Source organism: Variovorax sp. 05L425 (assembly GCF_056397705.1).
In genome coordinates, this window is the sequence record NZ_JBFTNY010000011.1 from 114,472 (window position 1) to 170,436 (window position 55,965).

General features: G+C 65.5%; 51 protein-coding genes, 3 tRNA genes and 1 riboswitch (2 of these 55 cut by a window edge). Of the genes, 18 read left to right on the top strand and 36 right to left on the bottom strand.

Annotated features, from left to right (window positions below; genetic code table 11):
- A protein-coding gene (nth, locus tag AC1DN9_RS14640; RefSeq protein ID WP_478101310.1) for an endonuclease III crosses the window boundary here: on the top strand, positions 1-241 show its final stretch. The gene continues 398 nt to the left of window position 1, outside the view; 241 of the gene's 639 nt are visible here — the last part of the coding sequence; the start codon falls outside the window, past its left edge; its stop codon occupies positions 239-241.
- Positions 242-295: 54 nt separating this feature from the next.
- A complete protein-coding gene (locus AC1DN9_RS14645) occupies positions 296-1,150 on the top strand; it encodes an Ivy family c-type lysozyme inhibitor (protein WP_478101311.1) in 855 nt (284 codons plus the stop codon).
- A gap of 7 nt (positions 1,151-1,157) precedes the next feature.
- Here the strand turns inward: AC1DN9_RS14645 and AC1DN9_RS14650 are convergent, their stop codons facing one another.
- Genes AC1DN9_RS14650 through AC1DN9_RS14665 form a run of 4 tightly spaced genes read right to left on the bottom strand, consistent with a single transcriptional unit; the run spans position 1,158 to position 5,006 of the window.
- Positions 1,158-1,706: a histidine phosphatase family protein gene (locus tag AC1DN9_RS14650; protein ID WP_478101313.1), complete on the bottom strand. Its 549-nt coding sequence runs from the start codon at positions 1,704-1,706 to the stop codon at positions 1,158-1,160.
- Positions 1,703-2,500 (bottom strand): adenosylcobinamide-GDP ribazoletransferase, encoded by a 798-nt coding sequence (locus AC1DN9_RS14655; RefSeq protein WP_478101314.1) that lies wholly within the window; start codon positions 2,498-2,500, stop codon positions 1,703-1,705. The genes AC1DN9_RS14650 and AC1DN9_RS14655 overlap by 4 nt, the downstream gene beginning before the upstream one ends.
- The gene (cobT, locus tag AC1DN9_RS14660) at positions 2,497-3,540 is read right to left on the bottom strand and encodes a nicotinate-nucleotide--dimethylbenzimidazole phosphoribosyltransferase (protein ID WP_478101316.1); all 1,044 of its coding nucleotides are present in this window, start codon (positions 3,538-3,540) and stop codon (positions 2,497-2,499) included. Before cobT ends, AC1DN9_RS14655 begins: the two co-directional genes overlap by 4 nt.
- Entirely contained in the window at positions 3,537-5,006 is a 1,470-nt protein-coding gene (locus AC1DN9_RS14665; protein ID WP_478101318.1) for a cobyric acid synthase, read from the bottom strand. Before AC1DN9_RS14665 ends, cobT begins: the two co-directional genes overlap by 4 nt.
- Positions 5,007-5,135: 129 nt before the next feature.
- Here AC1DN9_RS14665 and AC1DN9_RS14670 point away from each other — a divergent pair, with 129 nt between their 5' ends.
- The 5 genes from AC1DN9_RS14670 (at position 5,136) to AC1DN9_RS14690 (ending at position 9,719) form a co-directional block, all read left to right on the top strand.
- Positions 5,136-5,339 carry a hypothetical protein gene (locus AC1DN9_RS14670; RefSeq protein WP_478101320.1) on the top strand — a complete coding sequence of 68 codons (204 nt, stop codon included), beginning with the start codon at positions 5,136-5,138 and terminating at the stop codon, positions 5,337-5,339.
- A 126-nt stretch (positions 5,340-5,465) separates the two neighbouring features.
- Entirely contained in the window at positions 5,466-6,593 is a 1,128-nt protein-coding gene (locus tag AC1DN9_RS14675) for a polyamine ABC transporter substrate-binding protein (RefSeq protein ID WP_478101321.1), read from the top strand.
- 269 nt (positions 6,594-6,862) lie between these two features.
- Positions 6,863-7,936 (top strand): ABC transporter ATP-binding protein, encoded by a 1,074-nt coding sequence (locus AC1DN9_RS14680; RefSeq protein WP_478101322.1) that lies wholly within the window; start codon positions 6,863-6,865, stop codon positions 7,934-7,936.
- Positions 7,933-8,862 carry an ABC transporter permease gene (locus AC1DN9_RS14685; RefSeq protein ID WP_478101323.1) on the top strand — a complete coding sequence of 310 codons (930 nt, stop codon included), beginning with the start codon at positions 7,933-7,935 and terminating at the stop codon, positions 8,860-8,862. Before AC1DN9_RS14680 ends, AC1DN9_RS14685 begins: the two co-directional genes overlap by 4 nt.
- Positions 8,859-9,719, top strand: a complete 861-nt coding sequence (locus AC1DN9_RS14690) for an ABC transporter permease subunit (protein ID WP_478101324.1) — start codon at positions 8,859-8,861, stop codon at positions 9,717-9,719. Before AC1DN9_RS14685 ends, AC1DN9_RS14690 begins: the two co-directional genes overlap by 4 nt.
- Positions 9,720-9,725: 6 nt before the next feature.
- Here AC1DN9_RS14690 and AC1DN9_RS14695 read toward each other — a convergent pair whose 3' ends face one another.
- The 4 genes from AC1DN9_RS14695 to AC1DN9_RS14710 all read right to left on the bottom strand — a co-directional run bounded on the left by AC1DN9_RS14695 (position 9,726) and on the right by AC1DN9_RS14710 (position 16,845).
- On the bottom strand, positions 9,726-11,201 hold the full coding sequence (locus AC1DN9_RS14695; RefSeq protein ID WP_478101325.1) for an efflux transporter outer membrane subunit: 1,476 nt from the start codon (positions 11,199-11,201) through the stop codon (positions 9,726-9,728).
- Positions 11,202-11,203: 2 nt separating this feature from the next.
- On the bottom strand, positions 11,204-14,476 hold the full coding sequence (locus AC1DN9_RS14700) for an efflux RND transporter permease subunit (protein WP_478101327.1): 3,273 nt from the start codon (positions 14,474-14,476) through the stop codon (positions 11,204-11,206).
- A 25-nt stretch (positions 14,477-14,501) separates the two neighbouring features.
- Positions 14,502-15,743 (bottom strand): efflux RND transporter periplasmic adaptor subunit, encoded by a 1,242-nt coding sequence (locus AC1DN9_RS14705; protein WP_478101329.1) that lies wholly within the window; start codon positions 15,741-15,743, stop codon positions 14,502-14,504.
- A gap of 241 nt (positions 15,744-15,984) precedes the next feature.
- Positions 15,985-16,845, bottom strand: coding sequence for an alpha/beta hydrolase (locus tag AC1DN9_RS14710; RefSeq protein WP_478101331.1), 861 nt, complete (start codon positions 16,843-16,845; stop codon positions 15,985-15,987).
- A gap of 167 nt (positions 16,846-17,012) precedes the next feature.
- Between AC1DN9_RS14710 and AC1DN9_RS14715 the strand changes: the two genes are divergently transcribed.
- Positions 17,013-17,927 (top strand): LysR family transcriptional regulator, encoded by a 915-nt coding sequence (locus AC1DN9_RS14715; RefSeq protein WP_478101333.1) that lies wholly within the window; start codon positions 17,013-17,015, stop codon positions 17,925-17,927.
- A gap of 43 nt (positions 17,928-17,970) precedes the next feature.
- Here the strand turns inward: AC1DN9_RS14715 and AC1DN9_RS14720 are convergent, their stop codons facing one another.
- The 8 genes from AC1DN9_RS14720 to AC1DN9_RS14755 are packed head-to-tail and all read right to left on the bottom strand — an operon-like array spanning position 17,971 to position 25,531.
- On the bottom strand, positions 17,971-18,960 hold the full coding sequence (locus AC1DN9_RS14720; protein WP_478101335.1) for an aminotransferase class I/II-fold pyridoxal phosphate-dependent enzyme: 990 nt from the start codon (positions 18,958-18,960) through the stop codon (positions 17,971-17,973).
- The gene (gene cbiB / locus AC1DN9_RS14725) at positions 18,957-19,919 is read right to left on the bottom strand and encodes an adenosylcobinamide-phosphate synthase CbiB (protein WP_478101337.1); all 963 of its coding nucleotides are present in this window, start codon (positions 19,917-19,919) and stop codon (positions 18,957-18,959) included. The genes AC1DN9_RS14720 and cbiB overlap by 4 nt, the downstream gene beginning before the upstream one ends.
- 8 nt (positions 19,920-19,927) lie before the next feature.
- Entirely contained in the window at positions 19,928-20,497 is a 570-nt protein-coding gene (gene cobO, locus AC1DN9_RS14730; RefSeq protein WP_478101339.1) for a cob(I)yrinic acid a,c-diamide adenosyltransferase, read from the bottom strand.
- 17 nt (positions 20,498-20,514) lie between these two features.
- On the bottom strand, positions 20,515-21,303 hold the full coding sequence (locus AC1DN9_RS14735) for an ABC transporter ATP-binding protein (RefSeq protein WP_478101341.1): 789 nt from the start codon (positions 21,301-21,303) through the stop codon (positions 20,515-20,517).
- A complete protein-coding gene (locus AC1DN9_RS14740; RefSeq protein ID WP_478101342.1) occupies positions 21,303-22,307 on the bottom strand; it encodes a FecCD family ABC transporter permease in 1,005 nt (334 codons plus the stop codon). Before AC1DN9_RS14740 ends, AC1DN9_RS14735 begins: the two co-directional genes overlap by 1 nt.
- Before the next feature lie 16 nt (positions 22,308-22,323).
- A complete protein-coding gene (locus AC1DN9_RS14745) occupies positions 22,324-23,175 on the bottom strand; it encodes an ABC transporter substrate-binding protein (protein ID WP_478101343.1) in 852 nt (283 codons plus the stop codon).
- Between the two features lie 8 nt (positions 23,176-23,183).
- Entirely contained in the window at positions 23,184-23,765 is a 582-nt protein-coding gene (cobU, locus tag AC1DN9_RS14750) for a bifunctional adenosylcobinamide kinase/adenosylcobinamide-phosphate guanylyltransferase (protein WP_478101345.1), read from the bottom strand.
- Positions 23,750-25,531, bottom strand: coding sequence for a TonB-dependent receptor domain-containing protein (locus AC1DN9_RS14755; protein WP_478101346.1), 1,782 nt, complete (start codon positions 25,529-25,531; stop codon positions 23,750-23,752). Before AC1DN9_RS14755 ends, cobU begins: the two co-directional genes overlap by 16 nt.
- Positions 25,532-25,713: 182 nt before the next feature.
- Positions 25,714-25,952, bottom strand: a riboswitch (cobalamin riboswitch).
- A 77-nt stretch (positions 25,953-26,029) separates the two neighbouring features.
- Here AC1DN9_RS14755 and AC1DN9_RS14760 point away from each other — a divergent pair.
- From AC1DN9_RS14760 to AC1DN9_RS14775, 4 genes are all read left to right on the top strand, one after another.
- On the top strand, positions 26,030-26,254 hold the full coding sequence (locus AC1DN9_RS14760) for a DUF904 domain-containing protein (protein ID WP_478101347.1): 225 nt from the start codon (positions 26,030-26,032) through the stop codon (positions 26,252-26,254).
- Positions 26,254-26,583 carry a cell division protein ZapA gene (locus AC1DN9_RS14765; protein ID WP_478101349.1) on the top strand — a complete coding sequence of 110 codons (330 nt, stop codon included), beginning with the start codon at positions 26,254-26,256 and terminating at the stop codon, positions 26,581-26,583. Before AC1DN9_RS14760 ends, AC1DN9_RS14765 begins: the two co-directional genes overlap by 1 nt.
- A 361-nt stretch (positions 26,584-26,944) precedes the next feature.
- Positions 26,945-27,388, top strand: a complete 444-nt coding sequence (locus AC1DN9_RS14770; RefSeq protein WP_478101350.1) for a universal stress protein — start codon at positions 26,945-26,947, stop codon at positions 27,386-27,388.
- Positions 27,389-27,404: 16 nt separating this feature from the next.
- Entirely contained in the window at positions 27,405-27,830 is a 426-nt protein-coding gene (locus tag AC1DN9_RS14775) for a universal stress protein (protein ID WP_478101352.1), read from the top strand.
- A 2-nt stretch (positions 27,831-27,832) separates the two neighbouring features.
- Here the strand turns inward: AC1DN9_RS14775 and AC1DN9_RS14780 are convergent, their stop codons facing one another.
- From AC1DN9_RS14780 to AC1DN9_RS14810, 7 genes are all read right to left on the bottom strand, one after another.
- On the bottom strand, positions 27,833-29,383 hold the full coding sequence (locus tag AC1DN9_RS14780) for a malonate--CoA ligase (RefSeq protein WP_478101354.1): 1,551 nt from the start codon (positions 29,381-29,383) through the stop codon (positions 27,833-27,835).
- A gap of 7 nt (positions 29,384-29,390) precedes the next feature.
- Positions 29,391-30,176 carry an enoyl-CoA hydratase/isomerase family protein gene (locus AC1DN9_RS14785; RefSeq protein ID WP_478101356.1) on the bottom strand — a complete coding sequence of 262 codons (786 nt, stop codon included), beginning with the start codon at positions 30,174-30,176 and terminating at the stop codon, positions 29,391-29,393.
- Positions 30,177-30,215: 39 nt separating this feature from the next.
- Positions 30,216-31,646 carry a malonyl-CoA decarboxylase gene (locus AC1DN9_RS14790; RefSeq protein ID WP_478101358.1) on the bottom strand — a complete coding sequence of 477 codons (1,431 nt, stop codon included), beginning with the start codon at positions 31,644-31,646 and terminating at the stop codon, positions 30,216-30,218.
- A 193-nt stretch (positions 31,647-31,839) separates the two neighbouring features.
- On the bottom strand, positions 31,840-33,027 hold the full coding sequence (locus AC1DN9_RS14795; RefSeq protein WP_478101360.1) for an OmpA family protein: 1,188 nt from the start codon (positions 33,025-33,027) through the stop codon (positions 31,840-31,842).
- Positions 33,024-34,979, bottom strand: a complete 1,956-nt coding sequence (locus tag AC1DN9_RS14800; RefSeq protein WP_478101362.1) for a serine/threonine protein kinase — start codon at positions 34,977-34,979, stop codon at positions 33,024-33,026. Before AC1DN9_RS14800 ends, AC1DN9_RS14795 begins: the two co-directional genes overlap by 4 nt.
- Before the next feature lie 238 nt (positions 34,980-35,217).
- Complete coding sequence (gene lgt / locus AC1DN9_RS14805) at positions 35,218-36,045, bottom strand: prolipoprotein diacylglyceryl transferase (RefSeq protein WP_478101364.1); 828 nt, start codon at positions 36,043-36,045, stop codon at positions 35,218-35,220.
- A gap of 16 nt (positions 36,046-36,061) precedes the next feature.
- Positions 36,062-37,006: a LysR family transcriptional regulator gene (locus AC1DN9_RS14810; protein WP_478101366.1), complete on the bottom strand. Its 945-nt coding sequence runs from the start codon at positions 37,004-37,006 to the stop codon at positions 36,062-36,064.
- A 97-nt stretch (positions 37,007-37,103) separates the two neighbouring features.
- Between AC1DN9_RS14810 and ilvD the strand changes: the two genes are divergently transcribed.
- On the top strand, positions 37,104-38,798 hold the full coding sequence (gene ilvD / locus AC1DN9_RS14815) for a dihydroxy-acid dehydratase (RefSeq protein WP_478101367.1): 1,695 nt from the start codon (positions 37,104-37,106) through the stop codon (positions 38,796-38,798).
- Between the two features lie 139 nt (positions 38,799-38,937).
- Here the strand turns inward: ilvD and AC1DN9_RS14820 are convergent, their stop codons facing one another.
- Complete coding sequence (locus AC1DN9_RS14820; RefSeq protein WP_478101427.1) at positions 38,938-39,198, bottom strand: TIGR04438 family Trp-rich protein; 261 nt, start codon at positions 39,196-39,198, stop codon at positions 38,938-38,940.
- A 104-nt stretch (positions 39,199-39,302) separates the two neighbouring features.
- Between AC1DN9_RS14820 and AC1DN9_RS14825 the strand changes: the two genes are divergently transcribed.
- Entirely contained in the window at positions 39,303-39,608 is a 306-nt protein-coding gene (locus tag AC1DN9_RS14825; RefSeq protein ID WP_478101369.1) for a c-type cytochrome, read from the top strand.
- A 7-nt stretch (positions 39,609-39,615) separates the two neighbouring features.
- Here AC1DN9_RS14825 and AC1DN9_RS14830 read toward each other — a convergent pair whose 3' ends face one another.
- Together AC1DN9_RS14830 and acs are read right to left on the bottom strand one after the other, a co-directional pair.
- Positions 39,616-40,122: a LapA family protein gene (locus tag AC1DN9_RS14830; protein WP_478101370.1), complete on the bottom strand. Its 507-nt coding sequence runs from the start codon at positions 40,120-40,122 to the stop codon at positions 39,616-39,618.
- A gap of 57 nt (positions 40,123-40,179) precedes the next feature.
- The gene (gene acs / locus AC1DN9_RS14835) at positions 40,180-42,174 is read right to left on the bottom strand and encodes an acetate--CoA ligase (RefSeq protein ID WP_478101371.1); all 1,995 of its coding nucleotides are present in this window, start codon (positions 42,172-42,174) and stop codon (positions 40,180-40,182) included.
- Positions 42,175-42,369: 195 nt separating this feature from the next.
- Between acs and AC1DN9_RS14840 the strand changes: the two genes are divergently transcribed.
- Positions 42,370-42,990: a YqhA family protein gene (locus AC1DN9_RS14840; protein ID WP_478101373.1), complete on the top strand. Its 621-nt coding sequence runs from the start codon at positions 42,370-42,372 to the stop codon at positions 42,988-42,990.
- A 21-nt stretch (positions 42,991-43,011) separates the two neighbouring features.
- On the opposite strand, the gene fumC is transcribed toward AC1DN9_RS14840, so the two are convergent.
- The gene (gene fumC / locus AC1DN9_RS14845; RefSeq protein ID WP_478101374.1) at positions 43,012-44,409 is read right to left on the bottom strand and encodes a class II fumarate hydratase; all 1,398 of its coding nucleotides are present in this window, start codon (positions 44,407-44,409) and stop codon (positions 43,012-43,014) included.
- A 131-nt stretch (positions 44,410-44,540) separates the two neighbouring features.
- Between fumC and AC1DN9_RS14850 the strand changes: the two genes are divergently transcribed.
- From AC1DN9_RS14850 to AC1DN9_RS14860, 3 genes are read left to right on the top strand one after another with little or no spacing between them, the layout of a single operon-like run.
- The gene (locus tag AC1DN9_RS14850) at positions 44,541-46,091 is read left to right on the top strand and encodes a fumarate hydratase (protein ID WP_478101376.1); all 1,551 of its coding nucleotides are present in this window, start codon (positions 44,541-44,543) and stop codon (positions 46,089-46,091) included.
- Positions 46,088-46,942, top strand: coding sequence for a glutamate racemase (gene murI, locus AC1DN9_RS14855; RefSeq protein ID WP_478101378.1), 855 nt, complete (start codon positions 46,088-46,090; stop codon positions 46,940-46,942). The genes AC1DN9_RS14850 and murI overlap by 4 nt, the downstream gene beginning before the upstream one ends.
- Positions 46,943-46,954: 12 nt before the next feature.
- Entirely contained in the window at positions 46,955-47,716 is a 762-nt protein-coding gene (locus AC1DN9_RS14860) for a PA3715 family protein (RefSeq protein ID WP_478101380.1), read from the top strand.
- Between the two features lie 9 nt (positions 47,717-47,725).
- Here the strand turns inward: AC1DN9_RS14860 and AC1DN9_RS14865 are convergent, their stop codons facing one another.
- The 9 genes from AC1DN9_RS14865 to tig all read right to left on the bottom strand — a co-directional run.
- Positions 47,726-49,024: an MFS transporter gene (locus tag AC1DN9_RS14865; RefSeq protein WP_478101382.1), complete on the bottom strand. Its 1,299-nt coding sequence runs from the start codon at positions 49,022-49,024 to the stop codon at positions 47,726-47,728.
- Positions 49,025-49,098: 74 nt separating this feature from the next.
- On the bottom strand, positions 49,099-49,731 hold the full coding sequence (locus AC1DN9_RS14870; protein ID WP_478101384.1) for a DUF6806 family protein: 633 nt from the start codon (positions 49,729-49,731) through the stop codon (positions 49,099-49,101).
- Positions 49,732-49,753: 22 nt separating this feature from the next.
- Positions 49,754-49,846, bottom strand: a tRNA-Leu gene (locus AC1DN9_RS14875).
- Between the two features lie 86 nt (positions 49,847-49,932).
- Positions 49,933-50,006, bottom strand: a tRNA-Cys gene (locus tag AC1DN9_RS14880).
- A 76-nt stretch (positions 50,007-50,082) separates the two neighbouring features.
- Positions 50,083-50,158: transfer RNA gene (locus tag AC1DN9_RS14885), tRNA-Gly, on the bottom strand.
- Between the two features lie 54 nt (positions 50,159-50,212).
- Positions 50,213-52,654 (bottom strand): endopeptidase La, encoded by a 2,442-nt coding sequence (lon, locus tag AC1DN9_RS14890; RefSeq protein ID WP_478101386.1) that lies wholly within the window; start codon positions 52,652-52,654, stop codon positions 50,213-50,215.
- 118 nt (positions 52,655-52,772) lie between these two features.
- Positions 52,773-54,038 (bottom strand): ATP-dependent Clp protease ATP-binding subunit ClpX, encoded by a 1,266-nt coding sequence (gene clpX, locus AC1DN9_RS14895; protein ID WP_478101388.1) that lies wholly within the window; start codon positions 54,036-54,038, stop codon positions 52,773-52,775.
- 104 nt (positions 54,039-54,142) lie between these two features.
- Positions 54,143-54,751, bottom strand: a complete 609-nt coding sequence (gene clpP / locus AC1DN9_RS14900) for an ATP-dependent Clp endopeptidase proteolytic subunit ClpP (RefSeq protein WP_478101390.1) — start codon at positions 54,749-54,751, stop codon at positions 54,143-54,145.
- Between the two features lie 97 nt (positions 54,752-54,848).
- On the bottom strand, positions 54,849-55,965 hold the 3' portion of the coding sequence (tig, locus tag AC1DN9_RS14905) for a trigger factor (RefSeq protein ID WP_478101392.1). 197 nt of this gene lie beyond the right edge of the window; only the last 1,117 of its 1,314 coding nucleotides appear in the window; its start codon lies off the right edge, out of view; the stop codon is at positions 54,849-54,851.

Here is a 55,965-nt window from a genome sequence, read left to right on the forward strand (position 1 = left end):
GACCATGGCCGTCGACACGCACATCTTCCGCGTCAGCAACCGCACGGGGCTGGCGCCGGGCAAGACGCCGCTGGAGGTCGAACTCAAGCTGGAGAAGCGCGTACCTGCCGAATACCGGCTGCACGCCCACCATTGGCTGATCCTGCATGGCCGCTATGTCTGCGTCGCGCGCAAGCCCATGTGCTGGAAGTGCGCCGTGGCGCCCTATTGCGACTACAAGCCCAAGACGCCGGCGCCCTGAGGGTGCTGATCGCCGCTTGCGGTTCCGCACGGCAGCCGCGATGATGCCGCTGCCATGCACATCGCGACACGGCTCCTGCTGCTCTGCGTCCTCGCCGCGCCGGCATCGGGATGGTCGCGGGAGCGGCTCGACGCCGACACGATGGTCCGCTACGGCGGCACCTATTCCGTCGCGTGCGGCAATCCGTCGATGGCCAGGCTGCGCGTGCTGCCCGATGCGCTGCTGGTCGAACTCGGCAACCAGCGCATGACGGGGCTCGATCCGCAAGCGGTCTACAGCTACTTCGGCCAGTCGCCCCCTAAGGCATTCCAGGTCGCACTGCTGAGCCAGGTGCGCGGGATGTCCGAGCTGATCTTCATCGTGAACCGCGACCGCGCCGGCAACTATGTCGAGATCGACGGCTCGCAGAACGTGCGTGCGGCGCTGGGGCCGTCACTCACCGGGCGAAGGTACCGCCAGTGCGAGGGTCCGGCGGTCGCCGCTGCCGGGGGTGCGCCTCAGCCGGGCGTGGTTCGTCCGGCAGCACCGCCCCCACCTTCTCCAGCATCACCTCCACCGTCGGCCGCGGGCAGCGTCAACGCCGCAGTCCTGATTGCCGATCCGCGCTTCGGCAAGACCTGGCGCTCCATGCTCGGCGGGGCACGCGAACCCTGGCTCGCCGAAATGGACGGCCCCGCGCCCGAACCGCGCTGGGTCACCATCGGCGGTAACCGCTACGTGCTGAATGCCTTCTGCAAGGCGCACGACTGCTACGACAACAACGTCGTGCAGCTCTACAGCCCCGGCGAGCCACGCATCTTTGCGTTCATCCACCGCGTGAACCGCGACACCCTGCTGGGCGATCCGCCGCCCGCCATGGCCGCCGAATTGCGCCGCCTGTGGCAAGGTGAATTCCGGAAGTCCCGCTGACAGAGCGTCAGAACTCGATGCTGACGCACTCGCCGAACGCGATCGGCCGGGCGGGCCACTGGTCGGAGCGCTCGACGCAACGCATGCCGTCGCTCAGCAACCATGCGGCACGAATCACGCCGGCATGCGTGACCCAGACGGCATCGCGTCCCCCTGCGCGCCAGGCATCGAAGGCCTCCCCCACGCGCTGCATGAACTGGCGCGTGCTTTCGCCGCTTCCGCCTGCGCGCGTGTCCGCAAAGTCGCGGGTCCAGGTTTCGAACTCGGCAGCGTCGATGGCCGACCAGAGTTGCTCCTCCCAATCGCCGAGGTCCATCTCGGCAAGGCGGGGATCGTGAATCATGCGCAGGTCGGGCCGCAGCGCGACGATGGCTCGAGCGAGTTCGGCGCAACGCGACAGCGGCGAGCAGGTCAGCGCCACGCCGGCGGGCAATTGCGGCGCGACGCGCTCGGCTGCGGCGCGCGTCACCTCGGGCAAAACCGGAACGTCGGTGCGCCCGTAACACAGGCCATCGGCGGCGGTGGTTCGCGCGTGACGCACAAGCAGGAGCTTCATGCCTGCCAGGCGAGCGCCAGATAGATCGCCAGTTCGCACACCTGCTGCGTGGCGCCCAGTCCATCGCCGGTGAAGCCCTGAAGTCTGCGTTGCAGCAGCCACGCCATGTACAGCGCAGCCAACGCGCAGAGAAGAATCGGCGCCAGGCCTCGTATCCATCCGAGCGCCGTCAGCAACCACGCAACCGCCGGCAGCGCCCACGCCACACCCGCGAGCAACGCGCCGCCGCCGATCGCGTCGGCCAGCGGCTTGGACTTGCTCGCCGCGTTCTCGTCGCCCACGTAGGGCAGCCAGCGGATCAGGAACAGCGGCGCAAGACGCGACAGCACATGAGCGCAGACAAGGGCCAGGACCACGGTGAGCATCCCTTGCCCTGCCAGCGTCGCCAGCAACGCGATCTTCATGCCGAGCGCGAGCACCAGTGCGATGGCGCCGAAGGCACCGATGCGCGAATCCTTCATGATTTCCAGCGCCCGGGCACGATCGGACGAACCGCCCAGGCCGTCCGCGACATCGGCCAGTCCGTCTTCATGGAACGCCCCGGTCATCCACACCGTCGCCGCCGTGGAGAGCACCGCGGCGGCCAGCGCGCCGGCCAAGCCCGGGAGCCCGATCTGTGCGACACAGAACACGCCCGCGCCAACCGCGCCGACGAGCCAGCCGACTCCGGGGAAGTGCGCGGCGCTGGCCCGCAACATCGCCGGGCTGAAACCCACCCATCCCGCCAACTGGCCCGTCACCGGGACGCGCGTGAAAAACTGCAGCGCCAACAGGAAGTGGCGCACGCCGTTCATGGCTCGTCCCGCCGCGAAACGCCCGCGGATTCAAAACTGGCCATCTCGCGCAGGATGCGGCAGGCGGATTCAAGCAAGGGCCACGCGAGGGCCGCGCCGGAGCCCTCGCCCAGCCGCAGGTCCAGTTCCAGCAAAGGCTGCAGCCCGAGGAAATGCAACAGCAGACGGTGGCCAGGTTCGGCCGATTCATGCGCGGCCACGCAGCGTTGCACGACGTTCGGGCGCAGCGCCTGGGCCACCAGCACCGCCGCGCTGGCGATGAACCCGTCGAGCACGATCACCCGTCGCTCATGCGCCGCCTGCAGCACCGCACCCACCAGCGTGGCGATCTCGAAGCCGCCGAAAGCCGCCAGTGCGGCGAGCGGATCGGTGGCGTCGGCATGCAGTTCGAGCACGCCGCGCAGCACCTGGCGCTTGTGGGCACGTCCGGCAGCGTCCAGTCCGGTGCCGGCGCCGGTGCAGGCATCGATGTCCTGGTCCGACAGGCGGGCCAGCAGCATCGCGGCGGCGGACGAGTTGCCGATGCCCATTTCGCCCAGCAGCACCGCATTGCCGGGGAGTTCGTGCATGAGGGCCATGCCGTTGGCAATGGCCTCCTCGCACTGCACCGCAGTCATCGCCGGCCCCACGGACGCATCCGCAGTGCCTGCGGCGATCTTGCGGATGAGCAGGCCATCGCGCAGCGCGAAATCGTGGCGCACGCCGCAGTCCACCACCGTCAGCGCCAGCCCGTGCTGCCGCGCGAGCACGCTCACGGCCGCGCCGCCGGCCAGGAAGTTCTCGACCATCTGCCAGGTCACATCGCTGGGATAGGCCGAAACGCCGCGCGCAGCCAAGCCGTGATCGCCGGCGCAGACCAGCATCTGCGGCGCATCGAGCACTGGGTCCGTGGTGCCGAGGATGGACCCCAGGCGCGCGGCCAGCGCCTCCAGCTTCCCCAGCGCGCCGACGGGCTTGGTCTTGCTGTCGAGCAGGTGTTGCAGGCGCGCGGCGAGCACGGTGTCGGCGATGTCGTCGACCGAGGGAAGTTGAAGTGTCATTCGATGAGGGAGCGGAGCACGCCCGGTTGAAAGTGGGAATCGATGTGGTCGGCGAGGCCGTCGAACACCGTGTCGAGGGTGCGCGCGGCGACGCCGAAGAGGGCCTGCAGCACGGCGGGATCTTCGAACAGGCCGTGCAGATAGAGGCCCAGCACATTGCCGGCCGCATTCTGCCAAGCCAGTTCGTCAGGCATCACCGCAGTGGCGCGATCGCCGGCCGCGGCCATGGCGACATGCTCGGCCGTCTGCCCATGATGGATTTCGTAGCCGCGCACGGTGATCCCCGACAGCGCGGCCCATTCGCCCGACACCGTGGCGAATGTGGCTTCGCGATGGCGGACGGTCTTGTCGGCGGCGAACAGCGTGACCACCGGCAGCAGCCCGAGACCGGGCCCGTTGCCGTCGACGCCATGCGGATCGATGAGCGCCTCGCCCAGCATCTGCAGCCCGCCGCACACGCCGAGCACGGCGCCGCCGCGCGCCGCGTGTGCAGTCACGGCGCGGTCCAGGCCCTGCTCGCGCATCCACGCAAGGTCGCCACTGGTGTTCTTCGAGCCGGGCAGGATGATCCAGTCCGCGCCGGCCACTTCGGCCGGACTGCGCGCCCACCGCAACCGCACACCGGCGATGTTCTTGAGAGGCTGGAATTCGTCGAGGTTGCTGATGCGCGGGTAGGCCACCACGGCGACGGTGCGGGTGACCTCGCCGCTGGCGATGCTGCGGTCGTCGAAGACGCCATCCTCTTCCGGCAATCCGTGCTGCCACCACATGGGCAGCGTCGCAACGGTCGCCACGCCGGTCAGCGCCTGCAACTGCTGCGGCGCCGGGGCGAGCAGCGAGGCGTCGCCTCGGAACTTGTTGAGCACGAAGCCGGCCAGCAATTCGCGATCGGCCGGCGGCATCAGCGCCCAGGTGCCGTAGAGATGCGCAAAAGCACCGCCGCGATCGATATCGGTCACGAGCAGGCAGCGCGCATCGGCATGCCGGGCGACGCGCAGGTTGACGATGTCGCTTGCCATCAAGTTGATCTCGGCCGGCGAGCCGGCGCCTTCGATGACCACGACGTCGTTGTCGACGAGAAGCGCGTCGAGCGCCCCGGCAATCTGCGGCCAGACGCGCTCGCTGCGGCCGCGCCAGGGCAGCGCCGTGAGCTCGCGGTTGACCTGCCCGAGCAGCACGACCTGGCTGTGCGTGTCGCGTTCGGGCTTGAGCAGCAACGGGTTCATGCGCACGTCGGGCTCGGCGCGGGCGGCGAGCGCCTGGAAGTACTGGGCACTGCCGATCTCACCGCCCAGCACGACGCGCGCGTTGTTGCTCATGTTCTGGGCCTTGAACGGCGCGACCTTGAGGCCCTGCCGCTCATACCAGCGACACAGCGCAGTCGCGATCCAGCTCTTGCCTGCGCCGCTGGTGGTGCCGAGCACCATGACGCAGCGGGCTCGGCCATCTACCACATTGGGAATCATGGGGCTGATTGTCCTTTACGTGAACTCCATCACGCTTCCAGAATCGCCATCAGATGAATACCAAAATATGCATTCGATTCGCCGGTAGCTTCAGGTCTGCATCAACAACAAGGAAGGGAGCCACGGCGAATGCCCGCACTACGCGATATCGCGCTCACGGTCGAGGAGCGCGAACCGAATCAATTCTTCTGGGTTCTTCTGGAAGCCCTGAGCAGCGACGCGACGGACGCGATTCACTACCAGCGCCTGCAGACCACCTTGACACCGCAGCCGGACTATTCCAGCGCGCTCGTGATGGGTGCCAACGCGCTGCGCAAGCTCATCGCCGCATAGGGCGCGAACTGGACGATCGGTCGACGGCGGCGTTCGGTGGCGCGCTACCATCTCCGCCGCGCCGGAACTTGGCGCCGGCCCCGGACTCTTTCGAGGCCCGATGTCAATTTGACGAGGATCTGAACGATGACGCTTTGCCCGTCCCGCCGGTCGCCGCTCCTCCACGCATTGCTGGCTTTCGCCACCTTGCTCCCGGCCGCCACAGCGCGGGCCGACGAGGAGAAGGTCCTCAACGTCTACAACTGGGGCGACTACATCGCTGACGACACCGTCGCGAACTTCGAGAAAGAGACGGGCATCAAGGTCCGCTACGACCTCTTCGACAGCAACGAGGCCCTCCACGCCAAGCTCGTCGCCGGCATGTCCGGCTACGACATCGTCGTTCCCGGCTCGCACTTTGCGAAGATGCAAATCCAGGCCGGACTGCTGCAGAAGCTGGACAAGTCGAAGATTCCCAACCTTGCCAATCTCGATCCGGCCATCCAGGCGCAACTCGCCAAGATGGACCCCGGCAACGAGCACCTGGTCGACTGGCTCTGGGGCTACACCACCGTGGGCATCAACGCCGACAAGGTCCGCAAGGCGCTCGGCACCACGCCCATGCCCGAGAACGCCTGGGACCTCGTCTTCAAGCCCGAGTACATGGCGAAGCTGAAGGACTGCGGCGTCTCCTTCCTCGACACCCCTTCGGAGGTCCTCCCGATTGCGCTCAAGTACCTCGGCAAGGACCCGCGCAGCAAGAACCCTGACGACTACAAGGCCGCCGGCGAGATGCTGAAGGCCGTGCGGCCCTACGTGACGCGCTTCTCCGGCTCCGGCTCCGACTACATCGACCAGATGGCCAAGGGGCAGTTGTGCGCGGTGATCGGATGGTCCGGCGACATCATGATTGCCAAGGACAAGTCGGCCAAGGCCAGGAATCCGCAGAACCTCGAGGTGGAGTTGCCCAAGATGGGCGGCCTGCTCTTCTTCGACACGATGGCGATTCCCAAGGACGCCAAGCACCCCGAGAACGCCTACAAGTGGATCAACTACATCCTGCGGCCCGAGGTGCACGCCTCGCTGACGAACAAGGTGTTCTACGCCAACCCGAACAAGGCCGCCATGAAGTTCGTCAACCCGGCACTCGCCAAGGACAAGGCGGTATTCCCTGACGAGGCGGCCCTGTCGACCATGATCGCGCCGGACACACCCGACCAGGCCACGCTCAGGCTCATCACACGCACCTTCACGAATTTCAAAGCAAAAAGATGAAAGCCACCCCCGTTGCTTGCTCACTTCGTGTAGCCGCCTCCCCCCTCAAGGGGGCAACACCAGCGGCCTGGCAAAGCCAGTTCCGCGGTGTTTCACCAACAGGCCTGGCTGCGCCGCCCAGGGGAACCCAGCGCTGTGGTTGCTTGTCGGCTGCGCGCAGCGCGTCTGTTCGTGGGCTGCGGCGGAACCGGCTTTGCCGGGCCGCAGCGCGGCGCCCCCGGTAGGGGGTGGGCGGCTACACGCAGTGAGCCAACCTGGGGGCGAGCAACATGCTTCACATCGAATCGGTCACGAAGGATTTCGGCGAATTTCGCGCCGTCGATCAGGTCAGCCTGGACATCGCGCGCGGCGAGATCTTCGCGCTGCTGGGCTCGTCCGGCTGCGGCAAGAGCACGCTGCTGCGGGTGCTCGCAGGCTTCGAGGCGCCGACGTCCGGCCGTGTCGTGCTCGACGGTGTCGACCTCGCCGGCCGGCCGCCCTACGAGCGGCCGATCAACATAATGTTCCAGTCGTATGCGCTGTTTCCGCACCTGACGGTCTGGGACAACGTCGCATTCGGTCTGCGGCGCGACAAGCGGCCGAAGGACGAAGTCGCATCGCGCGTGGAAGACATGCTGCGCCTGGTGCAGCTCACCCAGTTTGCCAAGCGCAAGCCGCACCAGCTCTCCGGCGGGCAGCAGCAGCGGGTGGCGCTTGCGCGAAGTCTCGCCAAGCGCCCGCAACTCCTGCTGCTCGACGAGCCCCTCGGCGCGCTGGACCGCAAGCTGCGCGAGGCGACGCAGATCGAACTCGTCAACATCATCCGGCAGGTCGGCGTGACCTGCGTGATGGTGACCCACGACCAGGAAGAAGCGATGACCATGGCCTCGCGCATGGCCGTGATGAGCGAGGGCCGCTTCGTCCAGGTGGGCAGCCCTGCCGACATCTACGAGACGCCGACGACGCGCTTCGTCGCGGATTTCGTCGGCAACGTCAATCTCATGGAGGGCACCATCGTGGCGAGCGAGGCCGACCACGTGGAGGTCCGTTGCCCGGACGTCCTGCACCGCGTCGGCCACGGCATCACGGGCCATGAGGGCCAGTCCGTCACGGTCGCCATCCGCCCCGAGAAGATCCGCCTGAGCCTCGACAGGCCCGAAGGCGATTGCAATCAGGTGCGCGGCGTGATCACCGCCCATTCGTACTTCGGCGACTACACCATGTACCACCTGGGGCTGCCGAGCGGAGTGAGCATCAAGGCCCAGGTCGAGAACCGCATGCGCCATCACGACGGCACGCCGGCGCAAGGTGACGTCGTCTGGGCCCACTGGCTGCCGACCTCGCAGGTCGTGCTGACGCAGTGACGGCATCCCCTCGCCGCTGGCTCGGCGCCTTCAAGGCGCGCTCGCTCGTGATCGGCACGCCCTACGTGTGGTTGCTCGTCTTCTTCCTGCTGCCCTTCCTCATCGTCCTGCGCATCAGCTTCGCGGAAATGGATGGCGCGCGGATCAGCGACCTGTTCACCTTTGCCGACCAGTCGCTGGTCATGAAGCTCAACCTTCAAAGCTACGCGACCATCCTCCAGGATGAGATCTACCTGTCGACCTACGCCCATTCGCTGCTGTATGCCGGTGTCACGACGCTGATCTGCCTGCTGATCGGCTACCCCTTTGCCTACTTCATGGCGCGCGCCTCGGCTGCGGCGCAGCCGCTCTTGCTGATGGGCGTGATGCTGCCCTTCTGGACCAGCTTCCTGCTTCGCGTGTACGCGTGGAAAGGGCTGCTCGATGCGCAGACCGGGTGGGTCGGGCGCTTGCTGAGTGCCGTGCACGCCGACCATCTGCTGCTGCCGCTGGGCTTCATCTCGGCGCCGGGGCAGTTCATGTACACGCCCTTCTCGCTCGTGCTCGGGATGGTCTACACCTACCTGCCCTTCATGGTGCTGCCCCTGTACGGCACGCTGTCCAAGCTGGACCTGCAACTGCTCGAAGCCGCGCAGGACCTCGGCGCGACGCCGTGGCAGGCGTTCTGGCGCATCACGGTGCCCATGTCCAGGGCCGGCATCGTCGCGGGCGCGATGCTGGTGTTCATCCCTTGCGTGGGCGAGTACGTCATCCCCGAACTGCTGGGCGGCCCCGAGACCCTCATGATCGGCCGCGTGCTGTGGGACGAGTTCTTCTCGAACAATGACTGGCCGATGGCCTCCGGTGTCGCCGTGACGATGATGTTGCTGATCATTGTTCCGCTGGCCATCTTCAGCAACAACCAGGCGAAGGCAGCCCGCCGATGATCACCACGCGCGCCGGACGCTGGACCAGCCGTCTGTGGCTGGCCTTCGGCTTCGGCTTTCTCTATCTGCCCATCGTCGCGCTGGTCGTCTTCAGCTTCACCGACTCGCCGGTGCCCAACGTGTGGGCCGGCTTCAGCCTGCGCTGGTATCACAAGCTCGTGGGGGACGAGGCCATCCGCGACGGGTTGTACCTCTCGCTGCGCATCGCCGCCGCGACCGCCAGCGGCGCCATCGTGCTGGGGATGCTGGCAGCCTTCACGCTCGATCGATTTCCGCGCTTCAGGGGCCGCACGCTGTTCTCCGGCATGGTGAGCGCGCCGCTCGTGATGCCCGAGGTGATCGTCGGCTTGTCGTTGCTGCTGATGCTGGTGTCGGTGCAGCGCGTGTTCGGTTTTCCGGAGCGCGGCATCGTGACGATCTGGCTCGGGCACCTGCTGGTGGGGATCGCCTATGCCACGGTGGTCATCGGCGCCCGGCTGCGCGACCTCAATCCACAGTACGAGGAAGCGGCGCAGGACCTGGGTGCGCGGCCGATGCAGGTCTTCTTTCTCGTGACGCTGCCAATGATTGCCCAATCACTGGCAGCGGCATGGCTGCTGACGTTCACACTGTCGCTGGACGACGTGGTGATGTCGGCCTTTCTGTCGGGACCTGGATCGACGACGCTGCCGCTGGTGATCTTCTCGCGCGCCCGGCTGGGGCTGGACCCGACCGTGAACGCGCTGGCGACGATCGTGGTCGCGGTCGTCGGTTGCTTCGTCGTGGCGTCGAGCTACCTGATCGCGTCGCGGGAACGCCGGCTCTACAGGGAGCAACAGGCCGCGCTCAGGAACGGGGCTCCTGCCGAGCAGCCTTGAGCAGTCTCAACGCGCAGCAACCTGCGCCTTCGAATCCGTCGCGGCCACCTGCGTATCCCAACTGCCGCCCAGCGCGCGGATCAGGCTCACCGTCGACTGGTATTGCGCCGACCGCACCTGCAGTGCCTGCCGGCGGTTCGCCAGTTCCTGGCGACGGGCGTCGAGCAGGTCCAGCTGGCTCACCAACCCATTGCGATAGCGCGAATCGGACAGCGCTGTCGCCCGGGTCGCCGAGGTCACGGCCTTGGCCTGCACTTCGGACTGCTGCGCCAGGATGCGCAGCGAGGAGAGCTGGTCTTCCACTTCCTTGAAGGCCTCCAGCACCTGCGCCCTGTAGTTGACGAGCGCGCCATCGAGCTGCGCGGATGCGTTTTGCAAGCCGGCCTCGCGTCGTCCACCATCGAAGATCGGCAACGCGAGCAGCGCACCGATGCCCCAGGACTTGGCCGACCAATTGAGGAGATCACCGAAGTTGGAGGACGCATAGCCGCCGCCAGCGGTCAGCGCGATGTCCGGGAACCACGCCGCCTGTGCCACGCCGACGCGCGCCTGCGCCGCCAACACCGACTTCTGCGCCGCGGAGATGTCCGGCCGGCGCGTCAGCACCGTCGCGGGCACGCCAGGCGGGATCGTCGGCAACGCCGTCGACCAGTCTTCCGTGGTCACGCCGAATTCGGAGGCGTTGTCACCGGCGAGCACGGCCAGCGCATGTTCGAGTTCCGCACGGCGCCGATCGAGCGTGAGGCCGTCGGATTCGGTGGAAGCGACCTCGGTCTCGACACGTGCCACGTCGAGCTCGGCGACGTCCCCTGCCCGCTGGCGCCGCTGGATGAGCGTCAGCGTTTCGCGGTAAGCCTCGACCGTGTCGCGGACCAACTCACGTTCCGCGTCGACGGAGCGCAGCAACAGGTAGGTTTGCGCCGTTTCGGCCTCGACCAGCAGTCGCGTGCTCTGCAGGAGGCCTTCGCGCGAATCCGCGTCCAGCCGCGCCGCATCGCTGGCACGCGCGAGCTTGCCGAAGAGATCGACCTCGTAGGACAGATCGACGCCCGCCGTGATCAGCGACGATGGCCGCTGGGTCAGATTGCGGTCCAGCCCGGCGCTGCGAACGCCGCCTGCAAGGGCACGAAGCTGCGGCGATCGGTCTGCGTCAGTGCTGCGCGCCAGGGCGCGCGCTTCGGCCAGGCGCGCCGCCGCCGCCTGGATGTTGGTGTTGCGGGCGTCAGCGCTTTCGATCAGCTTGTCGAGCACAGGATCGTTGAAGGCGCGCCACCATTCGCCGCGCGGTTGCGCCTCTGCCGGCTGGGCCCGCGTCCAGGTGCCCTCGCCGGGCGCGATGGTCAGTTCCTTGAACTGTGCGGGCGGGGTGAAGGACGGCGGCTCCGACGGCGCGGTGGCACAACCGGCGAGCACCAGTGCGGCCAGCAGCGGCAGCAGCGCGGCGCGCCATGGACGGCCTTTGGCTTGTGTTTCGGTTTTCATGTTCAGCTTTCCAGTGACTTGAGCGGCGCGGCGGGCGATGGCCGCAGCGGACCACCCCCGACCGGGCCGGAATGGGCGCCCGCCACGGGTTGATCGCCGGAGACGAAGGCGTCGACGTGCGGCACCTCGCCATGCAGCTTGAGCGGACGGTTGCCCGTCATGCGGCGCAGCAGCACGTAGAACACCGGCGTCAGGAACAGGCCGAAGGCCGTCACCCCGATCATTCCGGAGAACACCGCGATACCCATCGCCTTGCGCATCTCGGCACCCGCACCGGTCGACAGCACAAGCGGCAGAACGCCCATGATGAAGGCCATCGAAGTCATCAGGATCGGGCGCAGCCGCAACCGGGCCGCCTCGACCGCCGCCTGTATCGGCGTGCGCCCCGCAAACTCCAGCTCGCGTGCGAACTCGACAATCAGAATCGCGTTCTTCGCCGACAAGCCGACCAGCACCATCAACCCGATCTGGGTAAAGACGTTGTTGTCGCCCTTCGATAGCCAAACGCCTGTCATCGCCGCCAGCAAGCCCATCGGCACGATCAGGATGATCGCCACCGGCAGCGTCAGGCTCTCGTACTGGGCCGCGAGCACCAGGAACACCAGCAGGATCGCGAGCGGGAACACCCACAGCGCCGAATTGCCGGCCAGGATCTCCTGATAGGTGAGCTCCGTCCATTCGAAGCTGATGCCCTTCGGCAACGTCTCCGCCGCGATGCGCTCGATGGCTTCCTGCGCCTGGCCCGACGAGAAGCCGGGCGCCGGTCCGCCATTGATGTCGGCGGAAAGGAAGCCGTTGTAGCGCATGGCGCGTTCCGGCCCGTAGGTCGGCTGGATGTTCATCAGCGCCGACAGGGGCACCATCTCGCCGCTCGCCGAGCGCACCTTGAGCAGGCCCACATCCTCGGCCCGCGCGCGGTACGGCGCATCGGCTTGCACGCGCACGCTGTACGTGCGGCCGAAGCGGTTGAAGTCGTTCGCGTAGAGGCTCCCGAGGTAAATCTGCATGGTGTCGAACACGTCCGTCACCGACACGCCGAGCTGGCGTGCCTTGGTGCGGTCGATGTCGGCGTAGAGCTGCGGCACGTTAACCTGCCAGCTCGTGAACATGCCCGCGAGTTCCGGTGTCTGGCGGGCCTTGGCCATGAAGGCCTTGACCGCGCCATCCATGGCTGCGTAGCCCAGCGAACCCCGGTCCTCCAGCTGCAGCTTGAATCCACCCGTCGTGCCCAGTCCCTGTACCGGCGGCGGCGGGAAGATCGCGATGTACGCGTCCTGGATCTGGCTGAACTGCGCGTTGAGCTGACCCGCGATCGCACCCGCGCTGAGGTTCGCAGCCTTGCGCTCGTCGAAGTCCTTCAGGCTCACGAAGACGATCCCGGAGTTCGAGCTGTTCGTGAAGCCGTTGATCGACAGCCCCGGGAAGGTGATTGCGTGCTCGACGCCCGGTTGCTTCATCACGATCTCGTTCATGCGGCGCGTGACTTCTTCGGTGCGGTCGAGCGTGGCACCGTCAGGCAACTGCGCGAAGCCGATCAGGTATTGCTTGTCCTGCGCCGGCACGAAGCCGCCGGGCACGGCCTTGAAGAGTCCAAAGGTCAGGCCCGCGAGCGCCAGATAGATCACCATCAGGATCGCCTTGTGCGAGATGGCACCCTTCACGCCGCTGCTGTAGCCCTCGGCACCACGGTGGAACACGCGGTTGAAGCCACGGAAGAAGCGACCGAACACGCGGTCCATGCCACGCGTCAGCGCATCCTTGGGCGCATCATGGCCCCGCAGCAACAGCGCCGCGAGCGCGGGCGACAGCGTCAGCGAATTGATCGCAGAGATCACGGTCGAGATCGCGATCGTCAGCGCGAACTGGCGATAGAACTGCCCCGTCAGCCCACTGATGAAAGCCAGCGGCACGAAGACGGCCACCAGCACCAGTGCGATCGCGATGATCGGCCCCGACACCTCGCGCATCGCGCGGTAGGTGGCCTGGCGTGGACTGAGCCCGGCCTCGATGTTGCGCTCGACGTTCTCGACCACCACGATCGCGTCGTCCACCACGATCCCGATCGCGAGCACGAGCCCGAACAGGCTCAGCGCGTTGATCGAGAACCCGAAGAGGTGCATCACCGCGAAGGTGCCGATCACCGAGATCGGCACCGCGAGCAGTGGAATGATCGAGGCGCGCCAGGTCTGCAGGAACAGGATCACGACCAGCACCACGAGCGCGATGGCCTCCAGCAGCGTGTGCACCACCGATTCGATCGACGCGCGCACGAACTGCGTCGGGTCATAGACGATGCTGTAGTCCACGCCGTCGGGCATGTTCTTCTTCAACTCGGCCATGGTGGCGCGCACATCGTTGGAGATCTGGATCGCGTTCGAACCCGGCGCCGCGAAGATCGGCACCGCCACCGCGTCCTTGTTGTCGAGCAGCGAACGCAGCGCGTAGCTCGACGCGCCGAGTTCGAGTCGCGCCACGTCCCGCAGCCGCGTCACGGCACCGTCGGCGCTGGTCTTGACGATGATGTCGCCGAACTCTTCCTCGGTCTGCAGGCGGCCCTGCGCGTTGATGGAAATCTGCATGTCCACGCCCGGCAAGCCCGGCGATGCACCCACCACGCCGGCCGCGGCCTGCACGTTCTGTTCGCGGATCGCGCGCACCACGTCGCTGGCCGAGAGGCCGCGCTGCGCGACCTTCTGCGGATCGAGCCAGACGCGCATCGAGTAGTCACCCGAGCCGAACAACTGCACGTCGCCCACGCCCTGCACACGCGCCAGCCGATCCTTGACGTTGAGCACCGCGTAGTTGCGCAGGTAGGTCATGTCATAGCGGCCGTTGGGCGACAACAGGTGGACCACCATCGTGAGATCGGGCGAACTCTTGATGGTCGTGATGCCAAGCCGGCGCACTTCTTCCGGCAGCCTCGGCTCGGCCTGCGAGACGCGGTTCTGCACGAGCTGCTGCGCCTTGTCCGGATCGGTGCCGAGCTTGAAGGTCACGGTCAGCGTGAGCAGGCCATCGGTGGTCGCCTGGCTGCTCATGTAGAGCATGCCCTCGACCCCGTTGATGTTTTCCTCCAGCGGCGTGGCCACCGTCTCGGCGATCACCTTCGGGTTCGCGCCGGGATAGTTGGCCCGCACCACGATCGACGGCGGGACCACCTCGGGATACTCGGAGATCGGCAGTCCGCGCAGCGCGATCAGCCCCGCGATCAGCATCAGGAGCGAGAGCACGCCGGCAAAGATCGGCCGGTCGATGAAGAACTTGGAAAGATTCATGGTGATTCCCCCGTCATGGCCGGGATCAGGATTTCGCGTCCGCGACGCGCTGTGTCTGCGGGGCTACTTCGGACTTGGCGTCCATGGTCACGGTCTGCGGCGCCACGAGCGCGCCGGGGCGGATGTGCTGCAGGCCGTTGACCACGATGCGCTCGCCCGGCTTGAGCCCCTTGGTCACGACGCGCAGGCCGTTGACCGGCGCACCGAGCGCGACTTCGCGGTACTCGGCCTTGTTGTCCTCACCGACGACCATCACGAACTTCTTGTTCTGGTCGGTGCCGACCGCGCGCTCGTTCACCAGCAGGGCCATGTCGCTGTGCGCCTGACCCATGCGGATGCGGGCGAACTGGCCGGGGATCAGCGCGCCATCCTTGTTGTCGAAGGCCGCGCGCACGCGCACGGTGCCGCTCTTGGCGTCGACCTGGTTGTCGATCAGCTGCAAGCGACCTTCATAGGGCGTGCCGTCGGTGCCGGCGGTGCCCATCTGCACCGGGATACCTTCGATGCTTGAACGAGCACTGGAGCCTCCCGGCAAATCCTTGAGCGCGCGCACGACGATCTGCTCGTCGGCATCGAAGCTCGCGTAGATCGGGCTGACGGAGACCAGCGTCGTGAGCACCGGTGCGCCAGGGCCGGCCGCAACCAGGTTGCCCACCGTCACTTCGAGCTTGCCGATACGCCCCGCGACCGGTGCGCGCACCTGCGTGTAGCCGAGGTTGAGACGGGCGCTCTGCAACGACGCTTGCGCGGCGCGCAGGCTGGCCTCGGCCTCGCGGCCGGCATTGACGCGTTCGTCCAACTCGCGCTGGGCGATGGCCTGCTCTGCCCAGAGGCGGCGCGCACGGTCCTGCTCGCTGCGGGTGAAAGCCACCCGCGCCTGGGCCGAGGCGACTTGTGCTTCCGCACGATCGACCTCGGCGGCGTACGGCGCCGGGTCAATCGTGATCAGCAATTCGCCTTGCTTGACCAACGCGCCCTCGCGGAAATGCACGGCTTGCACGGCACCGGCAACGCGGGACCGCACGTCGACCCGCTCGACGGCTTCGAGCCTGCCCGAGAACTCGTCCCAGGTGTTGACGTCGGTCGCCGCCACCAGGGCCACCGACACCGGCACGGCCTGCGGCGCCGACGCGGCCGGGCTGTTGGCCTCGGCGTTGAGACTGTGGAAGCCGAGGGCCGCCGAGGCGATGGCAATGATCGCAGTGACGCCAGTCACCGCCGGCCAGAGGCCGCGCCGGGCCAGGGAAGAAAACTTGGGGTTCGACATGATTCGTCCTTTTGGTGACTTCTGGGATGCAAGACGCCCTCCCGCGCGGGTAGCGCAGAACAGCGGGAAAACTGAAATCGATGTGGGAGCCCGGCACCAAATGCCGAGAACGCGTTGCGCGGACGAAAGCGCTACCTGTGCGACGGTCGTGTCATCGCACGGATCGAGGTGCAGTCACCTCAGCTTTCGGGGTCGATCCCGCGCAACGGGATCTCGGCGCACGTGTGCCGTGCGTCGCCGCTCAATGGGGCGGCGGTGCCGCGCTGAAAAACTCGCGGAAGTGTTTCTGCACGACCGCCTCACAGGCCGCGCAGCCGGAATCGTCGGGTTTGTAGAGCGCTTCGGGCCAGTTCGAGGCACCCGGCAGCACGTTGGCGCTGACCGCGATGCCTGCGTCGCCCAGACGCTGCGCAAAAGCCAGCGCCTCGTCACGCATCGGGTCGTCCTTGCCGACCAGCACCAGCGTCCGGGCCACCTGGGCCAGCCTGAGCGACCCCCCGGGCACCGCATAGGGATGCGTGGCATTGACGGGCCGGCTCAAGTATTCCTGCCAGCCGGACGCCCATCGGCAATGCACCGCATCGCCCTTGGCCTCCCGCAGCGATGCCGTGCCCGTGCACGGGTCCAGCATCGGCGACAGGAGAATCTGGCCAGCCAGCGGCGGATGGGCTCGGTCGCGCGCCATCAGCGCCACCGCGGCGGCCAAGTTACCGCCGGCTTCTTCGCCCGCAAGGAACACTTCGGCCCCCTTCCCGCCCAGCTTGACGCGCTGCTTGTACAGCCATTCGAGCGACGCGAACCCGACCTCGATCGGTTCCGGGAACGGCGCCTTGGGTGCCAGCGGATAGTCCAGCGATACCACGACCGCACCGGCGCCGGCCAGCAGCCGCGCCACGTTTCTGCCGTTGTCGAGACTGCCGCAAACAAAGGTGCCGCCATGGAAATGCAGCACCAGCGGCACCGTGGCGCCCCGGGCGCGCTCGCCGTACACGCGAGCCCGCACCGGTTCACGGCCCGGCAGTTCGATGCGGATGTCTGTTTCGGCACCCCGCACGGCGGCCGCGGGGCCTTCGGCTAATGACGGGGATGAAGGGGTTGACATGGACGGCCTCGATGGATGGACGATAGATGGAATATAAGTCGCTACCCCGTTGCTGCAACAAGACACCAGCCCCCACTCTGTTTCCAATCAACTAACAATCAGCCCAAACAGCCGTGTGAGAATCCCGCTCCCCCGGCCCCAGGCCATCCCCCCCAGGAGCAGCATAGATGGATCAGATCCAGGCCATGCGGATCTTTGTCCGCGTCGTCGAGGCAGGCACTTTCACCCGCGCCGCGGATTCGCTCGGCCTGCCCAAGGGCACGGTCACCAAGCAGATCCAGGCGCTGGAATCGCGCCTGCACGTGAAACTGCTCAACCGAACGACGCGGCGCGTGACCGTCACAGCCGACGGCGCGGCGTATTTCGAGCGCACTGCCCGCCTTTTGAACGACTTCGACGAAATCGAAGCCAGCATGACCAACGCCCAGTCCAACCCGACGGGGCGCCTGCGAATCGACGTCGGCTCGTCGATGGCCCGGCTGGTGATCCTGCCGTCGCTTGCGACCTTCTGCGACCGCTATCCGGACATCCAGGTCGACGTGGGGGTCAGCGACCGGACGGTCGACCTCATCACCGACAACGTCGACTGCGTGATCCGCGGCGGCGACCTGACCGACCAGTCGCTGGTGGCGCGGCGCATCGGCAACCTGCCGTGGATGACGGTGGCCTCGCCCGCCTATATCAAGCGCTATGGGGTGCCGCAGCATCCTTCGGACATCGAAAAGCGACACCTCGTGGTGAGCTTCTTTTCGGGCAGCACGCGGCGCGTGTATCCGCACGAGTTCCACCGGGGCGAGGAGCAACTGGAAATCGCCGGGCCCTACCGTGTCTCGGTCAACGACAGCAACGCTCACATGACGGCAGTGCTGGGGGGCTTCGGCCTCTCGCAGGTCATTACCTATATGGCGGAGCCTTACATCGCCAGCGGCGAGCTGATCCAGATCCTGCCGGACTGGACACGCCCGCCCCTGCCCGTGCACGTGGTGTATCCGCCCAACCGCCACCTGAGCGCCAAGGTTCGGGCCTTCGTGGATTGGGCGGCGGAGCTTTTCGCGAAGCATCCGCAATTGCAGCGGATCTGAAGGGGCGCCTCGCCGAACGCATCGCGGGCGGCCGCGTAGGGCATCAACACCAGGCGCGCCGCAGCGCTTCCTGGCTGGCTGGGGACAGGACGCCGAGCCGCACGTGGCCTGGCAAGCCGAACGAAGCGGTGTCGCGGAGCTTGATTCCGGCCGCTCTGAGAGCTTTCGCCCGTTCCTCCGAATACGGCACATCGGGCCGCGCGCAGAAGTAGTTGGCAACGCTGGGCAGGCAACTCCACCCCAATGACTCGCACAGCGCCAGCTGCGCCGTCTTCCACTTCCGAAGCGTGGTCCGGCTTTCGCGGAGCCAATGCTGCACCGCGTCAGTGGTCCAGCTTTCGAGAAGGGCCACGCCGTGCGCGCCCAACGGCCAGGAGGGTGCAAGCCGGGTCAGGCCTGCCATCAGTTCGTCCGCGCCGAGGGGAGCAATCGCGTAGGCCGCACGCACGCCGGTCATGCCGAGCGCCTTGTTGGGAGTCCAAAGCCGCCAGACCGCCTCCAACACCTCGTTGGGCAACGACAGCGCACCTTCCAGCCGCAGCGGCTCGTAGGCGAGATCGAGCACGCAGACTGCCTTGGGACGCGACGATGTGGTCAGTACATCCAGATTGCCACACGGTTCGCCCAGCGGGCTCGAAGGGTCGCAATACCAGACCAGATCCGCGCCACCGTCCGCGACTCTTTCGAGCCCCCATGCACTCGCGGCACGGAGGTAGTCGCCATAGCAATGCATCGGCACTCGCACGCGCAGGCCGCCGTTTCGCGCCACCGCCGCCGTGATGCGGCCGATGAACTCGCTCGCGCTCGCCGCGATCACGATCCGTCGGGCTTCGACGCCGTGAAAGCGCGCCAATCGTTCGCGCAGCGCCGTATAGAGTGGGTCCGGGTATCGGCTGGCGTCCGTCTGTTGCACTGCCCGCACTGCGTCGGCACACGGTCCGCACGCATTGCTGTTGGTGGAAAAGTCATGCGCCGCCGCGCCGAGGGCGTCAGGACCGCCGTGCACTGGATAGACAGTTTCCACCATCGTCATCCCGACATCCATGTCGCCTTGCCCCAAATGCCGAGCGTGGCGCAGACGGTGGCCAAAACGACGGTGCGGGAGGCCCATGCCACCGCACGCAGCGTGTCACCGGCGGATGCCTCGCGCCCCATCGCATTGAGCGCATAGACATCTGGTTTCGCAAGCCGAACACCCAGACGCAGCGCCATCGCCGCCATGGGCCATCCGCTGTTCGGCGATGGCGTTCTGCCGGCTTCTCGTCGGCATGTCGCGAGCCCGATTCGCGGTCCGGCAAACGTCCCGAACACCAACAACAGGGCGGTGAGCCGGGCGGGAATCCACGACAGGACATCATCCGCGCGTGCCGCCCACTTGCCGGCCCCTTCCCACTGTCGACCGCCGCGTTCGCCGCGATAGCCCCACATGGCGTCGGCCGTGTTGGCAAAGCGGTAGACAGCTGCACCGGGCAGCCCGAGCAGCACGAACCAGAACAGCGGCGCAACCAGGGAATCATTGAGGTTTTCCGCGAGCGACTCGATGGCGCTTTCTCGAACTTGGGCGACGCCCAACGTATTCACATCGCGGCTCACCAGCCTTGCAAGCTGCGCGCGCCCGGCGTCGAGCGAGGTGCCGAGCGCGGCCTCGACCGCCAGCACTTCGTCACGGAGCATGCGCCACGCGAGCAAGGGTTTGAGAGCGAGCCCGATCAGCAATGGCGCAGCCCAGGCCGGCAGTCGGTTCGCAACCGATGTCACCCCGCAAGCCACCACCAGAACCAGCGCCGCACCCACGCACCAGCCAATCGCGCCTCCGGCAAAGCCCGTGAGCTTGCGCACCGGCGCACCGGTGGCCGGCGCGATGCGTTTTCCGACCCAGTCCAGATAGCGGCCCATCCACACGACCGGATGCCAGCGTGCGGGCGGCTCGCCGAGCCACCGATCGATGGCGAGCGCAAGCCAGAGAGCTGCCATCGAAGTCAAGGCGGCCATCAGGCGCCCTAGTCCTCGATGCCTCGCTGGGCAGGAATGCCGGCCTTGAACGCATGCTTGACCATCTGCATGTCGGTCACGGTGTCGGCCAGTTCGATGATCTCCGGCGGACAGCGGCGGCCCGTCAGCACAACGTGCACTTCCTTCGGCCGCGCGCGCAGCGTTTCGACCACGCCATCCAGCGCCAGCCAGCCGTAGATCAGCGGATAGGTGATCTCGTCGAGCACCACGAGAAAGTAGTCACCCGACAGGATCGCCGCCTTCGCCTTCTCCCATCCATCGCGCGCCAGTTGGGCGGAATGCTCCAGGTCCTGGCTCTTCCAGCTGAAGCCGTCACCCAGTCCTTCGATCGGGATGCCGATCTGCTCGAACATCCGGTGCTCGCCAAAACGCGCGCTGGGCACCTTCATGAACTGAAAGATCTTCACTGCCTTGCCGCGGCCATGCGCGCGGAGCGCCAGGCCGAAGGCGGCGGTGCTCTTGCCCTTGCCGTCGCCCGTGTTGACGATCACCAAGCCGCGACGCTCGCCCTCGGGCTTTTCATAGGGCTTCTCGCTAGGGGGTGTTTCGATCTGCATGAGTCCTCGATAGATTTCTAGTGGGGCACGGCGATCCAGTGGCCGGCCACGCGATGAACGACGACACGTTGGTCGAACACGGCTTCCAGCGCATTGTGCGTGGCCGCGTCGGCACAGCCGCCGTGATGGATCACCCGCCCTTGCGCCATCAGCACCATGTCGTCGGCGGCGAGCGCGACGCTGAGTTCGTGCAGCACGCTGATCACCGTCCGGCCACTGGCAACGAGATGGCGCACAGTCTGCATCCAGTCGCCTTGGTGCGGCGGATCGAGATTGGCGAGTGGCTCGTCCATCAGCAGTACATCGGCCTCGACGGCCAGTGCGCGCGCCAGCAGCACCCGCTGACGTTCGCCGCCCGACAACTGGCCCAACGGCCGTTCGCGCCAGTCCCAGGCCTGGGTGCTGCGCAGCGCGTGCTCGACCGCGGCGTGATCCGCTTCGCTCGGCGTCGCGAGCCATCGCTGGTGCGGCAAACGGCCCAGCATGGCGACGTCGTACACCATGAGATCGTCCGCGCTGCCCTCGCCCGCCCCGCCCTGGCCGAGCCACGACATTCGCCGGGCCCGCGCGCGTCCGGCGACAGCGGAAAGCGGCTGCCCGAGCAATCGGACCTCGCCGTCGCAAGGCACGAGGCCCGCCAGCGCCTTGAGCAAGGTGGACTTTCCCGCTCCATTGGGGCCGACGATGCTCGTCCATCGACCTTGGGCCAACGCGAGATCGATGTCGTGCAGCACGTCCGTGCCGCCCAGCGCGGCACTCAGGCGCCGACTCTCCAGCGCCGGTTCGCGAATGACGACCGGCGCCATCACAGGCCTCCCCGCGCGCGGCGTCGATGCATGAGCCAGAGCAGATAGCTCCCGCCGAGCACCGCGGTCAGCACACCGACCGGCAGTTCCTGCGGCGCGATCAGCCACCGCGCGAGCAGATCGGCCGCCATCAGCAGCAGCCCGCCCATCGCGCTCGACAGCAGGATCAACCGCGCATGCGTGGTCTTGACCGCGGAACGCACCAGATGCGGCGCGGCCAGGCCGACGAAGGCGATCAACCCCGTCTGCGCGACGGCAGCCCCGGTTGCCAGGGCCAGCACCGCAACCAGCGCGGCGCGCATCGCACCCAAGGGCAGCCCGAGACTGCTGGCGGTCGATTCTCCGAGTGCCAACCCGTCGAGCACCGGGGCCAGCGCCCACCCGAGCAGAAGACAGACGACCCCCAGGCCAGCCATCACCGCGCAGGCGCTCCAGCCAACCAGGCCGGTGCTGCCGAGCATGAAACCCTGGATCGCCTGCAGGATGTCGGCCGACGCGATGGTGATGAGGTCCTTCACCGCACCGAGCACAACGCCGACGATCACGCCCGCGAGCAGGAGCCGAAGCGTTTGCTGCACACCGCGCGCCAGCAACAGCGTGAACATCACCGCCACCACGGCGCCGATAAAGGCCGCGCCCGTCATGCCGAGACGCACCACCCAGTGCGTGCTGGCCGGCGAAGTCCCGAACACCCATAGCGCCAGCGCCACGCCGAGCGACGCACCCGATGAGCTGCCCAGCAGATACGGATCGGCCAGCGGATTGCGAAACAGCCCTTGAGCCACCGCACCTGCAAACCCCAGCAGCGCGCCTGCCAGCCAGGCGCCGAGCGTCCGGGGAAGCCGGATGTCCCGGACGATCTGCAGCGCGACCGGGTCATCCCAGGCTTTGAAGACGCTATCGAACCCTGTACTGCCAACGCCGGCACCCAGGACCAGCACGACGGCGCCGAGCACCAACAGCGCAACGCCGAGCGCGAGTGCGCGCCGATGCTGGCTTTTCATTCGCGCTCCACTCGCATCACGCCGCTTTCGCCAGCAGGCATTGCGCCATCAGCCTTGCCGCCTCTCCCATGCGCGGACCGGGCCGAACCAGCACGTCGGATTCGTCTGGGGTAAAGCGGCAGATGCGACCGTCGCGCACGGCCTTGATATGACCCCATCCCGGCCGCTGCTCCATGCCCTGCCCACTGCGCTCGCCGACCATGATCAGGTCGGGATCGGCGCGCACCACGAACTCCGGGTTCAGCTTGGGGAAAGGACCGAGCGATGCCGGCACGATGTTCTTGACGCCGAGCCGCGCGAGCGTCTCGCCGATGAACGAGGACTCGCCAGCCGCATAAGGCCCGTTGTTGACCTCGAAGTACACGCGCGTGCGCTTCACGCTCTCGGGAAGAGACTGCGCCGCCGCCGAAACGCTGGCGTCGATGGCGCGCCAGACGCGTTGCGCGTCGCTTGTGCCCAGCATCCGGTCGAGCGTATCGAGCACACGCCGGACATCGGCGTGGTTCCTGGGTTCGAGCACCACCACCTTGACGCCGAGGGTTTCGAGGCGCTCCGTGACGCGCGAAGACTTCGCGAGCAGCACCACGTCAGGCTTCAGCGCGACGATGGCTTCGACGTTCGGATCGATCCCTCCGCCGACCTGCGGCAGCGCGCGCACTGGCGCAGGCCAGTTCGAATAGCGGTCCACGCCGACCAGGCGGTCGCATGCACCCAGCGTGCAGACGGATTCGGTCAGCGAAGGCAGCAGCGTCACGATGCGCTGCGGTGGCTTTGGAAGATCCACGCTGACGCCGCGCTCGTCCGTCACGACGATCGCCTGCGCAGCCATCGCGAGCACAGCCAGCACGGCGCCGAGCGACAGTCTCATGAAGCAATTCATGCGGGCTCCTTCAAGGTCAGCGGCAGCCCGGCCGCCATGAGCGTGACGCGATCGCACGCCGCCGCGACCTCCTGGTTGAGACGGCCCAGCGCGTCGACAAAGGCACGGACCTCGCGTCCGAGCGGAATGACGCCGAGACCGATTTCATTGCTGACCAATATCAGCGGGCCGCTGGCGGCGCCGATCTCTTGCACGAGCGCTTTCGTGGCCTGCTCCGCCGCCGTCGAATCGTCAACCACACCATCGACCGGCATCAGCAGGTTCGTCAGCCAGAGCGTGAGGCAATCGACCAGGACCAGCGTCTGCGGCGTGGCGTGCGTCCGGATCGCTTGCGCGAGCGCGAACGGCTCCTCGACGGTGATCATCGCCGGCACACGCTCCGCACGATCGCTGCGATGGCGGGCGATGCGTGCACGCATTTCGTCGTCGCGCGCAAGAGCGGTCGCGATGAGGACCGCACGATGCGCAGTCGAACGAGAGAGCCACGTCGCGGCGAGTTGTTCACCGCGGCGCGATTTGCCGCTTCGCTGGCCACCCAGGATCAGTTCGCGGCAGGCCGTCGTCACTTCGGTTGCCACCGCACGGTGAGGAAGAAGCCGCGGCCGGGCTGGTTGTAGCCGTAGGCCGTCTCGTAGGTCGTGTCACCCACGTTCACGATGCGCCCCTGCACCGACCAGTTCTTCGAGACCCGGTATTCGGCATAGAGGTCGACCGTGGTGTAGGCGTCGAGCACGAGCTTGTTGCCCACGTCGTCGTAGCGCTGGCCCACGTAGAGCGCCGAGCCGCCGAACTTCCACGGGCCGACCGAATAGTCGGCGCCGAGCGTCGCCTGTTCCTTCGCGCGACGCGGCAGTTGTTTGCCTGTGACCTCGTTTTGCGGGTCGAGAGAGTCGTAGCTCGCATGCAGTCCCAGATCGCCGAACTGGCCATCGTAGCTCAGCGTCGCGCCCTGGATGCGCGCACGTGGAATGTTCTGGGGCAGCGTGGTGTTGGTGATGAAGCCATCGATCTTGTTGTCGTAGCCCACCAGCTTCACGGTATGGGCGCCCTGGGTCCAGGTGATCCCGAGATCGGTGTTCTCGCCCTCTTCCGGCTTCAGGTTGGGATTGCCGAAGCCCGGGTAGTACAGCTGATTGAACGAAGGCGCGACGAAGCTGGTGCCGTGCGAGACATTGACGCGCCAGTTCTCCGTGATCCGGTAGCCGTAGCCGGCAAACCAGGTGTCATGGTCGCCGAACTGCGAATTGCTGTCGTGCCGTCCATTGACCTGCCAGCTGTTCGGACCCGCGTTGCCGTTGAGGCCGACGAACACGGAATCGATATTGCGATCGGTCACGGTGTAGGGCGTGTCACTGTCCACCTTCTGTTCGAGGCGCTCCAAGCCCGCGAGCACCGTGCCGATCGGCGTGACGATGTCGTTCTGCCACAGGTACTGGTTCTGCGTCGTCTCGAACAGGCCAGGGACGTTGCCCGGCGCGGCCACGATGGCGTAGGTGTCGTCGTCGCTGCGGGCGTAACGCAGTTGCGTGGTCCAGTTCGACGTCACCGCGCCGCGCAAGCCCGCGTAGGCGTTTTGCGTGCGCAAGACCCCGCGTGTATCACGGCCGGGGCCGTCGTCGTAGTGATTCAGGCCGTCGGAATACAGCAGGCCGGCATCGAGCTTCCAATCCGGATTGAACTGGTAGCCGAACGATGCGTTGGCCGCGCTCTGGCTGAACGGATCGCGGTCGGGATTGAAGTTGCCGAACTGCACCTTGCTGTTGGTGGCCGAAATGCTGTCGACCAGTGTGCGCTGAACGTCGAGCGCATAGGTCGCGGCCCCCGAGGCGCCGCTGAAGCCACCGGTGATCTGCTTGTAGCTGTCCGAGCCGATCGTCGACGACACGCGCGGGACGAACACGTCCTCGCCGGGGCTGGCCTTGCGCGTGAAGATCTGCACCACGCCGCCGACGCCGTCGCTGCCGTAGAGCGCCGAGACCGGCCCCTTCACCACTTCGATGTGGTCGATCATCTCGACGGGAATGTTGTCCCAGACCGGCGTGCCGAGCGTTGCGGAGCCGTAGCGCACGCCATCGATCAGGAGGATGGTGTGGCGTGTCTCGGCGCCCCGGATGAACACGCCGCTCTGCTTGCCGGGACCGCTGCCGTTGGACGAGATCTGGACACCCGGGACCCGCGCAAGGATTTCGGTCAACGTGCGGTTCGACTGTTCCTCGATCTGCGCGCGGTCGATGACGACGGTGTCCGACACCAGGTCATTGATGCGGGTCGGCGTGCGCGTCGCGGTCACGACGGTTTCGGGGAGCGCGGGCTCGACGCTCTGGGCCATCGCGATCGAGCTCATCCCTGTCAGGGCGGCGACCGCGAGGGACGCCGAACGCAGGCGCGCGAACGGCCACGGGCGAGCCCACCTGTGGCTGGGTGCGGAGAAAACGCAGATATTCATGGAGACAACACAAGAACAAAGTCCCTTGCCGGCTTCCCCGCCGGCGCCTGGACGTCATGGCTGCCGGCATGGGGGGACATGCGGCAGCCGCCTCGTTGGCCGGTATCCGGGCTGGCAGCGCGGCCCTCGTCGCCTTCCCAGATGCCTGTTTCAGGGCATCCAGTGGCTGATTGACGAGGGTGGCGCCCGATGGGCGCCGTCTGCTTGACCGTTGCGGGGGCAGCGCAGGTTGGCTCGGCCCCCGGGGGCTTCGACTCCTGCTTCCCGTTGAACTGCGGCGCGTGAACCACGCCGCGAGCACCAACGCGCGGAATTGTAGGGTCTTCGGGCCAAAGAATTGCCCTGCGCGTTCACCCGATGAAAACCTTGAGTCGCCGGAATCTACAATCGCCCCCCATGCCCGCACCGAGCCGTATTGACCAAATCGCCGAGCGCGTCGAACGCCTGCTCGTGCGCCACGAAGAAGTACAGCGCACCAACGCCTTGCTTCAGGACCAGGTGGACGCGCTCGCGCGCGAACGCGATGCGCTCAAGTCGCGGCTCGCCGCGGCGCGCACGCGGCTCGATGCGCTGCTCGAACAGCTACCGGCCGATCCCACCCAAGACGCAAGCTCCCGTTGATGAAACAAATCGAAGTCCAGATCATGGGCCAGAGCTATTTGCTCGGCTGCCCCGAAGGCGGCGAAGCCCAGTTGCGCGAAGCGGTCGAACGCGTCGATGCCGCAATGTGCAAGATCCGCGACGCAGGCAAGGTCAAGGCACGCGACCGCATCGCGGTGCTGGCGTCGCTGAACCTGGCATTCGACCTCGTGCAGCGCGAGGCCCAACCGGCCGCAGCGCCCGCGCAGGCGCCGGCAGCAGCCACTGACAACCCCGCGGATGACGCGCGCGCCGCGCAATTGATCCAGCGCCTGGATCAGGCCCTCGCCGGCGACGGACATTTACTTTAGCCAGCACGCTCGACGGGCGTAAAATGCACCTTGTCTGCGGTGCGTGTCGGGCTCTATATGTCCTTGTTCCAATGCTCTTACGAGCAGGGCTTGGTATATCGCTTGGCAGGTGTGATCATCTCGCGTCAGATGAACCCGAAGCCTTGCTGCCCTCGCCCACCTGAACCCCGGTTCAGGATGCGAGTCCGGCCTCACTCGCAGACACCTCATCCACAAGCCACGGCACCACATTGGGGCCGTGGCTTTTTTTCTGGCCTGCATCGCCGTCACATCGCCAAGTGCCCGAAGTTTGATGCCGAGCAACCTGCCGTTCTGTGCCTGACTTATAAAGACGGCACATCCATTCTCAGGAGAAGAACCCATGTTTCAGCGCATCCTGGTCGCCACGGACGGCTCCTCGCTCTCGAAGAAGGCAGTGACGAGCGCCATTGCGCTTGCGTCGCAGAACGGTGCGGAGTTGGTCGCGCTCACCGTCGTGCCCCGCTACCCCAAGAACTACTTCGACGGTGCGGCGGTCTTTTCGCCGGAGGACATTGCGCGCATCGAAAAACAATGGGCCGAATCGGCACAGGCCACCCTCGATGCAGTCGGAACCAAGGCCAAGGCGGCCGGCGTGAAGGTCAAGACGGCCCTGATCAGCTCGGACCTCGTGGGCGAGGCGATCATCAACGCCGCGAAGAAGCACAAGAGCGAGATGATCGTGATGGCCTCGCATGGCCGCAAGGGCCTGAAGCGCCTGCTGCTAGGCAGCGAAACCCAGCACGTGCTCACGCATTCGGAACTGCCGGTGCTGGTCCTGCGTTGACATCGAAAGGAACGTCATGAAGATCCTGATCGCCGTGGACGGCAGCTCGCACACCAGGAAGGCCATCGACTACCTGGCCAAGCATCGTGCCATGTTCATCGAAGGCAACGAACTCGTGATGGTGCACGTCTGCATTGGCGTGCCCGGGCACGTGGCGCGCCATCTCAGCAAGGGCGTGATCTCTGACTACTACGCCGAAGAAACCGCGAAAGTGATCGACCCCCTCAAGGCGCAGCTCGCGGACCACAACATCACGGCCTACACGATCGACCAGCGCCACGGGCACGCCGCTGAAGAAATCATCAAGGCCGCTGGCGCCTCCGGCGCCGAACTGATCGTGATGGGAACGCACGGCCACGGCATCCTGGGCCGCGCGCTCATGGGTTCAGTGGCAACCAAGGTCGTGGCTGAGACGGATATCTCGGTCTTGCTGGTGCAGTAAGTTCAGCCGAACAGTTTCTTGTGCTGTTCGCGCAGCAGCGCCTTCTGCACCTTGCCCATGGCGTTGCGAGGCAGCTCGTTCACGACAAAGCAGCTCTTGGGAATCTTGAAGTTCGCCAGCTTCGCCTTGAGTTCGGCGATGATGACTTCGCCATCGAGCACGGCGCCCGGTCTCGCAATCACGATGGCAACGCCGACCTCGCCGAAGTCCGAATGCGGCACGCCGACGATGGCGCTTTCGGCGACGCCCGCCATTTCGTTGATGTAACCCTCGATCTCCGCCGGATAGACGTTGTAGCCGCCGCTGATGATCAGGTCCTTGCTGCGTCCGACGATGGTGACGTAGCCCAGGCCGTCGATCTTGCCGACATCACCGGTCTTGAAGTAGCCATCGGCGGTGAACTCCTCCTTGGTCTTCTTCGGCATGCGCCAGTAGCCGGAGAACACGTTGGGGCCGTCCACTTCGATGTTGCCGATCTCGTCGGTCGGACATGGCTCGCCACGATCGTCGCGCACCCGCAGCCGCACGCCAGGCAGCGGAAAGCCCACGGTCCCCCCGCGGCGCGCGCCCTGCACGGCACTGTAGGGATTGGAGGTGAGCATGATCGTCTCGCTCATGCCGTAACGCTCGAGGATGGTGTGATCCGTTCGGTCGCGCCATTGGATGAAGGTCTCGATCAGCAACGGCGCCGATCCGGAAATGAAAAGGCGCATGTTGCTGCATGCGTCGCGAGTCAGTCCCGGTTCGGCCAGCATGCGAACGTAGAGCGTCGGCACGCCCATGAAGACAGTGGCTTCGGGCAGGCGCGCCACCACGCGCCGCGGGTCGAAGCGGTTGAACCAGATCATCTGGCTGCCACTGATCAGCGCGCCATGGATGGCAACGAACAACCCGTGCACATGAAAGATCGGCAGCGCGTGGATGAGCACGTCGCCGCCCTGCCTGGAGCTTCGCCAGCCCCAGTAGTCCTTGAGCACCTGCGCGTTCGACAGCAGGTTGCCGTGCGAAAGCATCGCGCCCTTGCTCCGGCCGGTGGTGCCGCTGGTGTAGATGATGGCGGCCAGGTCGTCGGCGTTCTTGCGCGCAACGGCATGCTGGTCGCTGCACTGCGCCGCGACTTCGAGCAGGGTGCCGGTTCGATCGTCATTCAGCGTGAAGATGTGGCGCGTGCCCGCAGCCGTGGCGATGGGCACGACCCATGACGCGTTGGCACTGCTGCAGATGACCACCGCCGGCTCCGCGTTGCCGATGAAGTATTCGATTTCCGCGGCGCGATAGGCCGTGTTGAGCGGCAGGAAGACATAGCCCGCGCGCAACGTCGCCAGATAGAGCAGCATGGCCTCGACGGACTTTTCCACCTGCACGGCGATGCGGGCGCCCTCTTCGAGCTTCAGCGCATGAAGGAGGTTCGCGATCATCGCGCTCGCCCGGTCCAGGTCGCGCCATGAATAGAAAAGCCCGTCGTCGGTTTCGACCGCGATCTTGTCGAGGTCTGTGGGAAAAGCCGCGCGCAATGCAGCGAAGAGATTGGCGTTTGTCGTTGGTTCGGTCATGGCGAATTCAGAAGGCGGGGGTGCGTTTGGCGAGGAAGGCGTCAATGCCTTCGCGATGTTCGTCGGAGTCGGCGTAGTCATAAGCGACAGCCACCAACGGCGCCATCGGGTCTTCCCCGGCAGGACCGACGGACTGCCGAAGCGCGGACAAGGTCCGTTTGTTGAGGCGGGCGGCCTCGGGCGCCAGTGCCGCGACGCGCTGCGCATGCGCGAGCGCTTCGGACGCCAGTTCGGCATCCGGCACCACGCGCAGAAGGAATCCCGCGTCGTACAGGCGGTTCGCCCCGTGCACGCTCGCGGCCAGCAGCATGTCGCGCGCGAGCACTTCGCCGATCGCACCGCTGACCAGCGCAGCTTCGCGCGGCGCCATCGGAAAACCCAGCTTCGCGATCGGCGCGCCGAACTTCGCGGAGGCGCCGGCCAGGCGGATGTCGCAACAGCTCGCGATTTCCAGGCCTGCACCCATGCACGCGCCCTCGATCTGCGCGATCAGCGGCACTTCGCAGGCAAGCATGGCGGCCAACGCAGCCCAGACTTCGTTCTCGTGGAATTCGCGCAGGCTGGCTTCGTCGAAGCGGAAGGACGGGTATTCGGAAATGTCGCCGCCCGCACAGAAGGCCCCGCCCTCCCCGCGCACGATGACGCAGCGCAACGATGCATCTCGCCCCAATCCGTCGAATACGGCTCGCAATTCGCGCCACATCGCTCGCGACATCGCGTTCAAGCGGGCCGTGTTCGTCAATGTGACGAACGCAACCGGACCCTCGCCGCGCAGCGTGATCGAACTTGTCATTCCAGTTTGTCTCCTCGTCCTACGCGGACTGCGATGGGCTCAGCTATTCAGAAAGAGATCGTCGACGTCGCCCGATACTGCCACCTTGCCCTGCGCCAGCAAGGCACGGTGCTTGTCGAGCCGCTTGAGATCGTAGAGGTAGTTGACCATGAGTCCGTAGGATTGCTTCAACCCCTTGGGCGACGGGTCGCCGGCCCAGTGCAGCCGCTCCACGCGCGCACCGTTGCCGAGATGGAAACGGGCGACCGGATCGACCGGCTTGCCGTCCGCGGTGGCCCGCCCGAGATACTCTGCCGCCGATTGCAGCAGCAGTTGCCGCACCGGCGACCTCGCATCGAGCGCGTTGGCATCGTCGGCGGCCGCCAGAAATCGTTCCGCCGTGGGCGGCAGCGAGCCGACGACGCGGCCGAGTTCGGTGGACCGCTTTTCGTCGAGGCGTCCGACCATGCCCGCCGCGTTCTTGCCGAGCCAGGCCCGAAAGCCGGGGATCGGCGAGAGCGTCGCGAAGGTCTTCAGGCGCGGAAGCTCTTCCTGCAGGGTCTCGACCACGCGCTTGATCAATGAATCGCCGAAGCTCACACCGCGCAGCCCGGTCTGCGTATTGCTGATCGAATAGAAGATCGCCGTCGTGGCCTTGTCGGGCTTGACCAGCGCGGCCGCTTCGTCGAGCAGCGGCACGATGCCCTCGCTGATGCGATCCACCAGCGCCACCTCGACGAAGATCAGCGGCGTGTTGGGCAGGCGCGGATGAAAGAAGCCGTAGCAGCGTCGGTCGCTGTCGAGCCGGTTCTTGACGTCGGCCCAGCTCTTGATGTCGTGCACCGCCTCGTACTGGATCAGCTTTTCGATCAGCGAAGCCGGTGAATCCCAGCTGATGCGCCGCAGGTCCAGGAATGCGACGTCGAACCAGGTCGAGAACAGGTTCTCGAGTTCGGCGTCGAGCGGAAGCAGCCGACGGTCGCCTTTCAGGTGCGGGAGCAATTGGGCGCGCATGTCGACCAGGAAGCGCATGCCGTCGGGATCGATCGCGAAGCGCTGGAGCAGGCGTGCGCGCGGCGAGACCAGCGCCCGGCGCAGGTCGATCTCGGCCTGGCCCTCGTCGGGCGTGCCGACCGCGGCCTCGTGCAGGTCGCGCGCGCTGCTGAGCCTTTGCACATCGGGCGCGAAGCGCTCGCTCATCAGCAGCCAGATGTCGCGCCGCTCGTCGAGTTCGCGGCCGGCATACCACTGCACGACGGCGTGGGCGCGGCGCCCCGCTTCGACGTCGCTGATGCTCGGGTCGACCACCGCCTGCAGTTCGACCAGCGCGCGCCGCAGCGCCCGGGGCGCGAGGGCTTCGCCCGGTCGGCGCAAGGTCGCCTCCAGGCGTTCGGAGAGGGGCCGGGACCCCAAGGCGGACTTTCCGATTTCGGCAATGTTGGCCGGTCGCAAGCGCGAAACGTTGCGCGTGATCCAGTCGCTGGCATTCATGAGATGAGCTTGGCCTTTTGGTTGGACCGCAATGGCCCGAAAAGGCCTCGTGCTGGGGACGAGGCGCGTGAACCGGGCAGGCGGCAATCCAGAACTATTTCGGGAAACTACCCGCAATTATGGAAGCCGAAGTACCCGCGCGCATGACGCGCCTGTCGACGGTGCGGCGCCGCCTGCGTGCGCCCCCGCCGGATCAACTGCAGTTCACGATCTTGAATTCGACACGACGGTCCAGCGCGTCGACTGCGTCGTCGGTGCCGCTTCCGATGATGTTTTCGCGGAAACCCTTGCCGCTGGGCGTGGTGCGGTCGCCGAGCGCCGTGGATTCGCTGACCAATCGCTGCTGGATGTAGCGCGCGCGCTGCATGGACAGCGTATCGTTGTAGGCCACCGACCCGGTGTGGCTGGTGTGGCCGATGATGTCCATGCAGACTTTCGCATCGGCGCTCGCCCTGGCGATTTCATGCAACCACATGGGATAGGGACCGCTGATCTTGGTCTCCGACCAGAACACCGTGCTGTTCGGATTGAACAGGAACTTGACCCCGAGTTGCTGGTTCGCGATGCCGTAGGCAACCAGCTTGCCGAAGGCTTCCTGCGCTTCCGTGGTCCGGCCGAGTTTCGCCGCACTCAGGTAGATCCCGTTGAGCACTCGCAGTTGATCGCCGATCGGCGTGCCGTTGGCGGCGTTGTATTGCGAAAACGCATCCTGGTAGCGCTCGGCGTTGTAGGCGCCGGTGGCACCCGTAATGACCGGCGCGACCGCGATGCGCTCGAAATAGTATGCGTCGGCATGCTGGCCGGGCGGCGTGGCAGTCGTGCGGATGTAGCCCTCGATGACCCGGTCCTTGGTGGGCATCGGCGTGTCCCTGTAGTAGGGCAACGGCGTGTGGTCCAGGCCTTCGTCTCGCGTCACGGAGGAGGATTGGGCAACCACGTTGCCGCTGGAAAGCTCGGTCAGCGCCAGGTTGATCTGCATCGGGCCGCGTGGCTTGTCGACTGCAAGCCGGGTCATCGTGCCCGTCAGCAGGTAGCGGGCCTTGCCCAGATTCGCGCTCTGGAAGGACAGGATCTCCAGCGAATCGAACTTCGAAGTCATCCGCTCGGTGACGCGGTCCTGGAGCATCTGCGTCGCCACGGTTTGCTGTGCGCTGCCGGCGTCGATCATCGGGTCGACCATCACGCCGCGCTTGCCGCTCATCGAGGCTGCAAAGCCCTGCGTCTGCTTGACCAGGCCATCCGTGGCCATGGCGACGGCCTCGTCGAAGGGTAGTTCGGTCTTGGATGAAGTTGCCTGTGGCGTGGCGCAGCCCGCCGCCAGAAGAGCGGCAGCCGACAGGCACAGGGCTTGCGCGCAGCGCATCAAGGTCGTGGTCATCATTCACACCCCTTTCTCAATAGGGCGGCCTCGCCTGGCGTCAGCGGTCCGAGCGAGGCTCGCTGAAGGAGGTCCGTGCAATTGGACGAATGGCCTTGCGCGCTCTCGGACGGCGGCGACACCGGCTGCACCGCGATGGCGGGCAGCGCGGGCTCGGGCTCGGGTTCGGGACTGCGCGGTTCACGTCGGCTCACCTTCTGGGTTTCGGTACGCGCATGCACTGTGGTTTTCCGCGCCGGCGCAGCAGGCACCGGTGCGGCCGAGGGCTCGACGGTTTCTGCTGAAGCGCGGCTCGTCGGCGGCGGCTCGGACGGCTTCGCAGCTTCGGCGGATGGCGGCGATACGACGAGAACGGGTGCCGGCTGTGGGGGTGGTGGTTCGGGCGCCACGACCACCGGTGCCGGCGGTGCGACCTTTGCCACCGCCGGTGCGGCCGGCTTCACGGCCGCAGTGGGAGGTGCAGGTGGTGCAGGTGGTGCAGGTGCTACAGGTGCCACAGGCAACGCAGGCGCAGCCGGCTTCGGTGGCGCCAAGACACCCTTCGGGGGCTGCGCAGGCACCGTCGCGACCGGGGTCGGCGTGAACGGTTGGGGTGTCGGCTGACGGTTTCCGAGGCGGTAGTAGGCGACCGCCGCAGCACCCATCACCAGGAGCGCAGCCGCCAGCGCGTAGATCTTCAACCGGCTGCCGTGTCGTTGCCCCGGACTCGGCGCCTCGCGCAACGGCGGCCAATTGGAAACAGGTGCTCGGTTCCACCGCTTGATCGGTCCCGCCCAATGCAGCGCCGCACTGAGCGCCGGCACTGCTGGCGCCGGCGCAGGCTTTGGCTCTTCGGGTTCTCGCACCAGATCGAGGGGCAGCGAAAGCTCCTCCTCCAGGATTTCGTCAGCGACCGCGGGATGCCCCGTGGCGACCTGGCCACCGGGCGACTGCGTGGCGGACAGCGCATCGCCCAGCCGCACCGCGCGCGCGAGTTCCAGATCCTGCAACTGCTCGCCGCAACTCAGCATCGTCCAGAACTCGGCCGCGCTCTGCGGCCGGTTCCGCGGATGCAACGACAGCGCCGCATCCACCGCCGCCAGAAACGGCTCGCCGTAGCGGCCCCGCGCGACTTCCGACAGCGGCTTCAACTGGTCGTTCATCAGGCGCTCGATCGACGGCGTCGGCGGGTGGCCGGTGATGGCCGCATAAACGACGCCGGCCACCGCGTAGATGTCCGTCCAGGCGCCCTGCTTCATCGAAGCCACTTCGCCGTACTGCTCGATGGGCGCGAAGCCGGGCTTGAACACCACGGTCGGTGACGAGGTCATGCCGTCGATCACGCGCCGCGCGGCGCCAAAGTCGAGCAACACCGGGCCGCCGTCTGTAAGGAGGATGTTGTCGGGCGAGACATCGCGGTGGAAGCAGCTTGCCGCGTGCATGGTGCCGAGCGCGTCCAGCAAGGGACGCAGCCAGCCGCAGAGTTCCGCTTCGTCGGGCGGACGGCCGAGATTCTGGAGCGCGCGCGCGAGCGTGGGGCCTTCGTAGTACGGCATCGCCATGTAGGCGGTGCCGTTGCCCTCCCAGAAGTGCAGCACCCTGACCAGCGAGGGATGATCGAAGCGAGCGAGGATCCGCGCCTCATTCAGGAAGCTGCGCATGCCGATGCGGAAACCTTCCCTGTGGCGCTGCGACTTGACGACGACCGCCGCCGAAACGCTGGCGCGCGAGGCGAGGATGGCCGGGAGGTATTCCTTGATGGCAACGTGCTGTTCGAGCGCGTGGTCCCAGGCCAGGTAGACGATGCCGAAGCCGCCCTCGCCGATGGGCCCGACGATCTCGTAGTCGAGCAAGCGCAGGCCTTCGGGCAGGGTGTGCGCGGTCGTTCTGTCGGCGTCGCTCCACTCCAGCGCCGATGCCTCTTGCGCATCGCGGCCGGTGATCTGGCCAGGCACGGTATAGAGATCGAGTGCCATCGCCGGGCTCTGCTTTCAGGGCATGGCGGCAGATCGCCTGCCCATTTCCCAGGTCGTGCCCCGCACGATGCAAACCAGCATTGACATGACGTCAGTTCCCCTGTCGTGAGCACCCACTCTACTGCGCACCGGACAGCGGCACATTCACCAGAAGCACTAGCCGAACGGACGCTCCACAGCCCCCGGGTCCAGGGGACTGACCATACGCTGTATGGGTCGGGAGCGGCCGCTAATCCCCTTATGCCGTCGCGGTCGCGGCGCGGCGTTGCGCAGGGGCGCTGAGATAAAGCCAGACGCCGAAGACGATCATCGGCACGCACAGCCACTGTCCCATGCTCATGTTGAGCGCGAGCAGGCCCAGGAAGTCGTCGGGTTCCCGGAAGTATTCCGCCAGGAACCGCATCACCCCATAGCCGATCAGGAACACCGCCGATACGCGGCGCTCGCGTCGTTCCTTGCGCGCATAGAGCCAAAGCAACGCGAAGAGGAGCAGGCCTTCGAGCAGGAACTGATACACCTGTGAAGGATGGCGCGGAAGCATCGAGCCGCTCTGGGGAAACACCATGCCCCACGGAAGATCAGGGCTGGAAAAGCGCCCCCAGAGTTCGCCGTTGATGAAATTGCCGACCCGCCCGGCCGCCAGCCCGGTGGGCACGCAGGGCGCGACGAAGTCCATGACCTGCCAGAACGGCCGTGCGCGCGAATGCGAGAACCACACCATCGAGCCAATCACCCCGAGCAGGCCGCCATGAAAGCTCATGCCGCCTTGCCAGACGAAGAAGATCTCCAGCGGATGGGTGAGGTAGAAGCCCGGCTTGTAGAAAAAGCAGTAGCCCAGACGGCCACCGACGATCACGCCCATCACCCCGAGAAAGAGGATGTCTTCCAGATCCTTGCGCGTCCAGGCGCCCGGCCCGGTGATGGAACGATAGGGCTCGTGCCGCAGACGGCGCGTACCGAGAAAATAGAACAGTGCGAAAGCGGCCAGGTAGGTCAGGCCATACCAGTGAATGGCGACCGGCCCGAGTTGAAGGGCGACCGGATTGATATGCGGATACATGAGCATGGACGGGATTCTCGCCTCAATGCGATGACACGCTTTGCGCCCGGACGAAGCCGACAAAGCGCTCAAGGGCCGGGTTGTCCGTGTCGGCAGGCCAGACCAGACTGGTTTCGCAGCTCGGAAGCGGCGCGGCGCTTCGGCGGCGGCCGGCCGGCTCGAACTCGCCCGCGGTGCGATACACCACGCCCGTACGCCGGAACTGCATGACGCTCCGGGGCACCCAGGCGACGCCCAGGCCGCCCCAGACGAGGTTCACGATGGTCTGCATCTGGATCGCTTCCTGTGCGATCCGCGGCACGCGCCCGGCCGCATGGTAAAGCGCGAAGATCGCATCGTGCAGCGACGGCACGATGCGGCGCGGAAAGATCACGACGGGCTCGGCCAGCGCGGCCGCCAACGACAGCTTCTCGACCTTCGCCAGCGCATGCCCGGCGGGCAAGGCGAGGACCAGCGGTTCCTCCGAGACCGTGAGCCGCTCCAGGCCGGGCGGCGCGAAGCCGGGTGAATGCAGCATGAGCCCGGCGTCGATCTCGCCCCGGGAAAAGCCCTCGAGTTGCACGTCGCCGGTCGCCTCGACCAGTTCCAACGCGACCTGGGGGCACAGCAAGCGGAATTCCCTCACCCACAGCGGCAGCCGCTCGAACCCGATGGTCGACACGAAGGCCAGCCGCACGCGCCCCACCTCCCCCGCGGCGGCCGCGCGGGCGCGTGCCGGCAAGGACTGCGCCCGCGCCAGCAGGTCCCGAACGTCGGGCAGCAAAGCCTCGCCGGCCGGCGTGAGCGCCACGCGGCGCCGTGTGCGGTCGAAGAGCACCACGCCCAGCGTCTTCTCGAGCTGCGCGATCGCCTGCGTCACCGGCGGCTGCGTCATGTGCAGGCGCACGGCGGCGCGTCCGAAGTGCAATTCCTCGGCCACCGCGAGGAACTGCCGCCATACGCGCAGGTCGATGGATCCATCATTCATATGCGGAGCATATCAATCCGACACACAAATCGGATTGGAACCAATCAATCATTCGTCCGATACTTGGCGTCCCCGATTCCCGATCACGAGACACACGATGGACACCAAACCGATCCAGATCAACCGCCGCAGCGCCAACATCGTCGAAGGCAAGAGCCGCGCGCCCAACCGGTCGATGTTCTATGCCATGGGCTACGAAGAAGGCGACTTCAAGAAGCCGATGGTCGGCGTCGCCAACGGCCACAGCACCATCACGCCCTGCAACTCGGGCCTGCAGAAGCTGGCCGACGCGGCCATCGCCGGCATCGAGGAAGCCGGCGGCAATGCACAGGTGTTCGGCACGCCCACCATCTCCGACGGCATGGCGATGGGCACCGAAGGCATGAAGTACTCGCTGGTAAGCCGCGAAGTCATCTCCGACTGCATCGAGACCTGCGTCGGCGGCCAGTGGATGGACGGCGTGCTCGTGGTCGGCGGCTGCGACAAGAACATGCCCGGCGGCATGATGGGCATGCTGCGCGCCAATGTGCCGGCGATCTACGTCTACGGCGGCACCATCCTGCCCGGCAGGTACAAGGGCCAGGACCTGAACATCGTCAGCGTGTTCGAGGCGGTCGGCCAGAACGCCGCAGGGAACATGAGCGACGAGGACCTCCGGGAAATCGAGATGCGCGCCATCCCCGGCACCGGCTCGTGCGGCGGTATGTATACCGCCAACACCATGTCGAGCGCCTTCGAGGCACTGGGCATGTCGCTGGCTTACTCGTCGACCATGGCCAACCCGCACGACGAAAAGCAGAATTCGGCCAAGGAATCGGCCAAGGTGCTCATCGAGGCGATCAAGAAAGACCTCAAGCCGCGCGACATCGTGACCAAGAAGGCCATCGAGAACGCGGTGGCCGTCATCATGGCCACCGGCGGCTCGACCAATGCGGTGCTGCACTTCCTGGCCATCGCGCACGCCGCGGAAGTGGACTGGTCGATCGACGACTTCGAGCGCATGCGCAAAAAGGTGCCGGTGATCTGCGACCTGAAGCCCAGCGGCAAGTACCTCGCGGTCGACCTGCACCAGGCGGGTGGCATTCCGCAGGTCATGAAGGTGCTCCTGAACGCCGGCCTGCTGCACGGCGACTGCATCACCATCACCGGCCAGACCATCGCCGAAGTCCTGAAGGACGTGCCGGACCAGCCGCGCGCCGACCAGGACGTGATTCGCCCCATCAACAATCCGATGTATGCCGAAGGTCATCTGGCCATCCTGAAGGGCAACCTTTCGCCCGAAGGTGCTGTTGCCAAGATCACCGGCCTGAAGAACCCGGTCATCACTGGACCGGCGCGTGTGTTCGACGACGAACAATCCGCGCTGCAGGCCATCCTCGACGGCAAGATCAAGGCAGGCGACGTGATGGTCCTGCGCTACCTCGGCCCGAAGGGCGGCCCCGGCATGCCGGAGATGCTGGCCCCCACAGGCGCACTGATCGGCGCGGGCCTCGGCGAAAGCGTGGGTCTCATCACCGACGGACGTTTCTCCGGCGGCACCTGGGGCATGGTGGTCGGCCACGTGGCGCCCGAAGCGGCGGCCGGCGGCACCATCGCGTTCGTCAACGAAGGCGATTCGATCACAATCGACGCGCACCAACTCAAGCTCGAGCTCAACGTCCCCGACGCCGAAATCGCCAAGCGCCGCGCGGCCTGGAAGGCCCCTGCCCCACGCTACACGCGCGGCGTCCAGGCCAAGTTCGCGTTCAACGCCTCCAGCGCCAGCTCAGGCGCCGTCCTCGACAAGTTCTAGCCCGCCCCCAGGTTGCCCGCACTTCGTGTCGGGCGCCCACCCCCTGCCGGGGGCAACACCAGCGGCCCGGCGGAGCCGGTTCCGCGGTGTTTCACCAACGGGCCGGGCTGCGCCGGCCGGGTGGCTGTGCCTGTGTTGTTCAGCGGCCGCCGCGACGACGGTTCGTGCGGCTGCTCAGCAGGCCTAGGTTGCTGCGTTGGCGGTCAATGCGCTCTTGCTTGCGGGCGTTTTCCTTTTCGATCACCTTGCGCTTGGTGTAGCCCGAAGCATCGGCCCACGCCCACCACGCGACAGCGAGCGCGAACGGGATCAAAACGATCCACCAGCTCAACGTGGCGACAAAGCTAACCTCGAGCAATTTGAGCGCTACACCGAGCAGGCCCAGCATCAGAAACCACATCGCGAACTCCTCCGTCGTTCTCATGGCGCGTCGAACGAGAGCGTCCACCGCTCTCCCTACAATCGCGCTGGATCGACTTTAACGCACCCACGCGATTGAACTTCATGAAAAAAGTGCTCCTTGTCACGGTGCTCGGCCTCGGCTGTGCGGCACCCGCCCTGGCCGATCTGGCGCTGGCCACATCGAAGAACTGCATGAGCTGCCACGCCGTCGATCGCAAGGTGTTGGGGCCGTCCTTCCAGGACGTCGCCATCAAGTACAAGGACAACAAGGGCGCGGTCGACCTGCTCGCCACCAAGATCATGAAGGGCGGCTCTGGCGTCTGGGGCCCGGTCCCCATGCCCGCCAACAATCAGGTCAACGAGGCCGACGCGAAGAAGCTGGCAGCCTGGATCCTGACGACGAAGTAGCCGTCGATCAGACGGCCGGCGGCATGCCCGCTGCGGAAGCCGCCGACCGGCGATCGAAGCGATCTTCCAGCTGGCCGATGTGGGCCGCGAGCGTGTTGTCCGTCTGATCGGACCGCAGCTTGATGGCCGTCTCGAGTTGCTCCACCCGCGCGAGCAATGCGGCATGCCGTTCGGCATTGCGCGTCATGTGGGCGTTCTCCTGGGCTTCGAGGAAGTTCCGCAGTTCCGTGAAACGCGAGGCCTCCGCCTTGTCAGCGAGATCGCGCTGGGTTTGCATTTCCTTCGTATGCCGGCGCGTCTCGATCAGGATCGAGCTTTGCAGGTAGACGACATAGACCGCGAAGAAGACGCCCAGCAATGCCGTCAGCCCCAGCATGATCAACCCGAAGGGCGCCGTGACCTGCATGAAGCCGATCGACATCGTGGTCGGGGCGATGATGAGGCCCCAGTTCAACGCAGCCAGTGCCGCAATCAGCAGCACGACCACCAGCAATACACCTGTTCTGACTCCCATGACCTGCTCCCGTTGTGATGGATTGGAGAGGTCGTTTGTACCCCATGCGGGGTGGACTCAATAGGCCTGCCCCAACTGCTCCAGGATGGCGGGGTTCTCCAGCGTGGATGTGTCCTGCGTGATCGCCTCGCCCTTGGCGATGCTGCGCAACAGCCGCCGCATGATCTTGCCGCTGCGCGTCTTCGGGAGGTTCTCGCCGAAGCGGATGTCCTTGGGCTTGGCGATCGGCCCGATTTCCTTCGCCACCCAGTTGCGCAGGTCCGCGGCGATCTGCTTGGCCTCCTCCCCGCTGGGACGGCCACGCTTGAGCACGACGAAGGCGCAGACGGCCTCGCCTGTCAGATCGTCGGGCCGGCCAACCACGGCCGCTTCCGCCACCAGATCGGTCTTGGCCACGAGCGCGGATTCGATCTCCATCGTGCCGAGCCGATGGCCCGACACGTTGAGCACGTCATCGATGCGTCCGGTGATGCGGAAGTAGGCCCGGTCGGGACTGCGCACGGCGCCGTCGCCGGCCAGGTAGATCGTGCCGCCCATTTCTTCGGGGAAGTAGCTCTTCTTGAAGCGCTCGGGATCGTTCCAGATCGTGCGAATCATCGAGGGCCATGGCCGCTTGATGACCAGCATGCCGCCGCCGCCATTCGGAATGTCCTTGCCGGTTTCATCGACGATCGCCGCCATGATGCCCGGCAACGGCAGCGTGCACGAACCCGGCACCAAGGGCGTGGCGCCCGGCAACGGCGTGATGACGTGGCCGCCCGTTTCGGTTTGCCAGAAGGTGTCGACGACGGGGCACTTCTCGCCGCCGACATTGCGGAAGTACCACATCCAGGCTTCCGGATTGATGGGCTCGCCCACGGTGCCGAGGATGCGCAGGGAGGAAAGGTCCCAGTTCTTCGGGTGCACCTTCTCGTCGCTGTCCGCGGCCTTGATGAGCGAGCGGATCGCTGTCGGCGCGGTGTAGAAGATCGACACCTTGTGCTTCTCGATCATCTGCCAGAAGCGGCCCGCATGCGGGAAGGTCGGGATGCCCTCGAACACCACCTGCGTGGCGCCCGCCGCGAGAGGGCCATAGGCGACGTAGGTGTGGCCGGTGATCCAGCCGATGTCGGCGGTGCACCAGAAGATGTCCTCCGGGCGGATGTCGAAGGTCCAGTCCATCGTGAGCTTGGCCCACAGCAGATAGCCGCCGGTCGCGTGCTGCACGCCCTTGGGCTTGCCTGTCGAGCCGGATGTGTAGAGGATGAACAGCGGATGCTCGGCACCGACCGGAACCGGCGGGCAGTCGGTGCTCTGGCCCTTGAGCGCCTCGTCGAAAGTCTGGTCGCGCCCCGCCACCATGTTGCAGGCCGTCGCCGTGCGCTGGAACACCAGCACCGTCTTGATCGACTCGCAAGCGCCAAGCGCAATGCCGTCGTCCACGATGGCCTTCAGCGGGAGCTCCTTGCCGCCGCGCAACTGGAAGTTCGCGGTGATGACCGCCACCGCACCGGCGTCGATGATCCGCTCCTGCAGTGCCTTGGCCGAGAAGCCGCCGAAGACAACGCTGTGAGTGGCACCGATGCGGGCGCAGGCCTGCATCGCGACCACGCCTTCGATGGTCATCGGCATGTAGATGATGACGCGGTCGCCCTTCTTGATGCCCTGCGACTTCAGCGCGTTGGCAAACTGCGAAACGCGCGCCAGCAGTTCCTTGTAGGTGACCTTGGTGACCGCGCCGTCGTCGGCTTCGAAGACGATGGCGGTCTTGTTCTCGACCGGTGTGCCGATGTGCTTGTCGAGGCAGTTGGCCGAGGCGTTGAGTTCGCCGTCGTCGAACCACTTGTAGAAGGGCACGTTGGATTCGTCGAGCGTGCGCGTGAAAGGCTTGGTCCACACCACATTGGCGCGGGCCTGGCGCGCCCAGAAACCCTCGAAGTCGTCCGCGGCTTCCTTGCACAGCGCCTCGTACGCGGCCATGCTGGCGATGCGCGCGCCCTTGCTGGCGCGGGCATCCGGCGGAAACACCCGGTTTTCGACCAGGACGGATTCGATCGTGGAAGCGCTGCTCATTCCTTTGTCTCCTTTACCAACTACGGTCAAACTTCGATCAGGTGCGATGCAGGTTTGAAATGTCGGCGCCCGCACTTACGGACGACTGACGCCAGATGCCACATGGTAGCGAGGGGATCGTCACACTGCCGACGACCTCACCCCCCTAGAATCCCGCGTTTTGCAGTCGTCCACGAAGTTATCCGACCGTCTTCGATGTCAAACCCCGATCAATTTCCCCCGACAGCCGGCAAGGCTTCGCCGCTTCGCCCGCTGCCCAACATGATCTTCGCGAGCCGGTGGCTGCAGCTGCCGCTCTACCTGGGGCTGATCGTCGCCCAGGCCATGTATGTGGTGCACTTCCTGGTCGAGCTCACGCACCTCGTGCAGGCCGGCTTCGGCAGCACGGACGCGCTCCAGGCGCTGGTCAACGGCATCGGCTACAAGAGCAGTGCGCCGGTCACCTCGCTCAACGAGACCGTCATCATGCTGGTCGTGCTGGCGTTGATCGACGTCGTGATGATCTCGAACCTGCTGATCATGGTCATCGTTGGCGGCTACGAGACCTTCGTGAGCCGCATGAACCTCGAAGGCCACCGCGACCAGCCTGAATGGCTGAGCCATGTCAATGCATCGGTGCTCAAGGTGAAGCTGGCAACCGCCATCATCGGCATCAGCTCGATCCACCTGTTGAAGACCTTCATCAACGCGGACAACTACACGGACCGGGTGCTGATCGCGCAAACGGCGATCCACATTACCTTCCTGCTTTCCGCAATGGCGGTCGCGGTGACCGACCGGCTGATGCTGCCGGCGCCAGCGAACGACGATCACTGACGCCGCCGCCCGCCGCGGGAACTACCTTCCGGTCATCTGCTCGGGCACGACCCACTGGTCGAATTGTTCCGCCGTCAGGTGCCCCGAGGCGATCGCCGCCTCGCGCAGGCTGGAGCCTTCCTTGTGCGCCTTCTTGGCGATGAATGCGGCCTTGTCGTAGCCGATGTGCGTGTTGAGCGCAGTCACCAACATCAATGAACGCTGAACCAGCTCGGTGATGCGCTCGCGATTCGGCTCGATGCCTGCGGCGCAGTGGTCGTTGAAACTCACCATCCCATCGGCCAGCAGGCGCACGCTCTGGAGAAAGTTGTGCGCAACCATCGGACGGAAGACGTTGAGTTCGAAATTACCCGACGCGCCGCCGATGTTGATGGCGACGTCGTTCCCGAACACCTGCGCGGCGAGCATCGTGACAGCCTCGCTCTGCGTGGGATTGACCTTGCCCGGCATGATGGACGAACCGGGTTCGTTCTCGGGAATGCTCAACTCGCCGATACCGCTGCGCGGGCCGCTCGCGAGCCAGCGCACATCGTTGGCGATCTTGTTCATGCTGGCAGCCAGCGTTTTCAGCGCACCATGCGCATGCACCAGCGCATCCACCGAAGCCATGGCTTCGAACTTGTTCGGCGCGGTCACGAAAGGCAGCCCGGTGAGCTTTGCCAGTTCGGCCGCGACCTGCTCGGCGTAGCCCTTGGGTGCATTGAGTCCGGTGCCCACCGCCGTTCCGCCCAACGCGAGTTCACACAGGTGCGGCAGCGTGGCACGCACGTGCGCCTCGCCGTGGGCAAGTTGCGCGGCATAACCCGAGAACTCCTGGCCAAGCGTGAGCGGCGTCGCATCCTGCAGATGGGTGCGGCCGATCTTCACGATGTCCGCGAAGTCCTTCGACTTCTTGTCGAGCGTCGCGCGCAGCTTCGCAATGGCCGGCAACAGCTTGTGGGTGATTGCCTCGACGGCCGCCACATGCATGGCCGTCGGAAACACGTCGTTGGACGACTGGCTGCGGTTCACATCGTCGTTGGGGTGCACGAGCCGCCCTTCTCCGCGCTCGCCGCCCAGCAGTTCGCTCGCGCGGTTCGCCAGCACCTCGTTCACGTTCATGTTGGTTTGCGTGCCCGAGCCGGTCTGCCAGACGACCAGCGGAAATTCGCCGGGATGCTTGCCGCCGATGACCTCGTCGGCCGCCGCGACGATGGCCTTGGTCTTCTTCTCGTCCTGCAGTCCGAGCGCGTGGTTCACCACGGCCGAGGAGCGCTTGACTTGTGCGAGGGCTCGAATGATTTCGCGCGGCTGATGTTCGCCGGAAATGTCGAAGTTCTGCAGCGAGCGCTGGGTCTGCGCGCCCCACAGCTTGTCAGCCGGCACCTCGATCGGGCCGAAGGTGTCGCGTTCGATGCGGGTCTTGGCGGATGTCGTCATGTGAAAGGCCCCTTGGGTCGGAGTCGAAAAGGCCATCGTACAAGGCCATCGGGAACCCGTACCTGCAAGCCATGGCCACGGCGCGGATAATTGCCGGGTTTGTCTGCCACCCCCACCCCCACGAAATCGCCATGACCATCATTCAGCAAGCCGACCTGATCGAGTCGGTTTCCGCAGCGCTCCAGTACATCAGCTACTACCACCCGACTGACTACATCGCCCACCTCGCCAAGGCCTACGAGCGGGAGCAAAGCCCCGCGGCCAAGGATGCGATGGCGCAGATCCTGACCAACAGCAAGATGAGCGCCACGGGCCATCGCCCGATCTGCCAGGACACGGGCATCGTCAACGTGTTCCTCAAGGTCGGCATGGACGTGCGCTGGGGCGGCTTCACCGGCAGCCTCGAAGACGCCGTCAATGAAGGTGTGCGCCAGGGCTACAACCATCCCGACAACATGCTGCGCGCCTCGGTCGTGGCGGATCCGCAGTTCGACCGCAAGAACACCAAGGACAACACGCCGGCGGTGATCTTCACCGAGATCGTTCCCGGCGACACGGTTGAAGTCACCGTCGCAGCCAAGGGCGGCGGCAGCGAGAACAAGAGCAAGCTCGTGATGCTGAACCCCGGCGACAGCGTCGTCGACTGGGTGCTCAAGACCGTGCCGACGATGGGCGCTGGCTGGTGTCCGCCGGGCATGCTGGGCATCGGCATCGGCGGCACCGCCGAAAAGGCCGCGCTGATGGCCAAGGAAAGCCTGATGGACGACCTCGACATGCACGAGCTGCAAGCCAAGAAGGCTTCCGGCGCCGAGCTGACCAAGGTCGAAGCGCTGCGCATCGAGCTCTACGAGAAGGTCAATGCACTCGGCATCGGCGCGCAGGGCCTGGGCGGCCTCTCCACCGTGCTCGACATCAAGATCAAGATGTACCCGACGCACGCCGCAAGCAAGCCTGTGGCGATGATCCCGAACTGCGCCGCGACCCGCCACGCGCATTTCGTGCTCGACGGCTCGGGGCCTGTCTACCTCGAAGCACCGTCGCTCGACCTCTGGCCGAAGATCGACTGGGCGCCCGACTACAACAAGAGCAAGCGCGTCGATCTCGACAAGCTCACCCCGGCCGAAGTCGCAAGTTGGAAGCCCGGCGACACCCTGCTGCTCAACGGCAAGATGCTGACCGGCCGCGATGCCGCGCACAAGCGCATTTCGGACATGCTCGCCAAGGGCGAGAAGCTCCCGGTGGACTTCACCAACCGCGTGATCTACTACGTCGGCCCGGTCGATCCCGTCAGGGACGAGGCCGTCGGCCCCGCCGGCCCGACCACCGCCACGCGCATGGACGGCTTCACTGAAATGATGCTGGCCAAGACCGGCCTGATCGCCATGATCGGCAAGGCCGAGCGTGGCCCGGTCGCCATCGAGGCCATCAAGAAGCACAAGAGCGCCTACCTGATGGCGGTCGGCGGTGCCGCGTACCTCGTGAGCAAGGCCATCAAGACCGCCAAGGTCGTCGGCTTCGCCGACCTCGGCATGGAAGCGATCTACGAATTCGACGTTGTCGACATGCCGGTGACGGTGGCAGTCGATGCCGGCGGCACCAGCGCCCACATCACCGGGCCGGCCGAGTGGCAAAAGCGCATCGCCAGCGGCGAATTCAAGACGATCACGCTGGAACCGGCTTGAACGCAGCGACGGTCGATGTTGGCGCTGGCGCCGATCGGCCGATCGGTGTGTTCGACAGCGGTGTCGGCGGACTGAGCGTTCTCAATGCGCTCCGCGACGAGTTGCCGAATGAGCGATTCGTCTACTTCGCGGATACCGCCCACGCGCCGTACGGCGAGCGCGGCGACGCCTTCGTCGGCGACCGAACCCGCACGGTCGCGCGCTACCTGCTGGACCAGCATCGGATCAAGGCGCTCGTCGTCGCTTGCAACACGGCGACGGCCGCCGCAATCCATCAGTTGCGCGCCGAGCATTCAACGCTGCCGGTCGTCGGCGTCGAACCGGCCCTCAAGCCCGCGGTGGCGCTGAGTAAGACGAGGCATATCGCCGTCATTGCGACGCGCGTGACACTGGAAAGCCGCAAGTTCGAGGCGCTGCGCACCTCTTTCGATGCCCAGGCGACATTCAGCATCGTTCCATGCGACGGCCTCGCAGGCGCCATCGAACGCGCCGACGCCACTCGCATCACCGCTCTGTGCGAGAAATACCTCGGCGCCGCGGGCAGTTTTGGCGGGCAGCCCGAGGAGATCGATACGCTGGTTCTCGGCTGCACGCACTACCCGTTCATCACCGACACCTTACGGCGCTTTACGGGCGATGCGGTGAGCTTCATCGATACCGGCGCGCCGGTGGCGCAGCAGACGCGCCGGCTGCTGGAACGGTCCGGCCAGTTCACCGAACAAGGGACCGGTGCGGTCACGTTGCTCAGCAGCGCGGCACCCGAATCGCTCGATGCAGCGGCAGCGCGCTGGCTGACACACCCTGCCGGGCGAGCGAGCCTCGCCCGGACTCACGACGCGGCAACGGCCTGAGCCAGTTCACGCATGCGCCGCGCATTCATCATTGCCGGGCTCCTCGGATTCTTCTGCATCGCCGGTCATGCCGCTTGCGATACCGGCCTCGCGGAGCGCATGCATGCCAAGCTGCATCCCAAGCGCGTCCTTGACCACGAACGCGCCGTGTGCGAGCCGTGGAGGGGCTTGCCGGGCCGCTATATCGTCGTACTGCCCATGCCGCGACCGGGCTCGGAGCCTGACGTCACACAGTTCGACCTCGACGTGCTGGTCGTCCAGCAAGCCGACAACGGCAACACCGAGCGCGCAAAGATTGTCAGCCGGCTCCTTGACGAGGCCGCGCTGACCGAGGACGCCGTGCGTATCGCCGAGATCCGCGTCGACACCGCTCGCTATGCGCTGGCGCCCGACGCGCGCGCATTCGGCTTGCGGGTGCTCCGCCAGGGGTCTTCGCGGGCGAACCCCTACGCCAGCGAGGCGCTGTCGCTGTACCTGCCGCAGGGCGCAAAACTCACCAAGGTGCTCGACGGGCTCGAAATGACCCTTGACCGCGGCGAGTGGGACACCAACTGCACAGGCAGCTTCGAGACGGTCCGCGGCACCCTTTCGGTCATGCACAGCGCGAGCAATGGGAACGCCGATCTCATGCTGCGCCAGGCACGCTCCGAAAGCCAGTCGCTCCTCCAGGGCGAGGAATGCGTGAGCCAACAGCTTCCGACGAAGTTCAAGTCGACGCTGTTGCGCTATGACGGCACGGTTTATCGCGCATCGAAACGGACGACGTCGGACTGACGCCTGAATTCAAGCGCGCAAGGCCGCCTCGCGGCCACGCCGCATGTCGATCGGCAAAAGCATCACGAGGCCGGCAACGAACAACACCGTCGTCGCGAGAATCGCGATCCGCTGGTTGCCGCCGGTCATCCAGGTGATGGCGCCGTAGCTCAACGGCCCGACGATGCTGGCCAGGCGCGTCGCGAATGTCCACAGGCCGAAGAATTCGGCGAGTTGGCGCGGCGGCGCAAGCACGCCCGTCATCGCCCGGCCGGCTGACTGGCTCGATCCCATCGCAAGACCCGCGATCGAGGCGGCCAACCAGAAACCTCCCTTTGTCGTCACCGAGGCGGCGATCAGGCACACGGCGATCCAGGCGACGAGCGTTCCCGCCAGCGAACGCTTGTGGCCCAGGCGATCCTGCCAGTAGCCGAACACGAATGCGCCGAGCGCCGCCGCAATGTTGAGCACGAAGATCAGCACCATGGTTTCGCTGGGGACGAAACCGATCACTTGCTCGGCATAGATGGCCGCCAGCGTGATCGCGACGGCCACGCCGCCTTGATAGGAAACCGTGCAGGCGAGAAGCCACATGAAGTCTCGGTACGCGCGGGCCTCACGAAACGTGCTCCGCAACTGCTGCCACGCGTTCTGCGCAGCCTGGCCGGACTGAGGGAGCGCGCGCTCTGGCAGCAGGGCGAAGGTGGCGCACGCTGCAACGCCATAGAGCGCCGCGGTAATGAGCATCGTGACGGGCACGAAATGCGCGGCGGGCAAACCCCTGGCTTGCGCCCAGAGTACATAAGCCAGGCACAAACCCAGCGCCAGCATTCCACCCAGATAGCCAAAAGCCCATCCCCAGCCGCTGACCTTGCCCATGCCTTCGGCGGTCGCGAGCTCAGGCAGGAACGCGCCAGTGAGCGATTCGCCGTACGAGTAGAACGTGTTGGAGATGATCACCAGTGCCATAGCCAGTACCACCCCCTGCAAGCCGAGAACACGCGGGGTCAAGGCCAGTGCCGCAGTGCCGATCACGCAGCCCACGGTGGAGAACACCAGCACGCGCTTCTTGGCCGCCTGCAGGTCAGCCCAGGCACCGATGGCCGGCATGGTCACCATCACGATCGCGTAGGAGATGCTTAGCGCTACCGTCCACGCAAACGCGCCCCAGGCGGCGCCCTGAGCGATGCCACCGACGAAGTAGGCGGCGAACACCGCGGTGATGACAACGGTCGTGTAGCCCGAATTCGCGAAGTCGTACATGGCCCAGCCGAACACTTCGCGCTTGCGCACGCCAGGCTGGAGGGCGGACTGGGGGAATAGGGCCAAGCGACGTCTCCGTTGTAAAGATCGCCGCCGAGCATAGCGGAGCGGCCTGACCGCTCCATGTCGCAGACGCTTGCCTAGTGCAGGTGACGCGGGCGACGGCCGCCACCATGACCGCCGCTACCGGCCCCACCGGTGCCGCCGCGCGGGCGTTTTCCGATTTCGAGCGAGTTCACCAGCGCGTCGAAACGATCGCCGAAGAGCTTGTCGATCTCGGCCACCACACCGCCGAGTTCGGCACCGTCGAAGTGACGTTCCATCAGGTTCACGACGTCTTCCACGAGCAGGTCGCGTTGGACCTGCATGATCGCGGCGGGATTGGGGCCGACGAACAGCATCAGGAAGTCGTCGCGCGACTCCTGTTCGGGGTCGCCTTCCTCCTCGTCGAAGTCGGTGTCGTAGAAGGTGACTTCGAGCGCAGCGCCCTGCTCCGCGAGCTCATTGAGAGCCATGCACATCTCGTCGAGCGCCTGGCGGAAATCCTCGTCGCCGGCGACGGTCCAGCAGATCTGGAGCATGTGCTCTTTCTGCTCGAAGCGGATACCCGGCTCTTCTTCGTAGACGCTGGTCGCGCCATCGGCCAGCGAGCGCGCACCGGCATATTTCCAAAGCGGCTTCAGCGCTTCCTGGATCTGCTCGAAACTCACATCCGAACGCAGCGGCACATCGCCATGCACATGGATTTCGAACGGAGCGTTATAGCGAGGCATGTCTTGCTCCCTTGTAATGTGGTGGTGCCCGGAACCGGGGTCGAACCGGTACGCCCCTTATGCAGGAAGCGGCGGATTTTAAGTCCGATGTGTCTACCAATTTCACCATCCGGGCTTCCAGTCGGACGTCGACGATACCCCAAATGAAAACAGTCCCGACAACGTTGATTGGCGGGACTGTGGTTTCGGCATTGGATTCGATGGAGGCGCGACCCGGAGTCGAACCGGGCTAGACGGATTTGCAATCCGTTGCATAACCGCTTTGCTATCGCGCCACTCTCGTTGCCGAGACTTCGAAGTCGTAGAAATCAGCGAAAAAAAGGGAAGCCTGCGCTTCCCTTTTTCAAAACTTGGAGCGGGAAAAGAGTCTCGAACTCTCGACCTCAACCTTGGCAAGGTTGCGCTCTACCAACTGAGCTATTCCCGCGTTTCGAGCCTCGAATTATAGAGCATTTTTTCGAGGTCTCGCAACTCGCACGCATCAGTGTTTGATCGAACCTTCAGCTGGTCGCGCAGCGCGTTGCTTGGCAAGTTCGGCCACTGCAGCCGCAGAGGCCGCGACCTCTTCGTCGGACAGCGGCGTCGGCGTCTTCTCGAGCGCAATTTCCAGCACCTTGTCGATCCACTTCACCGGCACGATCTCGAGGCCGTTCTTCACGTTCTCGGGAATGTCCTGCAGATCCTTCGCGTTTTCTTCGGGGATCAACACGGTCTTGATGCCACCACGCAAAGCGGCGAGCAACTTCTCCTTCAGTCCGCCAATCGCCGTGACTTCACCGCGCAAGGTGATCTCGCCGGTCATCGCGACATCAGCGCGAACCGGAATGCCGGTGAGCGCCGACACGAAAGCCGTCGTCATCGCAGCGCCCGCGCTCGGGCCGTCCTTGGGTGTAGCACCGTCGGGCACGTGGATGTGAATGTCGCGCTTTTCGAACACCTCGTCCTTGATGCCGAGTCGACCGGCCCTGCTGCGCACCACGGTGCGTGCGGCTTCGACCGATTCCTTCATGACATCGCCGAGCGAACCGGTGCGGCTGATGACGCCCTTGCCAGGCATCGTGACGGCTTCGATGGTGAGCAGGTCACCGCCGACTTCGGTCCATGCCAACCCGACCACCTGTCCCACCTGGTTTTGCTTCTCGGCCAGGCCGAAGGTGTACTTGCGCACACCCAGAAAGTCGTTGAGGTTCTCGCCGTTGACGACAACCTGCGGCACCATCTTCTTGAGCAGCAGGCCCTTGACCACCTTGCGGCAGATCTTCGAGAGCTCGCGCTCGAGCGAACGCACGCCCGCTTCACGCGTGTAGTAGCGCACGATGTCGCGCACTGCCTCTTCGGCAATGAGGAGTTCCTCTTCCTGCACGCCGTTGTTCTTCATCTGCTTGGGCAGCAGATACTTCAGCGCGATGTGTGTCTTCTCGTCTTCGGTGTAGCCCGCGAGGCGAATGACTTCCATCCGGTCCAGCAGCGCCGGCGGGATGTTCATCGAGTTCGACGTCGCGACGAACATCACGTCGCTCAGGTCGAAGTCGACTTCGACATAGTGATCGCCGAAGGTGTGGTTCTGCTCCGGGTCGAGCACTTCAAGCAGCGCGCTCGACGGGTCGCCACGGAAGTCCGTGCCCAGCTTGTCGATCTCGTCGAGCAGGAACAGCGGATTGCGCGTGCCGACCTTGTTCAGGCTTTGCAGCACCTTGCCCGGCAGTGCGCCGATGTAGGTGCGACGGTGGCCGCGAATCTCGGCTTCGTCACGCATGCCGCCCAGCGCCATGCGCGTGTACTTGCGGCCAGTCGCCTTGGCGATCGACTGCCCGAGCGAGGTCTTGCCCACGCCCGGTGGCCCGACGAGGCACAGGATCGGCGCCTTGACCTTGTCGACGCGTTGTTGCACCGCGAGATATTCAAGAATGCGGTCCTTGACCTTCTCGAGTCCGTAGTGGTCCTCGTTGAGGACTTCCTCGGCATGCGCGAGGTCGTGCTTGATCTTGGTCTTCTTGCTCCAGGGCAGGCCGACCAACACGTCGATGTAGTTGCGCACTACCGTCGCCTCGGCCGACATCGGCGACATCAGCTTGAGCTTCTTGAGTTCGCTCTCCGCCTTCTTGAGCGCTTCCTTGGGCATCTTGGCGAGCTTGATCTTCTTCTCGATCTCCTCGATGTCCGCGCCCTCTTCGCCTTCGCCAAGCTCCTTCTGGATCGCCTTGACCTGCTCGTTCAGGTAGAAATCGCGCTGGTTCTTTTCCATCTGGCGCTTCACGCGCCCGCGGATCTTCTTGTCGACGTTGAGGATGTCGACCTCACGCTCCAGTTGGCCAAAGAGGTTTTCCAGGCGCGCCTTGATGTCGTCGAGGTCCAGCACGGCCTGCTTGTTGTCGAGCTTCAAGGGCAAGTGGGCCGCGATGGTGTCCGCGAGGCGGCCCGGATCGTCGATGCTCGAGATCGACGTGAGGATCTCCGGCGGGATCTTCTTGTTGAGCTTTACGTACTGGTCGAACTGCTGCATCACAGCGCGGCGAAGCGCTTCGACTTCGGTGCCCTTCTGAGGCGCGATATCACCCAGTTCGACCGGCGTCACGTTGGCAGAGAAATGCGTTTCGCTGTCGTCGATGCGGTTGACGCGTGCACGCTGCTGGCCCTCGACCAGCACCTTCACGGTACCGTCGGGCAGCTTCAGCATCTGCAGGATGGTCGAGACGCAACCGACCTCGAACATGTCTTCGACCGAAGGCTCGTCCTTGGCGGCAGCTTTCTGTGCCACCAACATGATGCGGCGCTCCGCTTCCATGGCGAGTTCCAGCGCCTTGATGCTCTTGGGACGACCCACGAACAGCGGGATGACCATGTGAGGGAACACGACCACATCGCGCAGCGGAAGCAACGGCAGATCGAGTTCGGTAGCAGGCAGGGGGGTATGACCGGACATGGGAATCCTTTACTTGATCATGGAAAGATGGTCGGCCGCGCGCGCTTTTCAAGCCCGCGGGCGCAGTATTCGTCGAAGACGCCGGACGCCTGTCTCGCAGCGGCCGGCCGGGCGGTCATCAAGCCTTCTTCGCGGCTTCGCGATAGACGAGCAGCGGCGGCTTGTTCTCGTCGATCGTGGATTCTTCGACCACCACCTTGTCAACGTTGGTCGCATTCGGCAGTTCGAACATGGTGTCGATCAGGGACTGTTCCAGGATCGAACGCAGCCCCCGCGCGCCTGTCTTGCGTGCGAGCGCCTTGCGCGCAATCGCCTTGAGCGCCGCAGGACGGATTTCGAGGTCTACGCCTTCCATTTGCAGCAGCTTGGTGAACTGCTTGACGACGGCGTTCTTGGGCTCGGTGAGGATCTGAACCAGCGCGTCCTCGCTAAGCTCGGCCAGCGATGCCACGACGGGCATGCGCCCCACGAGTTCGGGGATGAGGCCGAACTTGATCAGGTCTTCGGGTTCGACTTCGCGGAACACCTCGGTCAGACTGCGCTGCTTCTTGCTCTTGACCGACGCGCCGAAGCCGATGCCTGAGGCTTCCGTGCGGTTTTCGATCACCTTTTCGAGCCCCGCGAACGCGCCGCCGCAGATGAACAGGATGTTGGTCGTATCGATCTGCAGGAAGTCCTGGTTGGGATGCTTCCGGCCGCCCTGCGGCGGCACGCTGGCCATCGTGCCTTCGATCAGCTTCAGCAGGGCTTGCTGCACGCCCTCGCCCGAGACATCGCGTGTGATCGAGGGGTTGTCCGACTTGCGCGAGATCTTGTCGATTTCGTCGATGTAGACGATGCCGCGCTGCGCGCGCTCGACCTCGTAGTTGCAGCTTTGCAGCAGCTTCTGGATGATGTTCTCGACGTCCTCGCCGACGTAGCCGGCTTCGGTCAGAGTCGTCGCATCCGCCATGACGAAGGGGACATCGAGCATGCGGGCGAGCGTTTGCGCCAGCAGCGTCTTGCCCGATCCGGTCGGGCCGATCAGCAGGATGTTGCTCTTGCTGAGTTCGACGTCATCGCCCTTGGACTTTTCCTTGTGCCGCAGACGCTTGTAGTGGTTGTAGACGGCGACCGACAGCATCCGCTTGGCCGGTTCCTGGCCGATCACGTAGTTGTCGAGGTTGGCCTTGATCTCGAGCGGCGTGGGCAGGTCGTTGCGCGCTTCGCGCGATTCCTCGCCGGCCGGGAGCTCGTCACGAATGATCTCGTTGCAAAGATCGATGCATTCGTCGCAAATAAAGACCGAAGGCCCCGCGATCAGCTTTTTGACCTCGTGCTGACTCTTCCCGCAGAACGAGCAGTAAAGCGTTTTTTCGCTGGAGGAGCCTTTTTTTTCGGCCATGGACAAATGCCTCGTAACTGGGGTTTAACAATGATAGCGAAACAAAAACGGCGTTCCCCGTGTGGGAAAACGCCGTTGTTGCTCGGGCGCCTCAGCGGCGGCGATCAGCTGCGCTTGGCGATCACTTGGTCGATCAGGCCGTATTCCTTGGATTCGTCGGCGGTCAGGAAGTAGTCGCGCTCGGTATCGCGGGCGATTTTCTCGAACGACTGGCCGGTCCTGTCCGCCAGGATGCGGTTCATCTGCTCGCGAGTCTTGAGGATGTCGCGTGCGTGGATCTCGATGTCCGTGGCCTGGCCGCGGGCGCCGCCCAGCACCTGGTGGATCATGATCTTCGAGTTCGGCAGCGAGAACCGCTTGCCCTTTTCCCCTGCCGCCAGCAGGAAGGCGCCCATGCTGGCTGCGAAGCCGATGCACAGCGTGGACACGTCAGGCTTGATGAACTGCATGGTGTCGTAGATCGCCATGCCCGCGCTCACGCTACCGCCGGGGGAGTTGATGTAGAACGAGATGTCCTTGTCCGGGTTTTCGCTCTCGAGGAACAGCAACTGCGCCACCACGAGATTGGCGGTCTGGTCGTTGACTTCGCCGACCAGGAAGATCACGCGCTCCTTGAGCAGGCGCGAATAGATGTCGTACGAACGCTCGCCACGGCCTGACTGCTCGATGACCATCGGAACCAAGCCGAGGCCTTGAATATCTTGTGCGCTCATGTTTTGCTCTCCAGAGGGGGTTGTACTGTACCCAAACGAAATGGGGCTCGTGCCACAAAGCACAAGCCCCATGGATTGCAGCCTGTGCCGGCCGTGATCAGCCCTGTTGGGCCATCAGTTCGTCGAAGGACACGGACTTGTCGTTGACCTTGACCTTGCCGAGCACGAAATCCGTCACATTGTTCTCGATCACGACGGCTTCGACCTCGGCCAGACGGCGGTTGTCGCTGAAATACCAACGCACCACGTCGGCCGGCTTCTCGTAGCTGGCCGCCAGTTCGTCGATGTGGGCCTTGATCTGCTCGGGCTTGGCTTGCAGATTGTTGGCGCGCACCAGTTCGGCCACGACGAGGCCCAGGCGCACGCGGCGCTCGGCTTGCGGGCGGAACACGTCGTCGGGGATCGGCGCCTTGTCGGCATCCTTGATGCCGCGCTGCTTGAGTTCGGCGCGGGCGCCTTCGATCATGCGGTCGACTTCGGCCTGGACGCTCGACTTGGGCAGGTCGAGTTCGGCATTGGCGACGAGCGCGTCCATGACAGCGGTCTTGTTGCGCGCCAGGAGGCGGAACTTGACTTCACGCTCCAGGTTTTTCTTGATGTCGGCGCGCAGGCCTTCGACCGTGGCGTCGGCGATGCCGAGCGACTTGGCAAGTTGCTCGTTGACTTCAGGGAGGTTCGAAGCCTCGATCTTCTTCACGGTGACCATGAAGTCGGCTTGCTTGCCGGCCACGTCCTTGCCGTGATAGTCGGCGGGGAACGAGAGCGGGAAGGTGCGGCTGTCGCCTGCCTTCAGGCCGCGGACGGCGTCTTCGAATTCCTTCAGCATCTGGCCTTCGCCGACGATGAACTGGAAGTCGTCGGCCTTGCCGCCCTGGAAGGGCTCGCCGTCGATCTTGCCTTCGAAGTCGACGGTGACGCGGTCGTTGTCCTGCACGGCTGCGTCCTGGGCACGCTGGGCGAAGGTACGACGCTGCTTGCGCAGGATGTCGAGCGTCTTGTCGATGGCGTCGTCGCCGACTTCGGCGCTGAGCTTTTCGACTTCGGCGGCGGACAGGTCGTTGATCTTGACGTCCGGAAAGACTTCGAAGATCGCGTCGAAGGCGAGCTGGCCTTCGGGCGAACCTTCTTTTTCGGTGATGCGGGGCTGGCCGGCCACACGCAGCTTGGCCTCGTTCGCGGCCTGCGAGAAGGCCTCGCCGACCTTGTCGTTCATG

Excerpts from the sequence above, each read along its gene's own strand:
- AC1DN9_RS14680 (WP_478101322.1), top strand. The coding sequence starts at position 6,863 with ATGCTTCACATCGAATCGGTCACGAAGGATTTCGGCGAATTTCGCGCC.
- AC1DN9_RS14755 (WP_478101346.1), bottom strand. The coding sequence starts at position 25,531 with ATGAGCTCGATCGCGATGGCCCAGAGCGTCGAGCCCGCGCTCCCCGAA.
- AC1DN9_RS14695 (WP_478101325.1), bottom strand. The coding sequence starts at position 11,201 with ATGAAAACCGAAACACAAGCCAAAGGCCGTCCATGGCGCGCCGCGCTG.
- AC1DN9_RS14800 (WP_478101362.1), bottom strand. The coding sequence starts at position 34,979 with ATGGCACTCGATCTCTATACCGTGCCTGGCCAGATCACCGGCCGCGAT.
- AC1DN9_RS14785 (WP_478101356.1), bottom strand. The coding sequence starts at position 30,176 with ATGACAAGTTCGATCACGCTGCGCGGCGAGGGTCCGGTTGCGTTCGTC.
- AC1DN9_RS14840 (WP_478101373.1), top strand. The coding sequence starts at position 42,370 with ATGTCAAACCCCGATCAATTTCCCCCGACAGCCGGCAAGGCTTCGCCG.
- AC1DN9_RS14740 (WP_478101342.1), bottom strand. The coding sequence starts at position 22,307 with ATGAAAAGCCAGCATCGGCGCGCACTCGCGCTCGGCGTTGCGCTGTTG.
- AC1DN9_RS14795 (WP_478101360.1), bottom strand. The coding sequence starts at position 33,027 with ATGATGACCACGACCTTGATGCGCTGCGCGCAAGCCCTGTGCCTGTCG.
- lon (WP_478101386.1), bottom strand. The coding sequence starts at position 52,654 with ATGTCCGGTCATACCCCCCTGCCTGCTACCGAACTCGATCTGCCGTTG.
- acs (WP_478101371.1), bottom strand. The coding sequence starts at position 42,174 with ATGAGCAGCGCTTCCACGATCGAATCCGTCCTGGTCGAAAACCGGGTG.
- AC1DN9_RS14735 (WP_478101341.1), bottom strand. The coding sequence starts at position 21,303 with ATGGCGCCGGTCGTCATTCGCGAACCGGCGCTGGAGAGTCGGCGCCTG.
- fumC (WP_478101374.1), bottom strand. The coding sequence starts at position 44,409 with ATGACGACATCCGCCAAGACCCGCATCGAACGCGACACCTTCGGCCCG.
- AC1DN9_RS14670 (WP_478101320.1), top strand. The coding sequence starts at position 5,136 with ATGCCCGCACTACGCGATATCGCGCTCACGGTCGAGGAGCGCGAACCG.
- AC1DN9_RS14820 (WP_478101427.1), bottom strand. The coding sequence starts at position 39,198 with ATGTGGTTTCTGATGCTGGGCCTGCTCGGTGTAGCGCTCAAATTGCTC.
- AC1DN9_RS14675 (WP_478101321.1), top strand. The coding sequence starts at position 5,466 with ATGACGCTTTGCCCGTCCCGCCGGTCGCCGCTCCTCCACGCATTGCTG.
- AC1DN9_RS14650 (WP_478101313.1), bottom strand. The coding sequence starts at position 1,706 with ATGAAGCTCCTGCTTGTGCGTCACGCGCGAACCACCGCCGCCGATGGC.
- cobT (WP_478101316.1), bottom strand. The coding sequence starts at position 3,540 with ATGACACTTCAACTTCCCTCGGTCGACGACATCGCCGACACCGTGCTC.
- clpX (WP_478101388.1), bottom strand. The coding sequence starts at position 54,038 with ATGGCCGAAAAAAAAGGCTCCTCCAGCGAAAAAACGCTTTACTGCTCG.
- ilvD (WP_478101367.1), top strand. The coding sequence starts at position 37,104 with ATGGACACCAAACCGATCCAGATCAACCGCCGCAGCGCCAACATCGTC.
- AC1DN9_RS14790 (WP_478101358.1), bottom strand. The coding sequence starts at position 31,646 with ATGAATGCCAGCGACTGGATCACGCGCAACGTTTCGCGCTTGCGACCG.
- AC1DN9_RS14715 (WP_478101333.1), top strand. The coding sequence starts at position 17,013 with ATGGATCAGATCCAGGCCATGCGGATCTTTGTCCGCGTCGTCGAGGCA.
- cbiB (WP_478101337.1), bottom strand. The coding sequence starts at position 19,919 with ATGGCCGCCTTGACTTCGATGGCAGCTCTCTGGCTTGCGCTCGCCATC.
- AC1DN9_RS14825 (WP_478101369.1), top strand. The coding sequence starts at position 39,303 with ATGAAAAAAGTGCTCCTTGTCACGGTGCTCGGCCTCGGCTGTGCGGCA.
- AC1DN9_RS14705 (WP_478101329.1), bottom strand. The coding sequence starts at position 15,743 with ATGTCGAACCCCAAGTTTTCTTCCCTGGCCCGGCGCGGCCTCTGGCCG.
- clpP (WP_478101390.1), bottom strand. The coding sequence starts at position 54,751 with ATGAGCGCACAAGATATTCAAGGCCTCGGCTTGGTTCCGATGGTCATC.
- AC1DN9_RS14780 (WP_478101354.1), bottom strand. The coding sequence starts at position 29,383 with ATGACCGAACCAACGACAAACGCCAATCTCTTCGCTGCATTGCGCGCG.
- AC1DN9_RS14710 (WP_478101331.1), bottom strand. The coding sequence starts at position 16,845 with ATGTCAACCCCTTCATCCCCGTCATTAGCCGAAGGCCCCGCGGCCGCC.
- AC1DN9_RS14765 (WP_478101349.1), top strand. The coding sequence starts at position 26,254 with ATGAAACAAATCGAAGTCCAGATCATGGGCCAGAGCTATTTGCTCGGC.
- AC1DN9_RS14770 (WP_478101350.1), top strand. The coding sequence starts at position 26,945 with ATGTTTCAGCGCATCCTGGTCGCCACGGACGGCTCCTCGCTCTCGAAG.
- AC1DN9_RS14745 (WP_478101343.1), bottom strand. The coding sequence starts at position 23,175 with ATGAGACTGTCGCTCGGCGCCGTGCTGGCTGTGCTCGCGATGGCTGCG.
- AC1DN9_RS14870 (WP_478101384.1), bottom strand. The coding sequence starts at position 49,731 with ATGCCTCGCTATAACGCTCCGTTCGAAATCCATGTGCATGGCGATGTG.
- AC1DN9_RS14850 (WP_478101376.1), top strand. The coding sequence starts at position 44,541 with ATGACCATCATTCAGCAAGCCGACCTGATCGAGTCGGTTTCCGCAGCG.
- AC1DN9_RS14690 (WP_478101324.1), top strand. The coding sequence starts at position 8,859 with ATGATCACCACGCGCGCCGGACGCTGGACCAGCCGTCTGTGGCTGGCC.
- AC1DN9_RS14810 (WP_478101366.1), bottom strand. The coding sequence starts at position 37,006 with ATGAATGATGGATCCATCGACCTGCGCGTATGGCGGCAGTTCCTCGCG.
- AC1DN9_RS14665 (WP_478101318.1), bottom strand. The coding sequence starts at position 5,006 with ATGATTCCCAATGTGGTAGATGGCCGAGCCCGCTGCGTCATGGTGCTC.
- lgt (WP_478101364.1), bottom strand. The coding sequence starts at position 36,045 with ATGCTCATGTATCCGCATATCAATCCGGTCGCCCTTCAACTCGGGCCG.
- AC1DN9_RS14830 (WP_478101370.1), bottom strand. The coding sequence starts at position 40,122 with ATGGGAGTCAGAACAGGTGTATTGCTGGTGGTCGTGCTGCTGATTGCG.
- AC1DN9_RS14655 (WP_478101314.1), bottom strand. The coding sequence starts at position 2,500 with ATGAACGGCGTGCGCCACTTCCTGTTGGCGCTGCAGTTTTTCACGCGC.
- AC1DN9_RS14700 (WP_478101327.1), bottom strand. The coding sequence starts at position 14,476 with ATGAATCTTTCCAAGTTCTTCATCGACCGGCCGATCTTTGCCGGCGTG.
- AC1DN9_RS14860 (WP_478101380.1), top strand. The coding sequence starts at position 46,955 with ATGCGCCGCGCATTCATCATTGCCGGGCTCCTCGGATTCTTCTGCATC.
- cobO (WP_478101339.1), bottom strand. The coding sequence starts at position 20,497 with ATGCAGATCGAAACACCCCCTAGCGAGAAGCCCTATGAAAAGCCCGAG.
- AC1DN9_RS14775 (WP_478101352.1), top strand. The coding sequence starts at position 27,405 with ATGAAGATCCTGATCGCCGTGGACGGCAGCTCGCACACCAGGAAGGCC.
- AC1DN9_RS14760 (WP_478101347.1), top strand. The coding sequence starts at position 26,030 with ATGCCCGCACCGAGCCGTATTGACCAAATCGCCGAGCGCGTCGAACGC.
- AC1DN9_RS14645 (WP_478101311.1), top strand. The coding sequence starts at position 296 with ATGCACATCGCGACACGGCTCCTGCTGCTCTGCGTCCTCGCCGCGCCG.
- AC1DN9_RS14720 (WP_478101335.1), bottom strand. The coding sequence starts at position 18,960 with ATGACGATGGTGGAAACTGTCTATCCAGTGCACGGCGGTCCTGACGCC.